Source organism: Herbaspirillum sp. C7C2, from assembly GCF_022627865.1.
Taxonomy (GTDB): domain Bacteria; phylum Pseudomonadota; class Gammaproteobacteria; order Burkholderiales; family Burkholderiaceae_D; genus Herbaspirillum; species Herbaspirillum frisingense.
In genome coordinates this window covers 1-57,671 of record NZ_JABXGI010000025.1, presented here as the reverse complement: position 1 = coordinate 57,671, position 57,671 = coordinate 1, and the positions used below count along the sequence as shown (strand labels likewise).

Annotated in this window: 42 protein-coding genes (1 of these 42 running past the window's edge); 10 read left to right on the top strand and 32 right to left on the bottom strand. The window is 61.8% G+C overall.

The window, feature by feature from the left end; translation table 11 throughout:
- The 3 genes from HWE04_RS21735 to HWE04_RS21725 form a co-directional block, all read right to left on the bottom strand.
- On the bottom strand, nt 1-343 hold the 5' portion of the coding sequence (locus tag HWE04_RS21735; protein WP_006461320.1) for a phage holin family protein. Its footprint begins 68 nt before the window's first position; only the first 343 of its 411 coding nucleotides appear in the window; its start codon is at nt 341-343; the stop codon falls past the left edge of the window.
- Between the two features lie 11 nt (nt 344-354).
- Nucleotides 355-663 (bottom strand): DUF883 family protein, encoded by a 309-nt coding sequence (locus HWE04_RS21730; RefSeq protein WP_077236255.1) that lies wholly within the window; start codon nt 661-663, stop codon nt 355-357.
- 292 nt (nt 664-955) lie between these two features.
- Nucleotides 956-2,146: a gamma-glutamyl-gamma-aminobutyrate hydrolase family protein gene (locus HWE04_RS21725; RefSeq protein ID WP_241813690.1), complete on the bottom strand. Its 1,191-nt coding sequence runs from the start codon at nt 2,144-2,146 to the stop codon at nt 956-958.
- 316 nt (nt 2,147-2,462) lie between these two features.
- Between HWE04_RS21725 and kefF the strand changes: the two genes are divergently transcribed.
- Complete coding sequence (gene kefF, locus HWE04_RS21720; RefSeq protein WP_241813689.1) at nt 2,463-2,984, top strand: glutathione-regulated potassium-efflux system oxidoreductase KefF; 522 nt, start codon at nt 2,463-2,465, stop codon at nt 2,982-2,984.
- A gap of 54 nt (nt 2,985-3,038) precedes the next feature.
- Nucleotides 3,039-4,868: a glutathione-regulated potassium-efflux system protein KefC gene (gene kefC / locus HWE04_RS21715; protein ID WP_241813688.1), complete on the top strand. Its 1,830-nt coding sequence runs from the start codon at nt 3,039-3,041 to the stop codon at nt 4,866-4,868.
- Between the two features lie 162 nt (nt 4,869-5,030).
- Here the strand turns inward: kefC and HWE04_RS21710 are convergent, their stop codons facing one another.
- The 5 genes from HWE04_RS21710 to HWE04_RS21690 all read right to left on the bottom strand — a co-directional run bounded on the left by HWE04_RS21710 (nt 5,031) and on the right by HWE04_RS21690 (nt 10,066).
- A complete protein-coding gene (locus HWE04_RS21710; protein ID WP_241813687.1) occupies nt 5,031-6,515 on the bottom strand; it encodes a DegQ family serine endoprotease in 1,485 nt (494 codons plus the stop codon).
- A 167-nt stretch (nt 6,516-6,682) separates the two neighbouring features.
- On the bottom strand, nt 6,683-8,026 hold the full coding sequence (locus HWE04_RS21705; RefSeq protein WP_077236260.1) for an ATP-binding protein: 1,344 nt from the start codon (nt 8,024-8,026) through the stop codon (nt 6,683-6,685).
- The gene (locus tag HWE04_RS21700) at nt 8,023-8,679 is read right to left on the bottom strand and encodes a response regulator (protein WP_241813686.1); all 657 of its coding nucleotides are present in this window, start codon (nt 8,677-8,679) and stop codon (nt 8,023-8,025) included. Before HWE04_RS21700 ends, HWE04_RS21705 begins: the two co-directional genes overlap by 4 nt.
- A 21-nt stretch (nt 8,680-8,700) precedes the next feature.
- Complete coding sequence (locus tag HWE04_RS21695) at nt 8,701-8,895, bottom strand: DUF2905 domain-containing protein (protein WP_006461312.1); 195 nt, start codon at nt 8,893-8,895, stop codon at nt 8,701-8,703.
- A gap of 10 nt (nt 8,896-8,905) precedes the next feature.
- On the bottom strand, nt 8,906-10,066 hold the full coding sequence (locus tag HWE04_RS21690; protein WP_241813685.1) for a class I SAM-dependent methyltransferase: 1,161 nt from the start codon (nt 10,064-10,066) through the stop codon (nt 8,906-8,908).
- Between the two features lie 44 nt (nt 10,067-10,110).
- On the opposite strand from HWE04_RS21690, the gene HWE04_RS21685 reads away from it, so the two are divergent.
- Both HWE04_RS21685 and HWE04_RS21680 read left to right on the top strand, forming a co-directional pair.
- Nucleotides 10,111-10,878 (top strand): SDR family oxidoreductase, encoded by a 768-nt coding sequence (locus tag HWE04_RS21685; protein WP_006461310.1) that lies wholly within the window; start codon nt 10,111-10,113, stop codon nt 10,876-10,878.
- A 17-nt stretch (nt 10,879-10,895) separates the two neighbouring features.
- Nucleotides 10,896-11,291 carry a dihydroneopterin aldolase gene (locus HWE04_RS21680; RefSeq protein ID WP_241813684.1) on the top strand — a complete coding sequence of 132 codons (396 nt, stop codon included), beginning with the start codon at nt 10,896-10,898 and terminating at the stop codon, nt 11,289-11,291.
- A gap of 69 nt (nt 11,292-11,360) precedes the next feature.
- On the opposite strand, the gene HWE04_RS21675 is transcribed toward HWE04_RS21680, so the two are convergent.
- Nucleotides 11,361-11,993 (bottom strand): YitT family protein, encoded by a 633-nt coding sequence (locus HWE04_RS21675; RefSeq protein ID WP_077236265.1) that lies wholly within the window; start codon nt 11,991-11,993, stop codon nt 11,361-11,363.
- Complete coding sequence (locus HWE04_RS21670) at nt 11,986-13,176, bottom strand: amino acid aminotransferase (protein WP_241813683.1); 1,191 nt, start codon at nt 13,174-13,176, stop codon at nt 11,986-11,988. Before HWE04_RS21670 ends, HWE04_RS21675 begins: the two co-directional genes overlap by 8 nt.
- Before the next feature lie 338 nt (nt 13,177-13,514).
- Here HWE04_RS21670 and ttcA point away from each other — a divergent pair, with 338 nt between their 5' ends.
- From ttcA to galE, 3 genes are all read left to right on the top strand, one after another.
- On the top strand, nt 13,515-14,480 hold the full coding sequence (gene ttcA, locus HWE04_RS21665) for a tRNA 2-thiocytidine(32) synthetase TtcA (RefSeq protein WP_411909966.1): 966 nt from the start codon (nt 13,515-13,517) through the stop codon (nt 14,478-14,480).
- A 452-nt stretch (nt 14,481-14,932) separates the two neighbouring features.
- Nucleotides 14,933-16,009 (top strand): CDP-glucose 4,6-dehydratase, encoded by a 1,077-nt coding sequence (rfbG, locus tag HWE04_RS21660; RefSeq protein ID WP_174616835.1) that lies wholly within the window; start codon nt 14,933-14,935, stop codon nt 16,007-16,009.
- A gap of 34 nt (nt 16,010-16,043) precedes the next feature.
- On the top strand, nt 16,044-17,063 hold the full coding sequence (gene galE, locus HWE04_RS21655) for a UDP-glucose 4-epimerase GalE (protein ID WP_241813682.1): 1,020 nt from the start codon (nt 16,044-16,046) through the stop codon (nt 17,061-17,063).
- A gap of 17 nt (nt 17,064-17,080) precedes the next feature.
- On the opposite strand, the gene HWE04_RS21650 is transcribed toward galE, so the two are convergent.
- The 15 genes from HWE04_RS21650 to rfbF all read right to left on the bottom strand — a co-directional run bounded on the left by HWE04_RS21650 (nt 17,081) and on the right by rfbF (nt 33,255).
- Nucleotides 17,081-18,055 (bottom strand): NAD-dependent epimerase/dehydratase family protein, encoded by a 975-nt coding sequence (locus HWE04_RS21650; RefSeq protein ID WP_241813681.1) that lies wholly within the window; start codon nt 18,053-18,055, stop codon nt 17,081-17,083.
- A 46-nt stretch (nt 18,056-18,101) separates the two neighbouring features.
- Nucleotides 18,102-19,301: a class I SAM-dependent methyltransferase gene (locus tag HWE04_RS21645; RefSeq protein WP_241813680.1), complete on the bottom strand. Its 1,200-nt coding sequence runs from the start codon at nt 19,299-19,301 to the stop codon at nt 18,102-18,104.
- A 65-nt stretch (nt 19,302-19,366) separates the two neighbouring features.
- On the bottom strand, nt 19,367-20,668 hold the full coding sequence (locus HWE04_RS21640; protein WP_241813679.1) for an FkbM family methyltransferase: 1,302 nt from the start codon (nt 20,666-20,668) through the stop codon (nt 19,367-19,369).
- Between the two features lie 83 nt (nt 20,669-20,751).
- Nucleotides 20,752-21,420: a hypothetical protein gene (locus HWE04_RS21635; RefSeq protein WP_006461298.1), complete on the bottom strand. Its 669-nt coding sequence runs from the start codon at nt 21,418-21,420 to the stop codon at nt 20,752-20,754.
- Complete coding sequence (locus HWE04_RS21630) at nt 21,417-22,145, bottom strand: nucleotidyltransferase family protein (protein WP_241813678.1); 729 nt, start codon at nt 22,143-22,145, stop codon at nt 21,417-21,419. Before HWE04_RS21630 ends, HWE04_RS21635 begins: the two co-directional genes overlap by 4 nt.
- On the bottom strand, nt 22,142-22,705 hold the full coding sequence (locus HWE04_RS21625; protein WP_006461296.1) for a D-sedoheptulose-7-phosphate isomerase: 564 nt from the start codon (nt 22,703-22,705) through the stop codon (nt 22,142-22,144). The genes HWE04_RS21630 and HWE04_RS21625 overlap by 4 nt, the downstream gene beginning before the upstream one ends.
- Nucleotides 22,706-22,730: 25 nt before the next feature.
- Nucleotides 22,731-23,570, bottom strand: coding sequence for an SDR family oxidoreductase (locus tag HWE04_RS21620; RefSeq protein WP_006461295.1), 840 nt, complete (start codon nt 23,568-23,570; stop codon nt 22,731-22,733).
- Nucleotides 23,571-23,649: 79 nt separating this feature from the next.
- The gene (locus HWE04_RS21615) at nt 23,650-24,396 is read right to left on the bottom strand and encodes an SDR family NAD(P)-dependent oxidoreductase (protein WP_241813677.1); all 747 of its coding nucleotides are present in this window, start codon (nt 24,394-24,396) and stop codon (nt 23,650-23,652) included.
- A complete protein-coding gene (locus HWE04_RS21610) occupies nt 24,386-25,225 on the bottom strand; it encodes a sugar phosphate isomerase/epimerase family protein (protein ID WP_006461293.1) in 840 nt (279 codons plus the stop codon). Before HWE04_RS21610 ends, HWE04_RS21615 begins: the two co-directional genes overlap by 11 nt.
- Nucleotides 25,225-25,971, bottom strand: a complete 747-nt coding sequence (locus HWE04_RS21605) for an SDR family oxidoreductase (protein WP_241813676.1) — start codon at nt 25,969-25,971, stop codon at nt 25,225-25,227. Before HWE04_RS21605 ends, HWE04_RS21610 begins: the two co-directional genes overlap by 1 nt.
- A gap of 7 nt (nt 25,972-25,978) precedes the next feature.
- On the bottom strand, nt 25,979-27,772 hold the full coding sequence (locus tag HWE04_RS21600; RefSeq protein ID WP_077236273.1) for a thiamine pyrophosphate-binding protein: 1,794 nt from the start codon (nt 27,770-27,772) through the stop codon (nt 25,979-25,981).
- Between the two features lie 100 nt (nt 27,773-27,872).
- Nucleotides 27,873-29,774, bottom strand: coding sequence for an N-acetylneuraminate synthase family protein (locus HWE04_RS21595; RefSeq protein WP_006461289.1), 1,902 nt, complete (start codon nt 29,772-29,774; stop codon nt 27,873-27,875).
- Entirely contained in the window at nt 29,771-31,114 is a 1,344-nt protein-coding gene (locus tag HWE04_RS21590) for a GHMP family kinase ATP-binding protein (RefSeq protein ID WP_006461288.1), read from the bottom strand. Before HWE04_RS21590 ends, HWE04_RS21595 begins: the two co-directional genes overlap by 4 nt.
- A 17-nt stretch (nt 31,115-31,131) precedes the next feature.
- Entirely contained in the window at nt 31,132-32,445 is a 1,314-nt protein-coding gene (gene rfbH / locus HWE04_RS21585) for a lipopolysaccharide biosynthesis protein RfbH (protein WP_006461286.1), read from the bottom strand.
- A gap of 39 nt (nt 32,446-32,484) precedes the next feature.
- Nucleotides 32,485-33,255, bottom strand: a complete 771-nt coding sequence (rfbF, locus tag HWE04_RS21580; protein ID WP_006461284.1) for a glucose-1-phosphate cytidylyltransferase — start codon at nt 33,253-33,255, stop codon at nt 32,485-32,487.
- Between the two features lie 303 nt (nt 33,256-33,558).
- Here rfbF and HWE04_RS21575 point away from each other — a divergent pair, with 303 nt between their 5' ends.
- Together HWE04_RS21575 and glmU are read left to right on the top strand one after the other, a co-directional pair.
- Nucleotides 33,559-34,962, top strand: coding sequence for a CDP-glycerol glycerophosphotransferase family protein (locus HWE04_RS21575; protein WP_006461283.1), 1,404 nt, complete (start codon nt 33,559-33,561; stop codon nt 34,960-34,962).
- 45 nt (nt 34,963-35,007) lie between these two features.
- Nucleotides 35,008-36,366, top strand: a complete 1,359-nt coding sequence (glmU, locus tag HWE04_RS21570; protein ID WP_241813675.1) for a bifunctional UDP-N-acetylglucosamine diphosphorylase/glucosamine-1-phosphate N-acetyltransferase GlmU — start codon at nt 35,008-35,010, stop codon at nt 36,364-36,366.
- 96 nt (nt 36,367-36,462) lie between these two features.
- On the opposite strand, the gene HWE04_RS21565 is transcribed toward glmU, so the two are convergent.
- The gene (locus HWE04_RS21565; RefSeq protein ID WP_241813674.1) at nt 36,463-36,933 is read right to left on the bottom strand and encodes an Lrp/AsnC family transcriptional regulator; all 471 of its coding nucleotides are present in this window, start codon (nt 36,931-36,933) and stop codon (nt 36,463-36,465) included.
- Between the two features lie 206 nt (nt 36,934-37,139).
- On the opposite strand from HWE04_RS21565, the gene glmS reads away from it, so the two are divergent.
- Nucleotides 37,140-38,957: a glutamine--fructose-6-phosphate transaminase (isomerizing) gene (glmS, locus tag HWE04_RS21560; protein ID WP_241813673.1), complete on the top strand. Its 1,818-nt coding sequence runs from the start codon at nt 37,140-37,142 to the stop codon at nt 38,955-38,957.
- A gap of 762 nt (nt 38,958-39,719) precedes the next feature.
- Here the strand turns inward: glmS and HWE04_RS21555 are convergent.
- The 6 genes from HWE04_RS21555 to HWE04_RS21530 all read right to left on the bottom strand — a co-directional run bounded on the left by HWE04_RS21555 (nt 39,720) and on the right by HWE04_RS21530 (nt 56,184).
- Nucleotides 39,720-40,529, bottom strand: coding sequence for an HNH endonuclease (locus HWE04_RS21555; protein WP_241813672.1), 810 nt, complete (start codon nt 40,527-40,529; stop codon nt 39,720-39,722).
- 6 nt (nt 40,530-40,535) lie between these two features.
- Complete coding sequence (locus HWE04_RS21550; protein WP_241813671.1) at nt 40,536-42,530, bottom strand: hypothetical protein; 1,995 nt, start codon at nt 42,528-42,530, stop codon at nt 40,536-40,538.
- Nucleotides 42,531-42,546: 16 nt separating this feature from the next.
- Complete coding sequence (locus HWE04_RS21545) at nt 42,547-47,016, bottom strand: Eco57I restriction-modification methylase domain-containing protein (protein WP_241813670.1); 4,470 nt, start codon at nt 47,014-47,016, stop codon at nt 42,547-42,549.
- A gap of 18 nt (nt 47,017-47,034) precedes the next feature.
- Complete coding sequence (locus HWE04_RS21540; RefSeq protein ID WP_241813669.1) at nt 47,035-49,827, bottom strand: helicase-related protein; 2,793 nt, start codon at nt 49,825-49,827, stop codon at nt 47,035-47,037.
- Between the two features lie 18 nt (nt 49,828-49,845).
- Complete coding sequence (locus HWE04_RS21535) at nt 49,846-55,149, bottom strand: DEAD/DEAH box helicase (RefSeq protein ID WP_241813668.1); 5,304 nt, start codon at nt 55,147-55,149, stop codon at nt 49,846-49,848.
- A 69-nt stretch (nt 55,150-55,218) separates the two neighbouring features.
- A complete protein-coding gene (locus tag HWE04_RS21530) occupies nt 55,219-56,184 on the bottom strand; it encodes a Fic family protein (protein WP_241813667.1) in 966 nt (321 codons plus the stop codon).
- Nucleotides 56,185-57,671 lie beyond the last annotated feature (1,487 nt).

The following is a 57,671-nucleotide window of genomic DNA, read 5'->3' as shown; positions in this document are numbered from 1 at the left end:
GCAGCACCGAGCGGGCGTACCACACCAGCCCGACCGTCGCCGCAGTGAAAAAGGCGCCCAGCAGGGCCAGGATCTTCCAGCCCCAGGCGTCCCAGGCCAGCATCACGATCAGCACCGACCAGAAGGCGATGGCAAACCACAAGCCCACCGCCGCCAGCACGAAGATGACAGCAAAGCGCAGCAGGTTGGCACCGATTTCGGACATCTCCAGCGATGCCAGCTCGATACGGCTGATGATCAGGCCGAGGAGGTTCTTGGCCAGGCCCAGGAGCCCCGCCGTCAATCCGGGGTGGGCGGCCTGGGCGGTGGAAGCCGCCGGACTTTCCTTGTGGGGCGTCGCCATCGGCGCGGCGCTTACTTGCTACGACCGATGACCAGGCCCACCAGCAGGCCCAGCCCGGCCGAAATGGCCACGGCGCGCCACGGATTTTCGTGGACATAGTCGTCGGTCTTGGCAGCCACTTCCTTGCCCTTCTCGATGGCGGCAGCCTGTGCGCCCTGGGCCGCTTCGGCAGCAGCTTCCAGCAAGGTCAGGCCCTTGGCGCGCAATTCGTCAGCCTTTTCACCGGTGGCAGCAGCGGCCTCGGCGAACAATGCCTGGGCGTCCTTGACCAGGGTCTTCATGTCGTTGCGGACGGTCTTCAGTGCGGGGGATTGAGGCATTTAAATTCTCCTTTTTTGCCGGTTATGGAAAAGACTAGCAAGTCTTCGCATTCCTTTCGCCACTTGCCCCATGTCCAGGCTGAGGCGAGCAGGTTTGCTGCGTTGCGACGAGCTTTTGATTCTACAGAGTCCGCTCCCTGGCGGATAGCGCCTTGCCAGCCTGCTGAACATGCATTGGAGCAGGCTTGCGCCAGCGCAAACTGGTTCGATGATGCGGTGGACGTTAGGTTCCGGCGGATTCTCCCGACACAGGGCGTGTCGAGAGGCCATCAGAACCAGAACCGGCCGACCATCAGAAGCGGGTTTCCCGCGCGGCACGCAGGAAACTGTCAAGGATGGGGGTGCAATCCAGCAGCTCGGCTCCACCGGCGCGGTGGAATTCCGGGTGCCACTGCAGGCCCATCACGAACGGCGCCTTGCGATAGCGGATGGCCTCCACGATCTGGTCCGGGCCCGATACCGCTTCCACCGACAGGTCGCGCCCGAGGTCACGTACCGCCTGGTGGTGAATCGAGTTGACGATGGCATTCTCGGTCTTGACCATCCCTGCCAACGACGAGCCCTGGGGGAAATGCAGCGCGTGATAATTGCTGTCGTACTGGTCATTGACGTGCAGGATGGCAGTCGGCACATCGGTAGCGATGTCCTGATACAGCGTGCCGCCGAAGGCCACGTTGATCAGCTGGCAACCGCGGCAGATCCCCAGCACCGGCTTGCCGGCCTCGATGAACTCGTGCAGCAGCTCCAGTTCGTACATGTCGCGCACCCGGTCACCGCTCCACTCAGGGCGCGTGGCAGCCTGGGCATAGCTCTGCGGCGAGACGTCGGCCCCACCCTGCAAGACCAGCCCATCGAGGTGCTTGGCATAGTCCCGCAGGCGGATATTGCTGGGGTGGACCAGGCCATTGGTATTGACGGTCGGGATCATGAAGACCAGCACATCGCGCGACATGACCCACTGCGCAATCGATTCCTCCAGATATTGCAGGGTCTTGCTGCGCAGGCCCTTGGCACCGCTTTCCGGATGGAAGATACGGGCCGACACGCCGATCTTCAACGTCCGCTGCATGACCCGGCGACCGGCCTTGTCCGACAGCTGGCGCAGGCGCGCCGTGAGGAAACGCCAGGTCTGCGCCCAGGGCGCGTCGCCGGCATGATGGGGCGGCGGGGGCAAGGAGGAATAGGGACTTTGCTGCGGACTTTGCTGCGCCTGTGCCTGGGTCGCTTCCGCTGCAGGCTGGGCACCAGGTCCAGGCTGCACGGAAGCGGCGGCAGCAGCAGGATCGACCGGCGTAGGCACTACGGGCTGGACCACGGGGCTGGCGGCAACGCTCACGGTGGAGCCCGCTACCGGCGGCGTCCCGGCAGGGTACTGGGAGGCGGCCGGCGCCCCGGAGGCGTCGGCGGAGACAGGCTTGGCCGCGGCCGTACCCGGGGTGCGGTCAGGCGGCAGGTTGGCTTCGGAATCTTGGATGTCGGACATGGCTGCAATAAGTGATCTGGATGGATGAACTGCCGCGCGCATCATGGGCCACGCGCCTGGCGACAATCTACGACAGAGGACCCGGGGAGTGGCTGAGTATAAGCGCATTGCCCGGCTTTGGACACCTGTCGCCCGGCAAGGTGGCTGTGCCCGCGGCAGCCGGTGCCGGCAAGCAGTTTCATACAAGCCGCCGCTCCCGCTTTCATGGCACACTCCTTTCCCTCGTACTGGCAGACAACACAAAGGCCGTGCATGTTCCGGCCAATTTCACCGGATCTGCCAGGCCCGGCCAGATCAACCGTCCAGCTCCGCCACCATGTCCAAGGTCCTGATCCTCTACGCCCATCCCGCTGCCGAGCTTTCGCGCACCAACCACCTCATGCTGGAAGCCGCTGCCCGGCTGCCCGAGGTGCGGGTCCACGATCTCTATGAGCATTACCCGGATTTCCACATCGACATCGCGCACGAACAGCAACTGTTGAGCGAGGCCGAACTGATCGTGATGCAGCATCCCATCCACTGGTACAGCATGCCGGCGCTGCAGAAGGAATGGCTGGACCGCGTGCTCACCCGAGGCTGGGCCTTCGGCCACGACGGCCACGCGCTGCAGGGCAAGCGATTCTGGCTGGTGGCCTCCACCGGCGGCGAGACCGCCTCCTACAGCAGTGACGGCCGCCACGGCCACCGCTTCGAGGACTTCCTCCCGCCTTACCAGCAGACCGCCCGCCTGTGCGGCATGCAATGGGTGGAACCGCTGATCCTGCACGGCGCCCACCATATCCCACCGGTGCAATTCCAGCACCACGTAGAACGCTATCTGGAGGGCCTGCAGGCATGATGCGCAGCCCCCTCCCTCCACACCCGACCCCATTTCTGAAAACTGGACGCTCCCATGGATGAACAACTGCTCATCGCCCTGGTTTATCTGCTCGCCGCGGTGGCCGCCGTGCCCATCGCCAAGCGCCTGGGCCTGGGCGCCGTGCTGGGCTACCTGCTGGCCGGCATCGTCATCGGCCCCTGGGGGCTGGGACTGATCACCGAGGTCAAGCACATCCTCGAATTTTCCGAGTTCGGCGTGGTGCTGCTGCTGTTCCTGATCGGCCTGGAACTCGATCCCAAGCGCCTGTGGGCCTTGCGCCGCTCCATCTTCGGCTGGGGCAGCGTGCAGGTCGCCAGTGTCTCGCTGGCCCTCTTCGCAGCGGCCCTGGCAGCCGGCGTGCCCTGGCGCATCGGCCTGATCGCCGCGCTGGGGATGTCGCTCTCTTCCACCGCCATCGCCCTGGCCACGCTGGGCGAGCGCAAGCTCACCGCCACCCCGGCCGGCGCCGCCGGCTTTTCCATCCTGCTGTTCCAGGACATCGCCGCCATCCCGATGATGGCCGCCGTTCCCCTCCTGGGCGTGGCGGCCAGCCAGGGCAGTGGCCAGGGCTGGTTGCATGCTGCCCAGGTGGCCCTGGTGATCGGCCTGCTGATCTTCGGTGGGCGCGTGCTGATCCGCCCCATCCTGCGCATCATCGCCAAGACCGACATGCGCGAAATCTTCACCGCCTTCGCCCTGCTGCTGGTGATCGCCACCTGCCTGCTGATGCAGTCGGTGGGCATGTCGATGGCGCTGGGGACCTTCCTGGCCGGCGTGCTGCTGGCCGATTCCGAATATCGTCATGCGCTCGAAAGCGACCTGGAACCCTTCAAGGGCCTGCTGCTGGGCCTGTTCTTCATCGCCGTGGGCATGTCGGTGGACTTCGGCGTGTTCCTCGCGCAGCCCTGGCGCATCATCGGCATGGTGCTCGGCTTTCTGGCCATCAAGACCAGTGTGATGTGGGTCCTCGGCCGCTGCTTCGGCATTCCCCGCGGACAGCAATTGTTCTTCGCCTTCCTGCTCTCCCAGGGTGGGGAATTCGCCTTCATCGTCTTCGGCGCGGCGGTCACCGCCAAGGTGCTCACGCCCGAGATCTCTTCCATGCTGGTGGTGGTAGTGGCCTTGTCGATGCTGATCACGCCGCTCATGCTCCTGGTGCACGACCGCCTGCTGGTGCGCTGGCTGGAAGGCGGCAAGCGCCGTCCGGAAGACAAGATCGATCCGCAGGACCATCAGGTCATCATCGCCGGCTTCGGTCGCTTCGGCCAGATCGTCGGCCGCCTGCTGGCCGCCAATGGCATCGGCGCCACCGTGCTGGACCATGACCCGGACCAGATCGATTTCCTGCGCAAGTTCGGCTTCAAGGTGTTCTATGGCGATGCCACCCGCATCGACCTGTTGCGTACCGCCGGTGCCGACAAGGCGCGCGTACTGGTGATCGCCATCGACGATGCGCAAGCCGCGCTGGAGATGGTGGACAAGGTCCGCGAAGAATTCCCGCACCTGCAGATCGCGGCCCGCGCCCGCAACGTCACCCATCTCTACGACCTGATGGATCGCGGCGTGACCGTCCTGGAACGCGAGACCTTCGAGAGTGCCCTGCACATGGGCCGGCAGGTGTTGCAGCAGCTGGACTTCGGCGCCTATCGCGCCCGCGAGGCGGCCATGAAATTCCGTGCCCATAATCTCAAGACCCTGGAAGCGCTCTATCCGCACTACAAGAACCAGGCGCAGATGGTATCGATGGCCGCACAGGCAAGAGAGGAACTGCAGGCCATGTTCGCCGGCGACCGCGAGGCGCTGGAGCGCGATCACTCGCACGACCAGTGGCGCCAGGAGCCCCCCGCACCGCCCGCGCCATAAAAAAAGGCCGGACACGCTTGCGCACATCCGGCCAAATCCCTCACTGCTTACTGCTTACCACTTACTACAAGACTACCTACTGCTCACTACTCACAACTACTCACTGCGTACTACTGACTGCTCACCGGTACTACCCACTGCTAAAACGTCAAATCATTTATATCAATTCAGCGCCAGCGGCACGAAGATCTTCTCGTCGCCGCGCTCCACCAGCAGCGCCACATTCTTGCCGGCTTCGGTAGCCAGCTTGCGCAACTGGGGCACGCTCGTGACCGGGGTGCCATTGAGTGCCAGGATCACGTCTCCGCTCTGGATGCCGGCTACGGCCGCAGGTCCGCTGGCGTCTTCCACCAGCAAGCCCTTCTGACCGCCCAGCTGGGCTTGCTCGTCCTTGTCCAGCGGACGCACCGCCAGCCCCAGGCGCCCCTGGTCATCGCTCTTGCCCGGCTTGGCATCGCTCTTGGCCTGCTTCATCTCGCCCACCGTCACATTGAGGGTGCGTACCTTGCCGGCCCGCATCACTTCCATCGGCTTGCTGCTGCCCGGGGCGGCGTCGGCCACCAGCGTGGGCAGATCCACCGAGTGATCGATGGCATGACCATCGAAACTCAGGATCACATCGCCCGGCTGCAGACCCGCCTTGTCGGCCGGACTACCCTTCTCCACCGAGCTGATCAGGGCACCCTCGGACTTCTTCAGACCGAAGGAATCCGACAGTGCCTGGTTCAGGTCCTGCACGGACACCCCGAGGCGGCCGCGTGTCACCTTGCCATGCGTGACCAGCTGCTGCTCCACCTTCATCGCCACATCGATCGGGATCGAGAACGACAGGCCCTGGAAGCCACCGGTCTGGCTGTAGATCTGCGAATTGATGCCGATCACCTGACCATTCAGATCGAACAGCGGGCCACCCGAGTTACCCGGGTTGACCGCGACGTCGGTCTGGATGAAGGGAACATAATTGTCGTCCGGCAGGCTGCGCGACTTGGCGCTGATGATGCCGGCGGTGGCGGTATTGTCGAAGCCGTAGGGCGAGCCGATGGCCAGCACCGGTTGTCCAACCTTGACCCGCGACGGGTCGCCGATCTGCACCGTCGGCAGGTTCTTCGCATCGATGCGGATGACGGCGATATCGCTCTGCTTGTCGATGCCCAGCACCTTGGCCTTGAACTCGCGGCGGTCGGTCAGCTTGACCACCACCTCCTGGGCACCATCGACCACGTGGGCATTAGTCAGGATCAGACCATCAGGCGAAATGATGAAACCCGAACCAAGACCATGCATCACTCGCGGTTGCTGCGGCATCTGCAGCTGCGGCCCGAAACGCTTGAAGAATTCGGAGAATGGGTCATTGGGGTCCACACCGTTGTCGTCATCGTCGGACACCTTGCGTGCCTTGCCGGTCACGCTGATGTTGACCACGGCCGGGCCGTAGCGCTGCACGATGCCCGAGAAATCGGTGGCCGCCGCGACCACCGGTCCGGCCGGGGCAGCGGACGCGGGGCTGGCCGCCACCAGCGGGGCACTGACCGCGGCCGCCTGCGCCGATGGCAGGTCGGCGCCACGAAAATAGACATAGCTGCCGCCGACCACTGCGGCAATCATGACGGCCAAAGTGTTACGAACAAAAACAATGCGACGGCTCATCTTCTTCTCCTTGATCGAACGCGATATCGATGGTCGGGCCGGTTCACCACACTTGTGGGACCCACTTGCCTCAACCGTTGGAGTGAAGATTAAGCAGTGAAAATTAAGGCAGACTTAAGGCAGAAAAAAGAAGCATCCTGCCTCGCAGGTGGCCTGCCTGGCGTCGCCTAGGCAGGCAGCAGGACGAAGTCGACCCTGGCCTGCAAGCCCTTCCCGGTATTGACCAGGGTCACCGGTACGCGGTGCAGGTCGGCGATCTGGCGCACGATGGCCAGTCCCAGGCCGCTACCGAAGGCGGCACGATTGCTGCTGGCATCCTGCGCACCGTGTGGCCGCTGGGCGCGATAGAAACGATCGAAGACACGCGGCAATTCGCTCTCGGCGATACCCGGTCCGCTGTCCTGGATGACGACCGTGCAACGACCGGCAACGGACAGATCGACGCCGACATCGACCACGCCGCCCGCGGGCGTGTAGCGCAAGGCGTTATCCACCAGATTGTTGAAGAGAATGCGCAGGGCATCGGCATTGCCTTGCACCTGCAGCGGCCGGCCATCATCACCTGTATCCGATAGCCCCAGATCGATGCCGCCATGCTCGGCCACCGACGACAGGTCACCTACCACGGTGGCCAGCAGCGCGCGCAGATCGACCATCGCAAAGCCCATGGCATCGGGTTCCTGGCGCGCCAGGGTAAGCAACTGGTGCACCAGGTGGGAGGTCCGCTCCAGGCCGCTCTTGAGGTCCGCGAAAGCAGCCCGGCGCTCCTCCTCATCGCTGGCACGCTCGGCCAGTTGCGCCTGCAGACGCAGGGCGGTCAGCGGCGTGCGCAATTCATGGGCGGCGTCGGCGACGAAGGCGCGCTGGGTTTCGGTGGAATGCTTCAGGCGCGCCAGCAAGTCATTCAAGGCATGCGTGAGCGGCTGGATTTCCTGCGGCATGCCCACGTCCGACAAGGGCTGCAGCGAATTCATGTCGCGCGCGGCCACTTCGGCGGCGGCCTTGCGCACCGGCGCCAGCCCACGACTGACCGCCACCCACGACAACACCCCGATGAGGGGGAACAGCAAGAGCAAAGGCACCACCGTCTTGACCGCCATCTGCGCGGCGATCTCGTCGCGTGCGCTCTGCGGCTGCGCCACCTGCACCACGGTACTGCCGATCTGCGCGCTGTAGACGCGCCACATGCCATTGGGCCCGCGCACATTGGCAAAGCCCAGTTCGGCCTGGCGCGGCATGGCGCCACGGGCATGCGAGTGGTAGATGACGGAGCCACGACTGTCCCAGATCTGCATCATGATCTCGTCCTCCAGCTCAGGGAACTGCTGCCCCGGCGAGATCGGCGAGAAGGCCTGGCGCGGCAGCGAGGCCGCGATCTGGCGCATCTGGTAATCAAAGATCTGGTTGGCCTCGCCACGCGCCTGGAAGTACAGCGCCACACCGGCCAGCACGATGATGGAGAACAGGCCCAGTCCCAGCCACAGCAACAGCTTGTTGCGGATCGATTTCATGCCGGCACCAGGTAACCCACGCCGCGCACGTTCTTGATGAAGTCGCTGCCGACCTTCTTGCGCAGCGCGTGGATATGCACCTCGACGGCATTGCTCTCGATGCTGTCGTCCCAGCCGTAGAGTTTTTCTTCCAGCTGCGCCCGCGACAGCACCACGCCGGGACGATCCATGAAGGCCTGCAGCAGCGTGAATTCACGCGCCGACAGGTTGACCGGCTTGCCGCCCACGGTGACCTCGTGGGTGGCCGGATTCAGTACCACCTCGCGCACCTGCACCAGACTCTCTGCCCGCCCCGCCTGACGACGCGAAAGGGCGCGCATGCGGGCCGACAGTTCTTCCAGGTCGAACGGCTTGATCAGGTAATCGTCGGCCCCGGCATCAAGCCCGGCCACGCGGTCGGCCACCGCGTCACGCGCCGTGGTGATGAGTACCGGGATGCCGTTGCCGCGCTCGCGCAGCGTGCGCAGCACCGCCAGGCCATCCTTTTGCGGCAGGCCCAGATCCAGCAGCATCATGGCGTAATCCTCGGTCCGCAGGGCGACATCGGCCGACTTGCCGTCCTGCACCCAGTCGATGGCAAAACCGTCCTGGCGCAAACCCTTGCGCACGGCTTCGCCCACCATGGGATCGTCTTCCACCAGCAATACGCGCATGTCGCAGGCTCCTTGTCGGATTCAGAGTAGCTTCGCCAGCAGGAACACCACCACCGAGATCAGGATGGTCGAGGCAAAGGGCAGCGAAAAGATGCGGCCGAACAGACGGAAGCGCAAGTCCCCCGGCAAGCGGCCGATGCCCAGCTTCTCCAGCCAGGGCAGCAAGGTCGAGAACACGATGACCGAGAGAAAGATGACGACGATCCAGCGTATCAAGCGCTTCTCCTCAGAGTCGGTGGGTGCGGTCGTGACGCAGCATGCGGGCCGGCCATTCGACGTTCTTGCCGATGGCCAGCACCTTGAACAGCTCGCCCATCTCGGCCGGGGAAATCAGTTTCTGCATGCCGTTGGCCAGCGGCAGGTAACGCAGGCTATCCTCGGGCGACGTGCGCAGCAGCAGCTCGCCGATGCCGGCATTGAGCAGGAAGGCGCCCTGGCTGGTATAGGCCAGCACTTCGACGCCCTCTTCCACCGCGGCCACCGCCATCGCGGTGAAATCGACGTGGGCCGTGATGTCCTGCAGGCCCGGCCAGTAGAACGGATCAGGGTGGGCATGATGGCGGTAGTGACACATCAGCGTCCCCTGGTCACGATCCTGCAGATAGTATTCCGCAGCCGGGAATCCGTAATCCGGCAGGATCGCCAGGCCACCTGCGCCCCGGGCCAGCATGCGGCCCAGCGTATGCATGAAACCGATGGCCACTGGCGCCAGTTCGGTGAGATAACCCTGCGGCAATTCATCCGCATCGGGAATCTGCGCCACCGGCAGATCGGCCACGGCACGGTCCTCGAAGCGCAGGCGCCCCTGGGCATCACATGCCACGCCGCGCTCCAGCCAGCCCTCGGCCGCCTTCACGGCCAGCCGCACCGGCATGGCGTCCAGCACCTCATTGCCCACCACCACACCGGAAAAGCTTTCCGGCAAGGCATCGAGCCATTCCACCACTGACGTGAAAGCGGCCAGCGTTGCCTGTTGCTGTGCGCGCAACTGCGCCGAGATTTCCACGATGAAATATTTTCGCGGCAAGGCCTCCCGCAACTGCAATTCGCTGAGGATGTCCCGCGCCAGCTTGCCGGTACCGGCGCCGAATTCCAGCAGCACGTTGTCCACCTCGGGACTGGCGGCGATCACCTCGGCGGCCAGGTGGGCCAGCGTGGCGCCATACAGGGGCGAGATTTCCGGCGCGGTTGTAAAATCCCCCTCTTTGCCCAGCTTGGCCGAACCACCGCTGTAATAGCCCACCTGGGGCGCATACAGGGCCAGATCCATGTAACGTTCGAAGGAAATCCAGCCACCGGCGGCGGCGATCTCGCCGGCGATCAGTTGCTGGAGGGTGTGCGAGGCCGACTGTGCGTCGGCGCCTGGTTCGGGTAGTTGCAGTTGCATGGGCCGTATTGTATTGGAGTATCGGACTATTGGAGACCTGGAGCATGAGCTCATCCACTTCAGCCGGCGTCGCGCTGGTCACTGGCGCGGCGCGGCGCATCGGCAGGCATATCGCCCTGGCACTGGCGCGGGCCGGCTGGGACGTGGCCGTCCACTACAACCGTTCGCGCGAAGAGGCCGATACCCTGGTGCGCGAGATCGAAGCCCTGGGGCGCCGGTCACTGGCCGTGCATGCCGAGCTGGGCGACCAGGCCCAGGTGAGCAGCCTGCTGGCCCAGGCTGCACCGCTGGGACGCATCCGTTGTGTGGTCAACAACGCCTCGCTGTTCGATTTCGATGACGCCGCCAGCTTCGGCAACGAACGCCTGCTGCGCCACATGAGTGCCAATGTCGGCGCCCCGGTGTTGCTGGCGCAGGCCTTGTACGAGGCCACGGCGGAGGGCGAACAAGCCGTCGTGGTCAACCTGCTGGACCAGAAACTGTACAATCCCAATCCCGACTTCCTGTCCTACACCCTGTCCAAGGCTGCCCTGCACAGCGCCACCACCCTGCTGGCGCAGGCACTGGCGCCCAAGGTCCGGGTGGTGGGCGTGGCGCCCGGCCTGACCATGGTCTCGGGCGACCAGACCGAGCAACAGTTCGACCGGGCGCACACCGTCACGCCCCTGGGCCGTGGCAGCACCCCCGAGGACATCGCCGCTGCCGTCTGCTACGTGGCCTCGGCGCGGGCCGTGACGGGTACCACCCTGCTGGTCGATGGCGGCCAGCATTTGCTTCCCCTTTCGCGCGACGTCATGTTCGTGGCGAAATAACCTTTACATTTCTGATCATGCTCTTCCTGTCCCATCCTTCCCTGCAAGACTGCCGCCGCGTGTTCCTGCGCAACTACGAGGTGTTCATCAACATCGGCGTGCACGAGTTCGAAAAGAAGGGTGAGCAGCGCATCCTGATCAACGTCGATCTCTACGTCCCACTGGCCGATACCACGCCCACCGCCGACCATCTCGACGAAGTGGTCGACTATGACTTCATCCGCTCCACCATCGCCCAGCGCATGGCACGCGGCCACATCCACCTGCAGGAAACCCTGTGCGACGACGTGATGACGGCCATGCTGGCCCACCCCAAGGTGCGGGCGGTCCGCGTCTCCACCGAAAAGCCTGACGTCTATCCGGATTGCGATTCTGTGGGCGTGGAGACATTCCGCATCAAGACCCCGGGCTGATTCTGGCTTTCAGAAACAAAAACAGGCGTCCCCGCCAAGGGACGCCTGTCTGTTTCATGCGGCGCAACACTACATTCCCATATACCTGCCCGCCCGGTGGTTCAAGGCAATCACCAGATTGGCAGTGACCGCACCCAGGATGGATGCCAGCAAGACCCGGGGCGTCACCACCAACAGCGAACACAGCACGATCACCACGTCCACGCCCATCTGCAGCTTGCCGGCACGCAGGCCGTAACGGTCCTGCAGGAACAGCGTAACCACGTTGATTCCACCGAGGCTGGCGCCATGGCGGAACAGCATCACGAATCCCACCCCCATCAACAGGCCACCCAGCACCGCGCTGTAGAACAGGTCCAGCTTGCCGTAGCTGATGAAGTGCGGATGCATCAACGAAAAGCCGGAGACCAGCGCCACCGCGCAGAAGGTCTTGCCGGTGAAGCGCCGGCCCATCCTGCGGAAAGCGAAGTAATAGAACGGGATGTTGATGACGAAGAACACCACTCCAAACGGCAGGCCGGTCAGGTAATGCGTGAGGAAGGCCAGGCCGGCGGTGCTGCCGGTCAACAGGCCCACCTGGCTGTACATGTTTACCGCCAGCGAGACGAAGAGCGTGCCGGCCACCAGCGCCAGCACGTCTTCATAGCTCTTGTGGCGGATGTCGGCCGCAACCAATGCGGCCTTGCCTGCCACTTCAGCCACGCAGCACCTCGGCCATGGTCTCGGCCACGCGTGCAACGTTGCTGTCATTGAGGCCGGCCACGCAGATGCGGCCCGTGCCGACAGCGTAGACGCCGAACTCTTCGCGCAGACGGTCCACCTGGGCGGACGTCAGGCCGGTGTAACCGAACATGCCGTTCTGGCGCAGCAGGAAGGAAAAGTCCTGATCCGGAACCGCGCTCTTGAGTTGCGAGGCCAGCTTGACGCGCATGTCGCGCACCCGTACCCGCATCTCCTCGACTTCGGCGCGCCATTGCGTGGCCAGCTTGTCGTCGCCCAGTACATGCGCCACCAGCAGCGCACCATTGCGCGCCGGGCTGGAGTAGTTGCGACGCACGGTCAGCTTCAGTTGGCCCAGCACATTGGCCGCCTGGCCTGCCTGCGGGCAGAACACCGACAACGCACCGATGCGCTCGCTGTAGAGCGAGAAGATCTTGGAGAAGGAATTGGAGAGGAAGAACGGAATCTGGCGACGCACCGCCTCGCGCACCGGCCAGATGTCTTGGTCCAGACTCTCGGCGAAGCCCTGGTAGGCCAGGTCGAAGAAGGGCAGCAGACCGCGCCTTTCGAGCACATCGACGATCTGTTCCCACTGCGCGCGGGTCGGATCGACGCCGGTCGGATTGTGGCAGCAGGGGTGCAGCAGCACCACCGCGCCCTTGGGCAGGGAATCCAGCTTGGCCAGCATGCCCTCGAAGTTCAGGCCCTTGGTCTGCGCATCGTAGTAGGGGTAACGCTCGGTCTTGAAGCCGGCGCCTTCGAAGATGCCGACGTGGTTGTCCCAGGTCGGGTCCGGCAGCCAGATGGTGGGCTGCGGGAAGAAACGCGCGATCAGGTCGGCGCCCACCTTGAGTGCACCCGATCCGCCCAGGGTCTGCACGATGGCCAGATGTTCCGCCGAGGGCAGATCCGCACCGAAGAGCAGCTTGGCCACCGCCTGGCGATAGGCGGCATGGCCTTCCATGGGCAGATAGACGTAGGGCGCGCCGGCTTCGGCCACCGCCGCGGCAGCGGTGCGCACCGAGGGCAGCACCGGCACCACGCCACGGCCATCGGTATAGATGCCGATGGAAAGGTTGACCTTGTTGCTGCGCTCGTCGCGCTGGAACTGTTCCATCAGGCTCAGGATGGGATCGCCGGCATACGGCGGGAGATGCGAAAACATGAGGACCTCGTCAGATTGAGAAACGCCGATGCCGGTGCAGCCGAGCTTTACCGGCAAAACCGCCATGGTAGCGCGGCGCGGGGAAAATTTCCCGCTTTGCGTTGGCGTGATCGCTGCTTCACAGGACTTTCTTCAGGCACGGGTAGCAGAAGATGCGGCCTGAATGCCACGTTTTGCGCAAGGCGCACTGCCCGAACGCGCCCCGCCCATGGCATGAACCGGCGCTGCATGAGAAAATGCCGGTCCTCCGCCCGTGCCCAGCCATCTTGCCTGTTTGTCAACCGGCAGACTTGGCGTTGGCGCGGCAGCAACAGCCTACCGATTGAAGGAATTCCCCCATGAACGACATTGCGGCCGCAGTGCAACTGTCCGACCTGACCCAGCTGCCCGGGCTGGATGAACCGTCCACGCCGGCTGCCGGCGCGCATGCGGAAGTGACGGCACGCGGCTCGCGCCGCTTCGAGATCCTGGAAAAGGGCATCCGCCGCATGACCGGCCGTGCCATTGCCGACTTCGACATGATCCGCGACGGCGACGTCATCATGGCCTGCATGTCCGGCGGCGCCGACAGCTACACCATGCTGGAGACCCTGCGTTACCTGCAGACGGTGGCACCGGTGAAGTTCGAGATCATCGCCGTGAACCTGGACCAGAAGCAGCCGGGTTTCCCCGAGCACATCCTGCCCGCGTATTTCGAGCGCATCGGCGTGCGCTACCGCATTGTCGAGGAAGACACCTACAGCATCGTCAAGGACAAGATCGCCCCCGGCAAGACCACCTGCTCCCTGTGCTCGCGCCTGCGCCGCGGCATCCTGTACCGCGTGGCCAAGGAACTGGGCGCCACCAAGATCGCCCTGGGCCATCACCGCGACGATATCCTGCATACCTTCATGCTCAACATGTTCTATGGTGGCAAGATCAAGACCATGCCGCCCAAGCTGATCGCCGACGATGGCGAGAACGTGGTGATCCGTCCGCTGGCCTATGTGCGCGAGCCGGATATCAAGAAGTACGCGGCCGCCATGGAATTCCCCATCATCCCCTGCAACCTGTGCGGATCGCAGCCCAACCTGCAGCGCCAGGCCATGCGCGAAATGCTCAATGAGTGGGAAAAGACCAATCCCTTGTGGATCAAGAGCATGTTCACGGCCATGGCCAACATCACGCCATCGCATATGCTGGACCGTAGCCTGTTCGACTTCGGCAGCTTCCAGCCGGTTGCAGGCAAGCAGGCCGCAGGCGACACCCTGTTCGATCGCGACGACCAGCTCGACCAGGGGCAATCGGTGGTCAGTCTGCTCTGATTCCCAGCCCGACTGGCGTCGTTCTCACGCTTGCCACACCCGCTGCAAGACTTAGGATGACGAGACACCGCGTATCACCTGATTGCCCGGAAGCCCGCCTGCAAAGCGGCTTCTGCGGCCAGCGCGGGCGCCAGCCAAACCCAAAAAAGTAAATTTTTGTTGTCATCCGGCTATAGTCGGGGATTGGACGACAAATACCCTCCTCTTCCACGCTTGAAGGCGAAAAACCGCATGTTCTAATCTGACCCATCGTAGTGAGCTGCCGCGAGGGCTCGCTGCCAGGTCAGAATAAAGACAACCATGCAGTCGTGGTTTCGCAGGGAAAACGTGATCCCGACACGGAAAATACCGGGAGGCCGAGCCGCCACCGACGTGCCGGCCGCCGCGTGAAACATCGCACCCACGCCTCTGCACCCGAACGACTCTCCGCCCTACGTGTAAGAGGCTGCCTGATGGCTCATTTTTGGCGCGACAAGCGCGTTTTCATCACCGGTCACACCGGCTTCAAGGGAAGCTGGCTGACTCTTTGGCTGCACCTGATGGGCGCCAAGGTCAGCGGCTATTCGCTGCCGGCGCCGACCAATCCCAGCCTGTTCCACCTGGCGCGGCTGCACAATTGCGTGCAGACCACCACCGGTGACGTGCGCGATCCCAAGCACCTGGCCGAAACGCTGGCGGCGGTGCAGCCGGACATCGTCTTCCACCTGGCCGCCCAGCCGCTGGTACGCGACTCCTACAGCACGCCCCTCGATACCTACGCCACCAACGTGATGGGGACCGCACACCTGCTGGAAGCAGTGCGCCACACTCCGTGCGTGCGCTCGGTGGTGGTGGTCACCAGCGACAAATGCTATGAAAACCGTGAATGGCTGTGGGGCTATCGCGAGGACGACCCGATGGGCGGCCACGACCCCTACAGCAGCAGCAAGGGCGCGGCCGAACTGGTGACCTCGGCCTATCGCCGTTCCTTCTTCGCCAAGGACCCGGAGAACCCGGTCGGCATCGCCAGCGTGCGCGCCGGCAATGTCATCGGCGGCGGCGACTTCGCAGCCGACCGGCTGGTGCCCGATTTCGTCCGTGCATTGGAAAGAAACGAGGCCGTGAGCATCCGCAACCCGCATGCGGTACGCCCCTGGCAGTTCGTGCTGGAGCCACTGTCGGGCTATCTGCAGATCGCCCAGTTGCTCTATGAGCACGGCGGCAAGTATGGCGAGGCCTGGAACTTCGGCCCGGCCGACACCGATATGCAGACCGTCAGCCAGCTCTGCGCCACCTTCAATCATTCCTTGCAGAAGAATGACGTGATGCCGGTGGAGGTAAGACTGGAGCCGCAACCGCAGGGCCCGCATGAGGCCGGCACGCTGCGGCTGGACATTTCCAAGGCCCGTCAGCGCCTGGACTGGATTCCCAAGATGGAGCTCTACACCGCGCTGGAGCTGACTGCGCAATGGTATGCCGGCTACCTCAACAACGAGGATCTGCGCAGCCTGAGCGAGAATCAGATCGCCTTCTACCAGAGTCTGACATAATCTCCGGGTTACGCACCCGGAGAACTGTCAGCTCATGAACATCCTCGTCACCGGCGGCGCCGGTTATATCGGCTCGCACACCTGCGTGGAACTGCTCAATGCAGGCCACGAAGTCATCGTCTTCGACAACTTCTGCAACAGCAGCCCGGAATCGGTCAAGCGGGTACAGCAGATCAGCGGCAGGCAGGTCTCCCTGGTCAAGGGCGACATCCGCAATCGCGACCAGCTCGAGAGCGTGCTGCGCGAATTCAAGTGCGATGCGGTCATCCACTTCGCTGGCCTGAAGGCGGTGGGCGAATCGGTGGAAAAGCCGCTGATGTACTACGACAACAACGTGGTCGGGACAGTGCGCCTGCTGGAAGCGATGGAAGCGACCGGCGTGAAGACCATCGTCTTCTCCTCCTCGGCCACGGTCTACGGTGACCCGCAATACCTGCCGCTGGATGAAGCCCATCCGCTGTCGGCCAGCAACCCCTACGGCCGCAGCAAGATCGTCATCGAGGATATGCTGCGCGACTGTTACCGCGCCCATCCCGACTGGAAGATCGCGCTGCTGCGCTATTTCAATCCGGTTGGCGCACACGAGAGTGGCCTGATCGGTGAAGACCCCAACGGCATTCCCAACAACCTGATGCCCTTCGTGGCGCAGGTCGCCATCGGCCGCCGCGAGAAACTCAATATCTGGGGTGGCGACTATGCCACACCCGATGGCACGGGCGTGCGCGACTTCATCCACGTCGTGGACCTGGCCCATGGCCACGTCGCTGCCCTGCAGGCACTGACCACGCCGCAATGCTTCTCGGTCAACCTCGGCACCGGCATCGGCTACAGCGTGCTGGACGTGGTCAAGGCCTACGAAAAAGCCTGCGGCAAGACCTTGCCCTATACCATCGCCGACCGCCGTCCTGGCGACATCGCCTCCTGCTACGCCGATCCGGCCCAGGCCAGGGAAAAGCTCGGCTGGGAGGCCCGCCTCGGTCTGGACGCCATGTGCGCGGATTCGTGGCGCTGGCAGCAGAAGAATCCCAACGGCTTCAAGGACAGCGCCACCTGACTCCGGTCAAAGGCGATTCAGCTGCCTTGCCGCAGGGACTGGACCGTGTCCACGATGGCCTGGCGCAAGCCGCGCACTGGCGGCGCGCCCAGTGCCTGGGCCTTGGAGATATCGGGAATGTAGCGGTTGCGGCCCGGATTGTCGGCAACGGCCTTGGCCATGATGCGTACCGGCTTGTCCGGTGCAACCAGCTCTCGCACCAATCCGGCCAACTCGGCCACCGTCACCGCCTCGGACGAACCCACGTTGTAGGCCTCGCCGGCCTTGCCTTCGCGCAGCAAGAACGTCAGCCACTGCGCAAGGTCGGCCTGGTGCATGTAGGAACGCACCGGGCTGCCATCCCCACCGACCACAATTTCCTGCCCGTACAAGGCATCTCGGATGAAGTTGCCGATGGCGAAATGCGCGTTCAACGGCAGATCTTCGCCGACAAAGGCGAAGCAGCGTGCCACTACCGCCTCGAACCCGTATTGCGCCGCATACAGCGCGCACAGGTGCTCCGCCTGCCGCTTGGCGAGGCTATAGACATTACCGGGATTGAGCGGGTCGGGCATGCTGTGCAGATGTTCCGGCATCGCCACCATGTCGGCAGGCTGCGGCCCATAGGCACCACCTGAACTGGTCAGCAGGAAGCGCGAGGCGCCGGTGGTTGCCGCCAGCTCCAGCATATGGCGCGTGCCCGCTGCAATCTGGTCGTACCGTTCCAGCGGCGTCAGCCTCGCTGCATCGGTGGAATCAGCCGCAGCATGCAGGATGTGACTAAAACGGTCGGTGTACGGCAAGGTCTGCGGCGACAGGATGTCGCCCTCGTGAAAGCGCAGCCAGGACAAGCCATCGAATTCCGGATGCCGGTCGAGAAAGCGCCGCGGCGCGCGACTGAGCACGACGATCTGGGTGAAGTCCGGCGTGCCGCTCTCCAGTGCCCTGCCAAGGAAATGTCGCAGCAGTGCCTTGCCGAAAAAACCCGTCCCGCCAGATATCAGCAATTTCATTGATTCTCCTTTCATGTTGCGCCCGCCCGCATGATCGTCGCGGATATCAGAACACCAGCACCTTCTGTGCCCCAGCTTCGGCCAGCATTCGTCCTATCGTCTCGCCCCCCCACGATACGGTCACCACAATGGGCAGTCCGGCATGCTCGCGCAGCGCGGCATCACGGTCCATGAAACGGTATTGCCCGCCATAGGCCGATTGCGACAGCGCTTCCCAACGCGCGTCGATCACGGCACGCACCCGGCAGGCAGACAGCGGCCCGCCGGCCGCACGCGAGCGGAAGAAATTATCGCCAAAACCATAGACCACGATCTCCTGCCCGGGAACAAACTGCGCCGCCATCCTGCCTGCGCGGTCGCGCTCTTGCGCAAGATAGGAGGCCAGCGCCTGCGGCAGGCCATGCCGCGCCTCCAGACCAGCCGCGCTGTCGCCCCCTGCTGCGCCGATGACATAGCAGGCGGGGAAGGGATTGCCATCCTTGTAGGTGAAATCCTGGCGACCAGCCTGGCGGATTCCCAGACCCCAGCTTCGTACCACATCCGACAAGGATGCAAGGGAGAAATGATTCACGTGCAGGCGATCGAAGTAATAGCAGAACTCCCGGCGCGGCGCGGACGCGTAGTGCGCCGCATCCGGTACCTCGATGTAGATCTTGCCGCCCGGCGCAAGCTTGCCGACGATGGCGGAAAAATCCTTGAGATCGACGATGTGTTCCAGCACGTGCGACAGGATGATCACGTCAAACTGTTGATCGATTTCCTGCCACGAACGATTGAAGCGGATGCGCGGATGCGCGCCACGCCCACCCGGCGCGTCCTCCTTGACGTTGGGATCGCTGCCGGCATAGCGATGCTGCGGAAAACGCGCCACCAGGGTGCGCAACAGGCCCGCTTCGCCACATCCCACGTCGAGGACATCCAGCGCCTCCGGACCGCCGAGGATGGCGGCCAGGGTATCGGCCTGCGTGACATAGCGCCTGGCGTCCAGCTCGGAAATCTCCGCGTGGACCGACATCTGGTCATTGGTATTGGCGGCGTAATAGCGGTCATAGGCTTGCGCATCGACCGGTGCCACGTAGGCGAAATCGCAGGCTGCACAGACGGATACCGTAATGTCGGAGGGCAGCCCTGCACGCTGCGACAATGAGAGCGACAGCAAGGGTTGCGCGGGCAGGGTGCCGCAAAGAGGACAGGCACACAGGGGTGGGCGTGTCCAATGGCGGGTATCGGAATCGGGATGGTCCATGAGGCGTCAAGTCCAGGTCGGAAAACAAGGCGGAAGCGCAGTGCCCGGCACCGCGCTGCGCATCATCAATAGAAATAGAACGACGAGTCGTCCATCAGATCGGAGTAGTGACGCAGTCCCACCTTGTAGTCCGGACGAATCCGCTTGACCTCGTCAAGCAGTTTCCAGAGGTCGGACGCCCGGTGATAGGCACACACGCATAGCTTGGGCCGCTGCGCCCGGATGGTGTCGGCCGCGCCCTTGAGCGCTTCTTCCTCGGCACCTTCGATATCAAGCTTGAACAGCGTCACCGGCCCGGTGATGATGTCGTCCAGGCGTATGGTCTGGATGTAGGAGACGATGTCATTGGGGATGGGACTATCGATCTCCTGCAGCAGGTCGAACGACATCGCGGGACGATAGGTAAATTTCTGGTACGACGACGACAGGCCGAGATTGTAGAAAAACACCTCGGGCCGGTCGGCATGTCGTTTCAGGCCATCGTAATACGCCGGCAACTCCGGTTCGAACAGGTAGGCATGGGTCACTTTGCCCAGGCGCTGTTCCATGCGCTCCAGGCTGTCGCCGTTGAAGGCGCCGGCATCGACGTAGTAGGCCATGTCGGCTGGCTGGACAAAATCCGCATCGAGGTATTCATCGGCGAAAGGCGACTTGATGGCATCAGCCACCTGGGTGGCCAACGTACGGCGCATCCGGATCAGACCGTCGAAGACCTGGCGCGAACGCTCGTCGTCCAGTGCCAGGAAGGCCGAGATGAAACGCATGGCGTCGGTGTCGAGTACGTCGACGAAGGAGCGGAAATCGCTCTCCGCATTATGCGAGGTACGCAGTGCGAACATCAGTTCGTGCATGTTCTTCACATGCTTCCAGCCCAGCCCGTGCAACTGCGCCATGATGACGTTGCTGTAGCGACCGCTGGCCACGACCACGGACTCGTTCTCGCCATCAATCTGCCCGGGACCACCGATGAGGATGCCGTCGATGCGCTTGCCATGCTTATCGCTACTGTTATCTATGAAGCCCTTCACCTCGATCCCGCGTTCCACGCAGAAACGCGCAACCTTCGCCCCCAGCTTGTGGGCACCGAAGATGTACAAACCACGGTCCACACTGAATGCCCCTGCCAGTGCCGCCTCCAGCGTGGCGCTGGCGGCCGGGCGGTTGGCATCGGCCAGGGCCAGGATCTCGGGATAGCGATGCAACTGTCTGAGCAGCTCGAACTTCTCCCGCGCCGCCAGCACCACATGCTCGCCACACTCCGAGAGGCGTTGGTCGCCAAGGCGGAACGGCAGCACGATCGCGCCGCCATCGGGCCGGGCGATGCTCAGGAAGTAATCCGTGTCGGCCTGCAGATCGGTGGCGTTCATGCCGGCTGCGTCAATTCCCTTGAACATTCTTTCCTCGCGATGAAATGGAGGGCGCCGGGTGACGACGCCGCAATGCCTGATGCCTAGGCCGACGGTACGTTGAAATAGCGCTCGGCCAGACTCTCGCGTCCCCGTGGACGGATGACGAGTCCCGTCGGCCCGTTGTAGACCACGCTGTCCGCCGGAATCTCACGATCGAACACCAGCGTATTGGCACCGATGGAAGAGCGCGCACCGATGGGCTTGTTACCGATGATCTGCGCGCCAGCGGTCAATGCCACACATTCACCGATCTTCAACTCCGGATCGGTATTGACGGTCACGTTCTGCAGTATCACCAGGAAATTGGAATACTGCGCATGGCCGAGCACGCTGCCCACCGGATGGTTGAGGAAGAAGATCTCGGGCAGCGCCAGCTTGTAGGAGCAGAACACGCCGTTGAGCGCCTGGTTCAGCAGCATCAGCTTGTCGCACAAGGCTTGATTCTGCGACCGCTTCCAGAGGCTGTTGCCCATGAAATACAGCAAATGGCAGTACTGGCCCGAATGCAGGTGCGACAACTGCACCTTGCCATCGACCACGAAGCCGCGGATCGAGACGAACTTCAGGCAATACTCCAGCCGCTGCAAGGCCTCATCGAAGGCGGCATCGACATCCGCGCCGGCAAACGCGTAACGGTCAGGGAAAAAACGGTCGAGCTGCTGGCCCATGTAGGCCTTGAACTCCTCTACCGGCATGGACAGATCCATCATCGCGCAGGGCCCTCCCCGGCAACGGCCGGCCGTGGCCGTGGCAGTGGCAGTTCGTATTGGGCGCGCGCGAGATCTTCCGGCACTCCCATGTCGATGAAATAGGCATCGGTCTGCATGCCGTAGATGGCTGCCGTATCGAGCTTGCCGGCCAGCACATCGAGCTCGAAGCTGAAGGCGGCATCGGTGCTGTCAGCGAACACGCGGGCATGGACGTGATAGACGCCGGAGTTGATCAGACCCGCCTGACCCACACCCTTTTCCCGAAAACCCAGCACGCGTGCAGCCTGGTCAATCTCGACGCGCCCGAAGCGAGAGGTATCGGCCATGTACTTGAGCGCCATGGCAACATCGGCCGCCTTGTCACGGGCGAAAGCAGCCAATGCACCGGCATCCAGGTCGAGCAGGGTGTCGCCGTTGACGACGATGGCTTCTTCAATCTCGTGCGAGCGCATGGCATGACGGATCGCGCCGCCGGTTCCCAACGGCTGCGGCTCCACCGAATAGGCCACGGGGACACCACGCCACTGGCTGCCATAGAGCGCCCTGATCTTTTCCCACTGGAAGCTGACGGCCAGCACCAGCTCACTGGCACCACCCTCCACCAGCCGGTCCAGCACGTAGGACAGGAAGGGACGGCCGGCCACGGGAATCAAGGGCTTGGGCGTCTCCCTGGTGAGCTCGCCCAGGCGGGTTCCCAGTCCACCGCACAGGACGATGGCCTTCATACAGGCTCCGGCCGGAAGATCCGTTGTTCGATGTGCGCGCACAGGGCATGTTCGATGACCAGGTGACATTCCTGGATACGCGGCGTGGAAGCCGACGGCACGCACAGGCAATGATCGGACAGGGCCTTGAGCTTGCCACCCGATTGTCCGGTGAGGCCGACGACCTTGATGTCCTTCTGGCGGCAGGCCTCGATGGCGTGCAGGATGTTTTCCGAATTGCCACTGGTGGAAATGGCGATGAACAGGTCGCCTGCACACCCATTGGCCAGCACCTGGCGGGCGAACACCTCCTTGTAGCCATAGTCATTGCCGATGGCCGTGAGGATGGAGGAATCGGTGGTCAGCGCGATGGCCGATAGAGGCGGCCGGTCGAAATAGAATCGGCTGACAAGTTCGCCGGCAAAATGCTGGGCATCGGCGGCACTGCCGCCATTGCCGGCGATCAGTATCTTGTTGCCGCGTTGATAGGTCTGCACGCACAGCTCGCCGATGGCCTGCAACTCGGCATTGAGGGCGGCATCCCCCAGGAAGGCCTGGAAGACCTGCAGCGATTCCTGCATGTGCAGGGACAGTCCATTGGATGAGTTACCAGACACTTCTGCCTCCATCGACGACCAGGTTGGTTCCATTCAGATAGCTGGATGCATCCGAGCAGAGGAAGGCAATCGCGCCACGATATTCGTCAGGACGGGCCATGCGCCCCATGGGAATGAGCTTGACCAGCTTGCTGACGAACACATCGTTCTGCCCGGCGTACACACCGCCCGGTGAAAGCGAATTGCAGCGCACGCCCTGCTCGCACCAATAGGTGGCCAGGTACTTGGTCAACCCGATCAGGCCGTGCTTGACCACCGAGTAGGTCACCGGCTTGACCGGCTGCAGATGCGGCGCGCGGCCCTCGACCTGGTACAGCCGCTGATCCGGCGCGATGACCCCGAGGTCGGAGGCGATATTGACGATCACCCCGCCACCGGCCTGCGCCATGTGCGCACCGAATACCTTGGAACAGTTGAAAGCGCCGCCCAGACCGACATCGATATCGAGCTGCCATTGATCGGAAGGGAAATTTTCCAGACGCGAGAAATTCATCCCGTCCGCATCTTCCACCTTGGGATTGCGGGCAGCGTTGTTGATCAGGATAGCGATTGCGCCGTGCTGCTGGAGGATGGCCTCACGCGCGGCCTGTACCTGGTCCAGCCGGGTGATGTCGGTCTGCAGGACCAGCACATCGATGGCGAACTCGTCGCGCAGCGCGCGGGCGTTTCTTTCCAGGCCGGCGGGGTCGATATCGAGCAATACCGGCTGCCCTCCCAGGCTGGCAATAGTCGCTGCGTGCTGGTAACCCAGCATGCCACCACCGCCGGTGATGACAGCGACTTTGCCTTGCAGGTCGAACAGGTCTTTGCTGGAAACGGAATTGGACATAGCCTTGATCTTTGCCACAGAGAAAATGAAAGGACGCTCGCCATCAGGCATGCCTGCTGGCCGGCGCCGGGACGGCTGCTCAACTGCGCAGCTGCCCTCCATCGAGGACGAACACGGCACCGGTCGCGAAGCTGGTGCGCGCCGAGCACAGGAAGAGCACCATGTCGGCCACTTCCTCGGGGGTACCGAAACGGGCCAGTGCGACATCGCGCTCCAGCATCTCGGTCACCTTCTCGGGCGCGGCCTTGACCTTGCGTTCCCAACTGCCGCCCTCGAAAAGGATATTACCCGGTGCCACTGCATTGATGCGCACGCCCTCCTTGGCCAGGTAACGCGCCGCGCTGCGCACGAAACTGTCGACCGCAGCCTTGGAAGCCGAATAGGCCGTCGGCGCACCCAGCTCGGCGCTGCCGCAGATGGACGAAACGCACACGATGGCCGCGCCTTTCTTCAGGAAGCGACGCGCGGCGTGAACCGTGTTGGTCGTGGCCAGCAGATTGAGCTGCAAGACCCGCAACCACTCTTCTTCCGATTCGGTACCGGGTGGCACCGAGGTGCCGCTGCCGACGTTGCATACCAGCAGATCCAGCTGACCATGAATGGCAACGGCGCGCTCCACCACCGAGGCGGCGCCGGCCGCAGTGGTGACGTCACCGGCCACGCCGATGCCACCGATCTCATGCGCGGCGGCCTCCAGCCTGGACGGGTCGCGGCCGTTGAGCAGCACCTGGCAAGCTTCACCTGCCAGGGCGGCGGCGATCTGCCGGCCTATGCCCTGCGAAGAGCCGGTGACCAGGGCCACCTTGCCGCGCAGATCAAGTTCCATAGTGGCGGCTCAACAGCCCGGTCACCATCTGCACATACCGCGCCAGGGCACCGGCATGGTCGCCGTCGTCGGCGCGGGCGGTCTGCAGGATGAAGCTTCCGGCGTAGTGTCGGCGCGCCAGGCCGGCCATCACCTTCTCGAAGTCGGCGTCGCCGGTCCCCAAGGGGACGGTGGTACCGCCCAGCTTGCGATCCTTGACGTGGACATTGACGATGCGCTCGCCATAGGCGGCAAATTCTTCATCGGGATCGAAGCCCAGGCTGGCGCTGTTGCCGATATCGTAGTTGACGTTGAAGACGTCAGCCGGCAACAGGGCCATGAAGGCCCGATAGTCATCCGGACCATAGTCAGTCTCGAAGATCACCTGCACCCCGGTGGCACGCAGCACCTCTGCCCGTTCCAACAGATGGCGTACCAGCACATCGCGTTGTTCCGATGTCTCCAGGCGGCCGTTGTCCACCAGCGGCACCACGACGAAGCGCACCTCCAGGCGCGCAGCCGCGGCCAGCACCAGATCAAACTTGCGCAGCAGTTCGCTGCGTTGCTGGCCCTCGTATTTCCAGAACGGCATCTGCATGAAACAGTCGCCTGTCAACGAGTGGACGGCCACGCCATGGCGTGCCATCAATGCCCGTATTTCGGCCTGACCTTGTTCAGTGATGAAGGGGTTCTGCTCCAGACGCTCGTCGTCCAGGGTCCATTCCATTGCCGTCAGGCCCAGCGCCTGGGCACGCGGAAACTCGAGTTGCCAGGTATCCCAGGGAAAGGCCTGGATCTTGCCGTCGATACGATCGACCAGACGTCCCTGCATGAATCCTATGTTGTTCATCACAATCCTTTTGCAGTCCATCCGCCATCGACGATGAGGTCGGTGCCGGTGACATATTTGCTGGCTGGCGAAGCCAGGAAGATGGCGGCGCCCACCAGGTCCTCGGGCTGTCCCCACCGTCCCAGCATGGTATGACCGGCGCGCTGTTCATGCAGCACCGGGTCGGCATGGCTGGCGGCAGTCATGGCGGTCTGGACATAGCCTGGCACCAGGCAATTGACGCGCACCTGGCTCGGACCCAGATCCAGCGCCAGTGCCTTGCTCATCATGCGCAGACCACCCTTGGCGGCGACGTAGGCGGGATTATTGGGAAAGGCCATGAGCGAGCCGATGCTGGTGACCGTGATGATCGAACCCTGCCCGCGTGCGGCCATGCGGCGTCCGGCGTTGGCGCAGCAGTCATAGGCGCTGCTGAGGTTGCTGGCAAGGGTGGCGTTGAAGGTCTCGCTCGATTGCATGCCGCCCTGGGAAGGCAGGGTAATCCCGGCCACGTGGAGGTAGACGTCGATGGCGCCAAACTCGGCCTCGACATCATCGAACAGCCCAGCCACGGCGGCCGGAGCGCATACGTCGCAGCGACGGTAGTCGAAGCGCGCATCGCCAGCGGCATCCGAACGCCCGAAGCCCACCACCCTGGCGCCGGCATCGACCAGGCCATTGGCGATTGCATGACCGATACCGCGCGAGGCACCGGCCACCACGGCGACCTTGCCCTGCAGGGAAAAGAGAGAAAGGATGTCGCTCATTGCGAACTCATTCACCGATCAGCGGGATGAGCATGTTGCTGCGTAGCTCTTCGCGGTCGAGGAAGGGGAACAGGTCTTCCAGCGGCGACGATTCCATCTTGCCGTTGGCGCCCTGGCGGGTGGCAATACGCGGGATACGCGGCTCTTCCGGCAACACCATGACCTCGCACAGCAGCGGACCGTCGCCGGCCAGTGCCTGCTTGAGCTGCTCGGACAAGCGCGCGCCCGACTCGATGCGGATGAACGGCACGCCATAGGCGCGGGCCAGGGTTTCCAGGTCGGGCAGCGCCATTCCGCTGCTGGCATCGGCACCGACCAGGCGCTTGAAGTAGTTGGTCTGCGAGGTGCGGATCGAGGCGTAACCGGCGTTGTTGATGACGAAGCATTTCACCGGCAATTGCAGGCTGGCCATGGTTGCCAGTTCCTGCACGTTCAGTTGCAGACCGCCGTCACCCTCCACGCAGATGGTGCGCTGGCGGCCCGCCGCCAGGCAGGCGCCGACGGCCGCCGGCACGCCGAAGCCCATGGCGCCGGTGCCACGGTTGTGGAAGCAGCGCTGGCCTGGTTTCAGGCGCAATGCCAACAGGAACAGTTCCACCGAGAAGCCGGCACTGCCGGTGGCGATGACGTCGCCCTCGGCCATCTCGGAGGAGAGTGCATCGGTGAAGTGATACAGGCTGAGCGGTCCTTCGGTGGTGATCTGCTCGGGCTGCAGCAGGGGATACTTCTGCTTCCAGCCGGCAATGCGCTCCAGCCATGCTGCGTAGGACGGCAGGGGCGGCTGGCGATCGAGCGCCGCGTGCAAGGCCACCAGATAATCCTTGGCATCGGCCACCACAGGCAGGGCGATTTCCATCTTCATCTTGCGAATCTCGGCGACGTCGATATCGACCATGATCTTCACGGCACCGCGGGCAAAGCGGTCATGCGCGTAGGCCGTCATCGCCATGTCCAGACGGGCGCCCACCACCAGGATCAGGTCGGCGTTCTGCAACGCGAAGTTGGCCCAGCGCGGCGCGATCGAACCAGGACGACCGGCGTACAGGGGATGGTCTTCCTCGATGATGTCCATGCCCAGCCAGGTGGTCAGCACCGGCACGCCGGCGCGGTCGAGGAAATCGCGCAGTTCCGGAACGGCGCCTGCAATGCGCACGCCGCTGCCGGAGATGACCACCGGACGTTGTGCCTTGCGCAACAATGCGAGGGTTGCCTCGGCCTCGCTGCGCAGGTCTGCGCGCGGGGCTTGCACCGCTGCCGGCGCCCGACGCAGGGTGGCCGGATCGACTTCCATGGCCTGCACGTCCAGCGGCACATCCAGCCAGACCGGGCCACGACGGCCACTCATGGCGGCCTGTACCAGTTCATCGAAGACCACGCCCACATCTTCCGGGCGCAACAGGGTCACGGCCTTCTTGGTGATGGAGGACACCATGGTGACGATATCGGCTTCCTGCACGCCCAGCATGCGCAGTTCGGTACCGGCCTTGAGGTCGGCAGTTTTGACCTGACCGGAGACGAAGAATACCGGTGTCGAATCCAGCCAGGCGCCGAGGGTGGCGGTAATGACGTTGGTCGCGCCCGGGCCGCTGGTCACCAGGCAGGCACTGGGGCCGGCCAGCAGCTTGCCGGCGGCTTCTGCGGCGATGCCGGCAGCCTGCTCGTGCAGGCAGAGCACGGGTTCCAGCTGCGGGTGAAGGCCCAGGGCGTCGTTGAGGTGCATGGCCCCGCCACCCGGCAGGAAGAACACCTGGCGGATGCCCAGTTCGGCCAGGCGGGACATGATGTAATCGGCGACGCGCATTTCAATTCCTTCAATGGCTGGGAGCCGTTGGCAGGCTCATCCTTGCCACCGGTTCAAGAGTTGACTTCAGCGTCTTTTAACGGCACGAAGTCCATTTTGTTTAGTTCAGCGAGGCCAGATATTCAAGCGCCGACCAGAATCCGGCGCCGTGGTCCTTGTGCCCTTGCCATACCTCGGGGATGAATCCCATACCCGGGCAGGCAGCGATCTTCTTCCAGCTGGCGGGCCAATCGACGTCGCCGGTGCCCATCACCACGCCTTCGCCGTTGGTCCCCTTGGCGTCGGCGACGTGCAGATGCGCCGAATAGGGCAACAGCAGGGCCAGGGATTGCTGGAAGTCCAGGCCGAAATGGTTGCAGGTCATCTGCAGGTGCGACAGGTCCAGGCACAGCCGCATGTTCATGGCACGCGCCTGGGCTGCCAGCTCATCGGGCATCATGAAGATGTTCTGATGACGCTGGCCACCGAAGTGCCAGGGGAAAGGCGCCATGTTCTGCGGGATCAGTTCGGTGCGGCCGAAATCGATCTGTGCGCACGATGCCAGGAAACGCTCATACAAGACCTTGCGATGCGCCAGCGGGAACGGTGCATCGGCGGAGAAGCCGCCGACATTGGCCACGATCAGCAAGGAATCAGCCTGGGGGAAGAACTCGGCGATGCGGTGCGTGGCATCGACCACGCGCTGCAGGTTGTCGATGGAACGCTGGCGATAGGCTTCGTCGTCCGCAGCCAGGTCCAGCAGTTCGCTGTTCTCGAACAGTTCCGGCGCATGCACCACCAATCGGGTGCAGGCGACCTGCGTCAGATAGGGAGCAGGATCGACCCCCAGGTCGCGATACGACAGGTGGAACTCGAACAGGTCCGGCTTGACCCAGGTCTCGTACTGACGGAAATCGTGATAACGCACCGGCACGCCCCATTTCACGGGGAAGTGGTAGCGGCGGTCGATGCTGAGTTTTTCACGCAGATCGCTTTCGAACAGGAATTCACCCTGGGCAATGGCGCGATTGGCGGGCTTGCCCAGCAATTCGACCAGTTTGTAGGGCGCCAGGCCCTGGCCCGGACTGGCCACGCGCAAGGCACTTTCGCTGAATACCTCGCCTTCGGCGATGTCGCGCGCGGCAATCACGCTCTTGGCCAGGTTTTCACGGTTGAGCAATTCACCCTGGCTGGCATGACGGCCGGGGCCGCTCCACGGCAGCGCTTTCTCGATCTGGCGGATACCGTCCACCAGCTGCCGGAACTCGGCCGGCTCCAGGCTGGCCAGGTGGTCCGGCCCTTCCATGTTGCGGTCCAGGGTGATGTGGCGCTCCACCAGCGACGCACCCAGCGCCACCGCGGCCAGGGTCACGGCGGTGCCACGCTCATGGCCCGAATAGCCGATGACGCCATGCAATTGCTTCAGGCGGGCGATATAGCCCAGCTGGATATCGGACTCCGGCGCCGGATAGGTGCTGTTGCAATGCAGGAGCGCGAACGGCACCTGCAAGCTCTTGAGCTGATCGATGGCGCGCACGATTTCATGCTCGAAGGACATGCCGGTGGACAGCACCAGCGGCTTGCCCAGGCTGGCCGCCTTGCGAATCAGGTAGGGATTGCACAGGTCGGCCGAGGCGATCTTCAGGGCCGGGACATCGAAGCCTGCCAGCACGTCGACGCTGGGCTCATCCCAGGGCGTGCACATGTAGGTGATGCCGCGCTGGGCGCAATAGTCGCGCACGGCGCGATGATCTTCGATGCTCAGTTCGACCTTGTTGAGCAGGTCCTGGATGTATTCGACACCGAGGTCTTCCGCCACCGAGCCGTCGGCCTTGGTGCGATACAGCGCGCTACGATCGCGCAGCTGGAATTTGGCGCAGTCGGCACCGGCCTCGATGGCCGCGTCCACCAACTGCTTGGCCAGTTCCAGCGAACCGTTGTGGTTGTTGCCGATTTCGGCGATGACGAAGACGCGTGCCCCGCCGATTTCATGTCCATCGATGGAAAAAACGGTATTGCTCATAGGATTTTGGTGCGCCAGGAAACGACACCCTCATTTTCAAATTTGAAGATCGACAGCTTGCAGTTCAGGTCCTTGAGGCGCTTGGCCAGTTGCTGGCGATACTGCGGCTGCACGAAAAACAGGAAGAACCCACCCGCGCCGGCACCCAGCAGTTTGCCACCCAGCGCGCCGGCCTGCATCGCCGATTCGTAGATATGGGCCAGTTCGGGATTGCTGATGTCGGCGGAAAGACCGCGCTTGAGCTGCCAGGCCTTGTCCAGGCAACGACCGAAGTCCATCAGTTCGCCGCGGAGGAGATGGCGATGCATCTCCCGGCACAAGGCCACCATCTCGGTCAGCTGCTCGGCCTTGTTCTCGTTGGAGTAGGTCTCGCGCTGCTTCTTGTGCAGCGTGCCGGAATCATGCTTGATGCGCGAATCGCAGAGGATCAGGCATTCTTCCAGTTCGTTGACGGTCGCGGCTTCCAGCCGGATCGCATGAACCAGGTTCTTCTTGTCACCCAGTTCGATCAGGTTGAAACCGCCGAAGGCTGACGCATACTGGTCCTGCCAGCCACCTGCCACACCGAAGCAGACACGCTCGGCCTGGAAGGCCAGTTCAGCCACTTCATAAGTGGTCCAGCGGTCCAGTCGCATTTCATTGAAGGCCGCGACCACGGCGGTAGCGACCGCGGACGAACCGCCCAGTCCGGAGCCCACCGGAAAGTCGGAGCGCACATACAGGTCAAACCCATAGATCGGCTTGATCACCGACACTACCGCCGACAGCAGGTCCTGGCGGGGCGAAGCCAGCAGGTCCAGCAGCGAGGGGTAGTGGGTATGGGTATCGAGGTCTTCGGAATAGATGTGGATGTTGCGGTCGGCGCGCGGGATCAGGGTAGCGTGGGCATACAGCGCCACGGTGGTGCTCAGGACCGCACCGGGATGATCCACGAAGTAATAGGTCAGGTCCGATCCACCGCCGCCGAAGCTGATCCGCACCGGGGCGCGGGCACGCGTGAGGACCGGAGCCTCGGGCGAAGCCAGCTCGTACTCCGGGGTGATCAGGTCCATCAAGCGACCGTCCGGGGCGACCTTGGGAATGACAGTGAATCCCAGGTCCAGCAATTTCAGCATTTCCTCGCGACTGGCATTCATCCCGACGCTGCGGAAACTCTTGTTCATGCAGGCAGTGACGGTTTCATCGGTCTGGCCACCGTTGAGCAGGAAGCGCCGCACGTCACCATTGGTGATCAGGCCCTTCAACTGGAGCTCACGATCGGTTACGAAGACGGTCTGGAAACGGCTCGCTTCAATCTTGTCGATGGCAGACAGCAAATCCTCGTCGTCGTAGACGATCATTTTTTCCAGTAGCTGGTTCAAAATGCGACCCCCAGGAAGCGTTCAAGATGATCAACCACGTGATCCAGATGACTTTCGGTCAGCCCAGGGAAGACACCCACCCAGAAGGTATCGTTCATGATGACATCGCTATTGCCCAACTCACCGCTGACGCGATAGTTGCGCCCGATCATGTAGGGCTGGCGGGTCAGGTTGCCGGCGAACAACAGACGGGTGCCGATGCGCTGCTGGTCTAGGTAGGTCAGCAGGTCTACCCGTGACACCGGCGCGTTGGGGCGCAAGGTGATCGGAAAACCAAACCAGGACGGATCGGATTCCGGGGTGGCCTCCGGCAGGATCAGGAACTCCTCACAGCTCTTCAGACGTTGCTTGAGATAGGCGAAATTGCGCTTGCGGGCAGCCACGAAGTCATCCACCCGCTCCATCTGGGCCAGACCGCAGGCGGCCTGCATGTCGGTGATCTTGAGGTTGTAGCCCAGATGCGAATAGGTGTACTTGTGGTCGTAGCCTTCGGGCAGGTTGCCCAGTTTCCAGCAGAAGCGTTTCTGGCAGGTATTGTCCTTGCCCGGAGGGCAATAGCAGTCGCGCCCCCAGTCACGGAAGGATTCGGCAATACGCTTGAGCTCGGGGTTGTTGGTGAACACCGCGCCGCCCTCACCCATGGTGATGTGGTGAGCCGGATAGAAGCTCAGGGTACCGATGTCACCGAAGGTCCCCACCAACTGGCCACGATAGGTCGAACCCAGGGCATCGCAGCAATCCTCGATGAGCCACAGCCCGTACTTCTTGCACAGGCCGACCACCACATCCAGGTTGTAGGGATTGCCCAGCGTGTGGGCCAGCATGATGGCCTTGGTCTTGTCCGAAATGGCGGCCTCGATCCTGGCGGGGTCGATGTTGTAGGTCGGGATATCCACGTCCACGAACACCGGCACGGCCCCAAATTGCAGGATGGGGTTGACGGTGGTCGGGAAGCCTGCCGCCACGCCGATCACCTCGTCACCCGGACGGATGGCGCGCGCGCCCAGGCTGGGCGAAGTCAGCGTCGAAAAGGCGATGAGATTGGCCGATGACCCCGAATTGACCGTGATCAGGTGCTGCACCCCCAGATACCGGGCCAGCTTGGCCTCGAAGGCATCGTTGAAGCGACCGGTGGTGAGCCAGCCATCCAGCACCGATTCGGTCATCAGTTCCAGTTCCCTGCTGCCGATCACCTTGCCTGCCGGGGCCACGGTGGTCACGCCGGGGACGAATGCCACCGGCTGGTGCGCCAGTTCGCCATACTGTTTCACCAGTGCGGCGATCTGCTTTCTCAACTGATCTTTATCCATGATGTTCTGTTTTGCTGTCTTGCGACCTGGTTACCCTGCTTACGTCCAGCGCTTCCACGGAGCGCGTCCGGACCACCACAGGTCTTCGAGATAGTTCTTGTCGCGCAGGGTGTCCATGGGCTGCCAGAAACCGTTGTGATAATGCACCCTGAGCTGGTCTTCCTTGGCCAGGCGCTCGATGGGCGCGCCTTCCCAGACGGTGGCATCCTGCTCGATGTAGTCCAGCACGCGCGGCGAGAGGACGAAGAAGCCGGCATTGATCCAGCCGCCCTCCTCGGGCGGCTTTTCCTTGAAGCTCATGACCCGGTCGCCGTCCACGCTGAGCGTGCCGAAGCGCCCCAGCGGGCGCGCCCCGGTCACGGTCGCCATGCGGCCATGCTGGCGGTGATAGGCAATCGAGGCGGTAATGTCGATGTCGCCCACGCCGTCGCCATAGGTGAAACAGAAGTCGTCGTCACCGATATACTGGCCCACGCGCTTGAGACGCCCACCAGTCTGGGTGTCGGCGCCGGTATCGATGAGGGTCACCTTCCATGGCTCGGCATGCTTGTGATGCACTTCCACCGAGTTCTTGGCCAGATCGAATGTGACATCGGAGGTGTGCAGGAAATAGTTGGCAAAGTATTCCTTGATCACATAGCCCCGGTACCCGCAGCACACCACGAAGTCGGTCAGGCCATGGCTGGCATAGATCTTCATGATGTGCCAGAGAATGGGATTGCCGCCGACTTCCACCATCGGTTTGGGTCTGAGAGCCGTTTCTTCGCTGAGTCGAGTACCCAGTCCGCCGGCCAGGATGACAACCTTCATAAGCGCCTTTATTGAACTTTGATGCGATAATTCCAATAATTCGGCCCATTAAATCACACTTGAAAAACGGCCTATTTGGCGATTAGAAAGGTTTTTTTCAGCCTCACCCGCGCCTTCGTAGCTCATCCGGCGACCCGCCACCGCCGCGTTGGATGAATACGGATCAGCTGCGGCGGACGCCCGTCGAACCGTACCAAGAACGGGCCAATCTGATCCAACATGCTTCAATTCCAGACTTCTTCCTTAAAAATCCTGTATTTTCCCGAACAGGTCCCTGTTTAATCCTCTCACTCCGGAATCGCAATGAGCCAGAATGCAAACGACAACGCCCCGTCCTCCAAGGCACTGGAAGAAAAACTGGCGCAGATCGACGGCCGCCTTGACGGGCTGGAACACAGTTTGAGGCAGTTGATGACGACCACCCGCGTCATGGCCGAGACCCAGGCAAAGGGGATCGCCCAGATCGAACGGTCGATGCAGCAATTGCTGATTCCGCTGCATATTTCCTTGTCAAAATTGAAATCGACCACGCAACTGGTGTCGCGCAACGTCTATCGCGGCCCGCGCGAGGTGATCCGCGTGATCTTCCTTGTTCACAATGTGGAAACCTGGAACGCCCTGGATGAAATCTACCGCCTCATGCTGGAACACGAGCGTTTCGAGCCGGTAGTCGTGACCCTGAAGCGGGATTTTCTCAACGCACAGCGCTTTGGACAGGAAGAGATCAACTACAACGGCCTGATGCAGCTGGGCATCAAGCCGATCCGCTTCAACAGCAACGATCCGGTGGAAGAACTGGAACTGCTCAAGCTGATGAACCCGGACATCATCTTCCGGCAAGCGCCCTGGGATATCAGCATCCAGCCTGAATTCCGCTACAACGAAATCAACTTCGCCAAGGTCTGCATGGTGCCCTACGGTTTCGGTTCGGTTGCCATGCAGGATGAACACTACAACCACCATTTCATGCGCAACTGCTGGCGCATCTATGCCGAGTCGCCGCTGGCGCTGGATCGTGCGCGGGACTTCATCTTCGATTCCAACATGGTGGTGGCTGGAACGCCCAAATTCGACCAGATCATCCGTGCCAAGAGCGAGGCTGCCTGGCCACTGCCGATCGGCCCCGACAAGATCCGCATCATCTGGGCACCGCATCACAGCATGACCGCGGACTGGCTCAATTTCTCCACCTTCCGGAGCAACTACAAGCATTTCCTGCAACTGGCGCGCGAATGTCCGCACCTGGACATCGTCTTCAAGCCCCACCCGGCCCTGCTGGAAAAGGTCGTCGCCTATGGCTTCATGACGCAACCGGATCTGCGCAGCTATCTCGAAGAGTTTCTCGCCTTGCCCAACACCGCCATGGTCACCAACGGTGACTACGCGCCGCTGTTCTGGGGTTCGGACATCCTCATCACCGATGGCATTGGCTTCTTCGGGGAATACATGGTCACCGGCAAGCCCATCATCTGGACCGAGAACCCGGGGCACTTCCCCTTCAACCCGATCGGCGAGATGTTGCAGGAAGGCATGTATCGGGCCGGCGATTTCGAGGCTGTCGTGGGCTATCTGGAACAACTCTGCGTGGAAAAACAGGACCCGCTCAAGGAGAAGCGCGAGGAAATCATCAAGCGCCTGTTGCCGCGCCCCGAGGGCAGCGCGCAATTCATCGTCAACGACCTCCTCAATGAAATGGACAAGCTGTAAGCCCACGTCCTGCTTTGCCTAGTATTTCACCTACAAGAATATCGAATGAACATCGTCATCCTCGCCGCCGGCATGGGCAAACGCATGCAATCCGCCCTGCCCAAGGTCTTGCATCCCCTGGCCGGCAAGCCCCTGCTGGGCCATGTGGTCGACCTCGGCCGCTCGCTGGCCCCCTCACAACTGTGTGTCATCTACGGCCACGGCGGCGACGCCGTACCCAAGGCATTTGCCGACCAGGGCCTGTCGTTCGCCCTGCAGGAACCCCAGCTCGGCACCGGCCACGCCGTCATGCAGGCCTTGCCCCATCTGGACGACAACGCCCCCACCCTGGTGCTGTACGGCGACGTCCCCCTGACCAGCACCGCGACGCTGCAGCGCCTGCTGCAAGCTGCCGGCCAGGACAAGCTGGGGGTGCTGACCGTCGAGCTGGACAACCCCACCGGTTACGGGCGCATCGTGCGCGAAGGCGGCAAGATCACCCGCATCGTCGAACAGAAGGATGCCAGCCCGGCCGAACTCGGCATCAAGGAAGTCAATACCGGCATCATCGTCGCGCCCACCGCGCGTCTGCGTGACTGGCTGTCCAGGCTGTCCAACAAGAACGCACAGGGCGAGTACTACCTCACCGACGTGATCGCCGCAGCCGTAGCCGATGGCGTCGAGGTGGTCTCGGCCCAGCCCGACGATGTGGCCGAAACCCTGGGGGTCAACAGCAAGGTGCAACTGGCGGAACTGGAACGGGTACACCAACTGCGCATCGCCCGTGCCCTGCTGGAGTCCGGCGTGACACTGGCCGATCCGGCACGCATCGACGTACGCGGTGTGCTCAACTGCGCGCGCGACGTCAGCATCGACGTCAACTGCGTCTTCGAAGGCAAGGTCAGTATCGGCGAAGGCGCCACCATCGGCGCCCACTGCGTCATCCGCAACGCCCATATCGCTGCCGGTGCGAACATCAAGCCCTTCACCCACATCGAAGACGCGGTGGTCGGCGCCAAGGCCCAGATCGGTCCCTATGCCCGCCTGCGCCCCGGTACCGAACTGGCGGCCGACGTACATATCGGCAACTTCGTCGAGGTCAAGAACAGCATCGTCGGCCTCGGCAGCAAGGCCAATCACCTGGCCTACGTGGGTGACGCCGACATCGGCAGCGGGGTCAACGTCGGCGCCGGTGTCATCACCTGCAATTACGACGGTGCCAACAAATTCCGCACCGTCATCGAAGACGATGCCTTCATCGGCAGCGACAGCCAGCTGGTCGCACCGGTGCGTGTGGGCAAGGGTGCCACCATCGGTGCCGGCACGACGCTGACCAAGGACGCAGCGGCCGGCCAACTGACCCTCTCGCGCGCCAAGCAGCTGTCGCTGGCGGGATGGCAGCGCCCCGTAAAGATAAAGAAGTGAGTGCCCAGGCGCGAATCTGAATTATCCACAGCAAAAAAAAATCGGCCGGCCACATTGTGCGCCGGCCGATTTCTTTTTAGCGCCGCTCACATCGCATCAGCTCTCGATGGGCACTGCCGTTTCGAACTTGCTGCGATAGATGGAGAAATAGCTGCGTACATTACGTACATTGCGCTGCGAGGCGAACAGGCGATGCGCCAGCGCGTGATAGGCCGGCATGTCCCGCACCAGCACCACCAGCACGAAATCCGGCCCTGGCGAGACGCGATAGCACTGCTGCACCGCCGGCTCGGTCGCCACCAGCGCCTCGAAGGCCTGCTGCTCTTCCTCGCCCTGGCGGTCCAGCGTGATCTCGACCACTGCAGTCAATGTCGACGACAGGCGCACCGGATCCAGCAAGGCCACCTGACGCGCAATCACCCCGGCCTCGACCAGCCGCTTGACCCGCCGCAGACAGGTGGGCGGAGAGGCATGCACCCGGGCAGCCAGCTCCTGGTTGGTCTGGCTGGCATCGGTCTGCAAAGCCTGCAGAATCCGGCGGTCAAGGTCGTCCAGGTCGAGTTTCATCAGCGTTGAATCAGGGGCCAGTCATGGATCGGAAAAGATTGGAACCGCGCATATTGGAATATAAATTCATTAAATTGAATTTAATTCCCAAATATTTCTATACGTCGTAATCAGGCAATATTAATTCATTTAATACCAATTTTAGAAATCATATTTCAAATTGCCTGCCCTACCATGCATGCACATCTTTTCCCAAGAGGCATTCCATGTGCGGCATCGTCGGCGCAGTAGCGCAACAAAACGTCACTCCCATCCTGCTTGAAGGCCTGAAGCGCCTCGAATATCGCGGCTACGACTCCTGCGGGGTGGCGCTGCATGTGGATGGCAAGCTGCAGCGTTCGCGCAGCACCTCGCGCGTGGCCGACCTGCAGCAGCAGATTGCCCAGACCGGCCTGGCCGGCTTCACCGGCATCGCCCACACCCGCTGGGCCACCCATGGCGCCCCTGCCACCCACAATGCCCACCCGCACTTCTCGCGCGACCGCATCGCACTGGTCCACAACGGCATCATCGAGAACCACGACGAACTGCGTGCCGAACTGCAGGCAGCCGGCTATACCTTCGAGAGCCAGACCGACACCGAAGTGATCGCCCACCTGGTCGACCACATGTACGACGGCGACCTCTTCCACACCGTACAGCAAGCCGTGCACCGCCTGACCGGCGCCTATGCCATCGCCGTCTTCTGCGCCGACGAACCGCACCGCGTGGTTGCCGCACGCCAGGGATCACCCCTGATCGTGGGCGTGGGCGAGGGGCAGAACTTCGTCGCCTCCGACGCCATGGCCCTGGCCGGCACGACCGACCAGATCATCTACCTGGAAGAAGGCGACGTCGTCGACCTGCAACTGCAAAAGGTCTGGATCGTCGACAGCAACGGCCGACCAGCCGAGCGCGAAGTACGCACGGTGCAGGCCTACACCAGCGCAGTGGAGCTGGGCCCTTACCAGCACTACATGCAGAAGGAGATCTTCGAGCAACCGCGTGCCATCGCCGACACCCTGGAAGGCATGGTGCGCATCATGCCGGAACTCTTCGGCGACAAGGCCTACAAGGTCTTCAAGGAGGTCGACTCGATCCTGATCCTGGCATGCGGCACCAGCTACTACGCCGGCCTGACCGCCAAATACTGGCTGGAATCGATAGCCCGCATCCCCGTCAACGTGGAAATCGCCAGTGAATACCGTTACCGCGACAGCGTCCCCAATCCGAAGTCACTGGTGGTCACCATCTCGCAAAGCGGCGAGACCGCCGACACCCTGGCCGCACTGAAGCATGCCCGCAGCCTCGGCATGCCGCATACCCTGACCATCTGCAATGTGGCCACCAGCGCCATGGTGCGCGAATGCGAACTGGCCTACATCACCCGCGCGGGTGTGGAAGTCGGCGTTGCCTCGACCAAGGCCTTCACCACGCAGCTGGCGGCATTGTTCCTGCTCACCCTGGCACTGGCACAAACCCGTGGCCTGCTGACTGACGAGGAAGAAGAAGCCCACCTCAAGGCCATGCGCCACCTGCCCGCAGCCTTGCAAAGCGTGCTGGCACTGGAGCCCAGCATCGTGGCCTGGTCCGAGGCCTTCGCGCGACGCGAAAACGCCCTCTTCCTGGGTCGCGGCCTGCACTACCCGATCGCACTGGAAGGCGCACTCAAGCTCAAGGAAATCACCTATATCCACGCCGAGGCCTACGCCGCTGGCGAACTCAAGCACGGCCCGCTGGCCCTGGTCACCGAGCAGATGCCGGTGGTGACGATCGCACCCAACGACGCACTGGTGGAAAAGCTCAAGTCCAACATGCAGGAAGTGCGCGCACGCGGCGGACAGTTATATGTCTTCGCCGACGGCGACTCACGCATCACCTCGGCCGAAGGCGTGCACGTGATCCGCATGCCAGAACATTACGGCGTGCTCTCGCCTATCCTGCATGTGGTGCCGCTGCAGTTGCTGTCGTATCACACGGCATTGGCAAGGGGGACGGACGTGGACAAGCCGCGGAATTTGGCGAAGTCGGTGACGGTGGAGTGAGGGGGCGTTCTGACCACAATGTTTGTTCCATACAATTATAGTCAGAGACATGCAATTAAAGTCTGAGACATGTAATTAAAGTCTGAGACAAGTTTTTCGTGCAGCTCTAGGATTGAAAATCTTTATGTCGGTGGTTCGATTCCGCCCCGGGCCACCAAGAATGTTCCAAGTAAAAGCGCCAGCCCTCACCGGTTGGCGTTTTTCATTTCTGGGACTGGAAATTTTCGGCTTCGGCCTATTTTCGGTTTCCTCCTGCCGATTTGCCCTCCTCGCATACCTGCTCTCCCAAGTCCAGCAACATACGCTTCAGGCTCCTTCTTGGCCTCGAGATTTGACCGCCTCTGCACTTAGTCCAGTGAAAAGTTTGACAGTGAAGTCGTCGAACATCCTGGGGAGCGCCTTGCTGACTAAGAATATACGCTGACATCGAATCATTCGGCACCCTGTGCCCGCGTGGCCTCGACAGCCAATACCGGCCGTTGACCGCGTCCGGTCTGAACGACCGCTTCTCGGGTGAAAGCCGCCAGTCGATTGCTGGATTCTCCGCGCGCTGGCTCGAGCCGCCCCTGCGCCGCCATCCAGCTAGAAATTTGAAAGCCGTCACTCAGCCGCAAGTGCAGGGCCAAGGCACAGCACAACTGTTTTTGCAGCATGACGTCACTGATAAGCGGCCGGATAACGGTGGGCTCAACCGTAGAGTCAATGAAAAAATACTCGGTGACGGCTTGAGGAAAGCGTGGAGGCACCTTGTACTGTGATCCTTCAGCCCCCCGCTCCCTGCAACCGCGTGCGATGCAAAGCCAAGTACACGCGATGCGCGTCGCTGAGCCAGCGCAGCGCCATACCGGAATGTAGCCCCAGGTGACTCCGGATCTCATCCGTCAATGTTGGCGAGATCAAAAGTCCGCCATCATCGTCAAAGCTGATCAGAAACCGATCAAACAGCGCATCCAAATTGGCCACCAGCAAAAAGCCGTTAAACACGTCCAGTCGCTCCGCATCGCTGGCGCACTCTACCCATGGTTTTGCATGGCTGGCGCGAAGCACCTCGGGCAGCGCCACGGCTGTCACAGCGCAGGCGCCGCCCCAGTAGTCAAGCATGGCCTCCCGGAATTTCTGCTGTCCTACTCTCTGACGGACCAGTCGTTCCACCTCTGTTCCGCCAAGATTTGGTGGCAGTTGAGCCAACTGGCGGGCCACTGTCGCCTCATAGTCGTTGGCAGCTTGGCTGGGCAGGGCACGCGCCAAACCAGCGGCGCGACGAAGCAAAGTCGCCAAGCTCGCTACCGTGTCGGCAGAAAAGCCATCGGTTTGACGATGCTGGGGAAATGAGCGGCGCATCTCGGGTAGCAGGGCTGGCGTTTCGGCGCGCAAGCGCAGCAGGTAACCGCCTGCGGGCTGGACAACTACCTGCGCGGTTGCGACGTGCCGTGCTGAAGCCAGCAGTACACCATCTGGCTCGCTGGCGACTACATGCTCGAAGCCATGATCGTGGCCCGCCTTTTCGACCAAGGCTCTCTGGAGCGGGTTCATCAACGTTGTCACGGCAGTATTGAAAATGGAATCCGACATGGGCGCCTACCGCAATGCTTCCTGCCGCTTTGCAATGAACCTACGGCGGAATAACAATCCTTCATCTGAGCTGGGGTCAAGAGTCAAGCGGACAACGTCGCCCTGCAGGTCTAAGGGAGGGGGCGTAGTCGTCGTGACGATGTATTGAAACGGCAGTTGACCGTCTGGATACTGCTCCTTTTGGAGGGTATCGATCAGTGACAGGAAGTTCTCATAGAGCCCTGTGCTCATGTCCGCCTCTCGAGGGCAATCATGAATGAAGAGCCCTGGCAAAGCGCCCTCCGTGCGTGGACTGTCCAGCATGCAAGCTATATCGCCGAGCAGGACCTCCAAGACTCGGAAGGCTTCTCCCCCGCGCATGGAGAGCCGAAATGGCCGCTGCTCGTCACGCGGATCAAAGGTGCCAAACGCACCGTCGGGGAACAATTGTTGGGTCAGTCCGTCGGTGATTGATGCAAGTGACTTTTCTCGGTCGGACTTGTTCTGCTGCAGCACAACCAGTTGGGTCTGAACACGTCCAAGGTCCTGCTCAACCTGAATGCTCTGAGCACGAGAAGCTTCGATATCAGCCTGTGCCTGCGCCGACCCAGAGGAGCTTTCCCAGCGAGCAAGTTCTTCCAGCAGGGCAGGCCATTTATTGGCTTCAAGCTCGGCAGTCCGCTTGGCCAGTCGAGTCCGGCTCTGCGTGGTGATGAGCGTCTTTTCGTTCAGCTGCATCGCCTCAATTCGCTGCGCCAGTCCGTTCTTGCGCAATAACACCCTGCCTGCACGGGAAACTGACTCATCCATTGCAAGTTGGAGGTTCTTCTTGTCTCGGGCATCGCGGATGCTGGCCTGCTCCAGTAGGTGTATCTCCGCCCTCACATGCTGGCATTCGGAGAACCGCACATTACCTTCTTCGCAATGCCCAGTCAGCTGCCTAAGTTTGAGCAACTGCGTTCCCAGGGAACGAAATGCTGCCTCATCACCTCGCCTGGCGGCATCTGCAAGGTCAAACTCAGTTTTGGCTTTTTCGTGTTCAACCTGCACCAGCTTCAACTCGGCTCGCAGGTCGGCTACGGCTTGGTCGTCCGCTTCCTGCTTGGCGTTCCACTGTGCCAACCGCTTTTCGGCCTCCTCGCTTGCTGCCCTGATGCGACGTTCCACCGAGTCCCCGAAAAGGTCGTCGACGCGGATAGGCAAATCATCAGGCAGCTGGCCGCGAGCTCTCAGGCTCGACTCGATTCGGCGGCGGATTAGCGCAGGCTCCTTCATCAGAGCTTCGGTTTTCTCCTTCGCCTTCTTGACGCTATCCTCCAACTCAGCCGCCTTGGTCAAAAGCGCGGACTCTCCCTTGTCCAAGAGACCAAGCACTGCTCGCATGACGATGGGTGGATCCTGACGGCGACGTTGCAGCAAATTTCCTTCACCGTCGCGCCAGGCAAAGAACGACTTGAACCGTGACCCTTGATCCCGGCTGATCCAGGCCAGCAAATGCCGCCATTCGATGGCCTGGCCAGTCTCGGGAATGCTCTTGGGCGCGACCCGGCTCATCATGTCGTCCGCGAGCTTCTTGAGAAAAGCACGGTCACTGCCCTCGGTCTGGCGAGTCCAGATGCCAGTGATCTCCGTACCCGGGCAGGCCACGCCCTCCTTGTGCGCATTGAAGTACCGACACAAAGTGAAGGGCTGTCCGTCCACATGCATCACGGCAATGACGCCGCCTTGCGGAAATTCTCCGACCAGCTCGTCACGCATTTCCGCCACGGCTTCAGAAGCATCGCCCATGCACAACCTCAGCAAGAGGCACAGCGAGGACTTGCCCACACCATGCCCGGCCGCGCGTGTGCCTTTGGCACGGCCGGCGGTTGGCTCTTTGGCCCACACGATGTTCAGCCCGCGTTGAAAGGAGATCGTGCGCAGCACGTGATCTTCGCCCGGTTCGTCGAACAGGGCCAAGCACTCAAACCACAGGCGCGGCGCGCTTCTGTCTGTCGATAAATGCTTGGTCAGTTGCTTCACAGCGCCGTCCTCCCATTCAGGCTTGTTTAATTGACGGGGCCGTAGCTGCCGTACCTTCATCGGCCGCAGTCATCCCCGCGAAGGCTCGAGTAGCTGCTTGAACCAGCACCGTCGCCACCGGTGCGGTTTCTGCAGTCACCAGCGCATAGGCAGGAAGTGCCACTGTTTGAATGCGCTCGATTAGGTCAGTGGCTGCGTGCAGCCGGATCACGCCCGTCGCCTCAAAGTGACGAGTCCACTGGTGCATGCGGTCGCCCGGCAACCTCGCGCTGTCGAACACACCGGGATGCGTTTGCTCGAACGCACGAAGCCGGGCGACACCCTGAGTGTCCACAAAGCGCCCCTGCAAGTCAGCGCGGCCTGCAAGCGTTAGCGCCTGGGTCAACTCGCGGCGAGGCATTCGACCTGCCTGCTGAATGATCGTGAGCAGCAGGCCGGCAAGGTGGGCATCGGCTTCATCTCGAATTACGCCATGGGCGGAGTAACTGCGAGTCGCCTGTGCCCCTGGGAGGGGGCTGAGCAGAGCACCGTAGGGCTCCCCACTGGCTTCAGCAAGATCCATACGGTCAAACTCACGAAGGACCAAGCGCTTGGTCCGGTACTCTCCATGTTCTCGTTCCTCGGCCCTTCGCAATGCAGCAAAGGTCTCCGCAGTGCAATCTGGTCCAAGTACATCGCGCGGTTCCAAAAGGTATTGCACTTCCTCTCGCGTCAGTCCGAATAAGTTGCGAGCAACGATAATGTCCAGCTCGGCGGATAACTGCGCTCGCTCCGCCGGATCGTGCGCCGGAGTGATGTCTTGGCCTGCCAACTCCGGAGTTTTTGCAAGTTCTTCGACGAGTCCTTCCATCTCTGCGCCAGCGCATGAAAGCCTGGCCGCCAACGCACACGCCCTGGCGGCGGCGCTCCCAGTTGCTACAGTTCTTGGAAACGGCAACGATGCAAGGATCGACAACGACATTGTTAACGCGACCTTCATGCGCACGATGAAATCCATCGCCAACGTGTTCCCCACTGCCAGCCAGAGGAGCATGATCGCTGGACTACTAGGTTCAAATTCGATAGTCGGAACTTTGTGGCCACATACGGTGTTTGGAGGAATCATCGCAGCCATGAGTGCGCGCTGATTCGTGGAGTTGCCGACATCACAAAATCCAATCCGATACCGACGTACCCGATCATGAATCTTGTTCGGAATTTTCTCGGGCACGATGCGCCACTGTGGCCGGATGCATTTTTCCTCCGTCCCAAAAGTCAACGGTTCCCAAGTCACATTACGACCATGACCCGACACGTACCCTTTCGCCCGATAGTCGTGGTGCGTGACCATGCTGCCTTGATACAGCGGCCAGCCGCGCGTATCCATAGTGAAGAGCTCATTGTCATTGCCCATGTGTATTTCAGTCGCAGGCACCCAAGTCGGTAGACCTTCGATTTCGTCCCCGAGCCGTGGAAATCGTGCGTACATCTTGCGCGCGATGTCAATCTCGAGCTGATTGGAGAACTCCATCACGGCAATTGCTTCTGGCGAGAACTCGCGCAGCAGGGCGACCGGCAAGTGAAGTGGCCGTTCACGGGCGACTTGCAAACGGTCTTCTGAATTGATGGAAAAGGCCGCTGGAAATTCGGAAGTTACGCCACCTCGTTGCGCACAGTAAAGCGCAAATTTCATCCGCGTATCGATATCTTGAAACCACACGCCGCGAGTGTTCTCAAAGCCAAAGAGCGTTGTGAGACGGAACTCTCCAAACAACGCAGCACGAATAGCTGATGCATTTGCGCCGTTGTAAAAGTTCTCAGGTACGATCTGCGCAGCGAACCCGTCAGATGCGGCAAACGTCAGCGCTAGCTCAACGAACTGGCGATAAACATTGAAATCGCCTTTGCCCAGGTTGCCTGCGGCAAACATCCGGTACCGGCCACTGTCTTTGATGAAACGCACGGCCGCATATAGTTCGCGCGCATGCCTCTCCCACTCGTGACGAATGACGGGCGTGGTCAGCAACTCAGCGATACGTGCTTGCTGCTGCGAGGGCGCCATGCTGGCAATCACGGGTTCGTGCTTGGCGAAAAACTCTTTGGCGTCGGGACTCATGGTCTCCCATGGAGGGTTACCCAGTACCAGAGAAAAGCCGCCACGTTTGAATACCTCCGGGAACTCCAGTGGCCAATGGAAGAATCGATACTGCTGGCGTAAGGCCTCAGTTTCCTCGGCGACGTGTGACGCGAGGCTGGTTGGATCACCCAAAAACCGCCAAACCGTATCCGACGTGGGCGTGTGCTCTCGCCCCTGCCGCTCTACCGGTTGCTTAACGTTAAAGAAGGCGGCCGTCCAGAGATCGCAGGCTCGCAGCAGGCGCCAAGTCAAGGTCCCATCGGCGCGGGCATGTTCGTAGAGTTGACGTTTCGCTTCAACATCAGATAGGCCATCGTCGTCGCGGCTCAGCCGGGCAAGCACTGCATCCAACTCGTCTGGAATGCCAAGGTTCAGGCCTGCCAGGGGCAATGTAGGTTGCGCTCGCTCGCCGATATTTCGGCGCCGCAGTGCTGAGCCTGCCTCACGGTTGTCCACCGATTGCCCCGAAATGCCCGTGTCGGCCAACACATCCTTCAGGGGGGCAAACGCTTCGTTGGGAATGCCGGCTCGCAATACGGACAGATCATGTACTCCCAGCAGTGCGTCGCCACAGCGAACGTGAGCATCAAGAAAGCCCAGCGGACGTCCTGGTTCAACGCTCTCCAGCCATAGTGCAACTTTGCACAGTTCAATGGCCATAGGATTTCGGTCCACGCCGTAGACGCAGTTGGCGACAACCTCACGCAAGGCGTGTCGGTAGCCTTGCGGTGTGATCGCACCGTCGGGAGACTCAAGAACGGCCAGCTTTTCAGCAATTCGTCGTGCAGCTGCCAATAAGAAGTGACCGCTGCCGCAGGAAGGGTCAACAACGCTAAGAGATAGCAGGGCCTCAATCGGACCGTCTGGGTGTTTTGCCAGTTGTTGATCAATCAGCGGATCGAGCGCCGTGCGAATCAATTCTTGAACCAAATTGTCCGGGGTGTAATAGCTACCGCTGGTCTTCCGTTGGTTGCCGGCAGCGCTGCCCTCGCCGGTTACGCCGAGGAAGCCAAAACTACGGGCTGGCAGGTTAATCGTAGGCGTCAGCTCTAGCAGGCTTTCATACACGCTGCCCAGTTCTTCTGGCCCCATGTTGCGGTAGTCCACCGGGGTGAGGCTGCTGGTCTTGCCTTGGGCGATGACGGCCCAGCGTAGGTGCTGCAGAGCCGCCAGCATGTAGGTGTTGTGCAGGCTGGCGGTGTCCAGGTGCGGACATTGGTCTTCCGCGAACAGGCCACCGAGAGCGGGCAATGCCAGCCGGGACTGGCCGTGGGCCAAGCCACGCCATACGATGCGGATGACCTGCCAGTGGTCGTCATGCCGATTGCGGGCACGGCGCTTTAGGCACAACTCACGCAGACGGCTCAGTGCATAGCCTGCGGAATAGGCCTTGCGGGCAGCCAATGCCTCGGCGCTGTCATCAACCGGATGCAACACACCGCGCTCTTCCACGGTGAAGACAAAGATCAGCCGGTAGATGAGGCGCAGCAGTTGCTGGAAGTAGGCGTCCTTGCTCAGGCTTCCGTCGTGCAGCGCGGCGCGCAGTGCATCGTTGGTGGGGTGCTGCAGGAATCCTTCGCCAAAGGTGAGCAGGGCTTTCTCGACTCCGTTGCGCAGACCGTCGCGTACACGCGTGCCCTCAGCTTTGCCTGCTTCGCGCCACTGCTCCCAGACGCACGCGGCGCCACCAGATTGCGGTGCACGGCTGCCGTGCAGCAGACGCCACACGCTGGCGAACTCGGCATAACGCTGGCCGCCCAGCAGATCGGCCAGGTCGAATTCCAAATAGGTTGGCCGGGTGAGCGAGGCCGCATCGCGCAACAGGCGGAGTTGCTTGCCGTTGCTGACGATGCCCCAGGTGTGCTCAGGGCTGGCGTTGAGCAGCTCTTGCATGGCCTGGAAGGCAGACTTCTTGCGGTTGCCACTGCCCGCCACTGCGAAACGTGGGTCGGCATCGTCCAGAGCCAGGTTGTGCGGGGCTACCAACACTGCCATGCGGCCTGCCATCACGTTGACGGGGTAGGCCATGGCGGCCACTTGCACCGAAGTGGTGGGCTGTACTGGGGTGTAGCCCAAGGCGTCGCGGAGCAGTTCGCTCACAAAACCAATGGTGAGCCGGTGGGCATCTACGTCGGCACGGTCCAACTGGGCGGCGAAGTGTTGCCACTGCGCGCAGGCAATCTGGAAGGCGCGGCTGTATTCGTCTTTGAGCTTGACGCCCTTGGGCACACCGTAGTCGACCTCGGTCTGGCCTTGAGCGCGGCTTTGTGCGGCTTTTTCCAACTGATCGGGCAGGAACAGGCTGCCTTCCAGTTGAATGGTGGGCAGGTTAAGCGTGGCTTGGTGCTTGCTGTTGCGTATGCGTTTCATGTTTTTCTTGGCTCAGGCTTACAGCGAATCGGGCAGGAGCACGTAAACGCCCATCACATCCACCGGCAGGCAGGGCTTGACGTTGTACTGGCCCACGTCGCGAGCGGCTTCACGCACACGCTTGTGGTCGTCCAGAAGGGCATCAGCGCGTTGCTGCGCCAGGGCTTGCAACTGCTGAGGATGGGCAGCCAGGAATTTGAGGGCGTGGCGCACCTCGCGCTGCACAGCCTCAGGCGGCAGGTTGCCACTGGGGATGCATTCGATGAGGCGGGACGCCTGGTCATCGGCCAGCCACTCTGGGTTTGCTCGGCCGCGTACGGCCAGGGCCACGGTCTCTTCGGCCATCATCTGGAAGGGTTCGCGGCGGCGCACGTAGCTGAGCTGATGCCGCACGCGCAGCAGGTACAGCGTGGTTGCCACTTCCACGTCGTTGGTCAGCGTGGCTGCGCAGCGGGCTGCTACGGGCTGGGTGTTGCCCAGCGCGTCTTCCAGCAGGTGTTGGGCCAGCAGGCCCACGAGGGGGTGGCTGCGGTGCAGTTCGTCGAAGTCGATCAGCTGAGCTGCGTCCAGCCCTTCATCGGCCAAGCGCATGCGCAAGGCCTCGGGCAGGTGTTGAGGGGTGAAGCGCACCTGGTTGGCGCGGCGCGTACTATCCAGCGGCGAGCCCAGGCGTACGCAGGCGCTTTGCAGAAAGCGCTTCACATCGGCTTGACCACCCAGGGCTTGCTGCTGTTTGTGCCACTCGGGCAGTACCTCGTCAGGGCGAATGCGACGCTGCGCAAACACGGTGCGGTTGGCCTTGGCCTTCTCCAGTGCGTCTTGCCACTGGGCCTGCAAGGGCGCGAGCAGGCGTTCCGGCTCGCCAAAGTCGAAGGACTCTTGCAGCATGATGGCCGGTGCCCTGTGCTCGCGGCGCATCAGCGCGGCCTTGACCAAGGCCTGATTGATGCGGGCATCGTCTTCGGGCAGAGGGACCATCACGCCCAGCTCCTTCTGGATCGCCTCGCCCTTGCGCAAGATGACCTTCAGCACAAAGCCGTCGATCGGGTTGTCTTGACCGTAGAGCATGGTGCAGCGCACTTCAGGGGCTTGCTGGCCAAAGCGGTCTACTCGGCCTTCGCGTTGTTCGTGGCGCGTGGGGTTCCAGGCCAGGTCGTAGTGGACGACTGCGGTGAACAGGTGCTGCAGGTTGATGCCTTCCGACAGGCAATCGGTTGCCACCAGGATGCGGCTATCGGCTTCGCCCATGTCCTCCACGCGCTCACGCCGCTCTTCGGGTGTGAATTCGCCTGTGATGGCCTCGATGGTTGCCTGCGGAAACTTAGCTTTGAGGTGGTCCGCTACGTAGTGCGCGGTGGCGATGTAGCGGCAGAACACCACTGGGTGGTAGCCGTCTTTGAGCAGTTGGTCGACATGCTGAATCAATGCGGCCAGCTTGGGGTCGCCGGACTGGCCGGAGAGACGCTTGGCCGTGGTGATGAGTTCTTGCAGGCGGGACGCGTCTTGCACCTGAGCTGGGGGTTCCAGATCGCTGGCCGATAGGTCATCGGCCGCGCCATCGTGCAGGCGCTCGTCGGTCAGCAGGCCTTCTTCGGACTGAGTGCCTTCAAGACGCGTGGTCAAGGCTTTGACCGCAGCGGCGGGGGAGGATGCCACGCAACGCAGCAAGGCGAGCGTGGCGTACCACATGAGGCCCGAGCCTCCGGCCACCCCCTCGCGTTCGGCGGTCTCTGCCAGTTCGCGGCAGTAGTCCTGCACGGCGTCGAAGAAGTTGCCCCAGTCGCCACTGAGCTGGTAAGTCAGCTCGGTTTTCATGCGCCGGGCAAAGCCGCGGCCGTCTTCTGTTTCGGCCTGCCATTCGGCGATGTCCTTGCGACGGCGTTGCACGAAATGGCGAGCCAGTTCCTGGCGCAGTGGATCACTGGCCGACATGCGACCTTGCAGCGCCAGGAAGCGCTGATCCAGCAACGACAGCAGGTTGTAGAAGGCGACTTCGTCGCCGGAGTGTGGTGTGGCCGTGAGCAGGATCAGATGCCTGTGCTCGTTCGTGCCCAGTCGCTGCAACAGTTCAAAGCGAAGTTGCTTGCCGGCGCCGCTGCTGGCGCAGGTGTGGGCCTCGTCCACGATGATGCATTCGGGAGCGGTGGCGATGAATTGCTCGCGGTTGCGTTCGCTCTTGATGTAGTCCAGGCTCACCACCACCACGGGGTGGTGATCGAACAGAGCCACACCGTGAGGCAGTTCGCGCTCGACACGGGCGGCGGACGATGCCGTGAGCGCGACGGCATGAAGGTTGAACCGGGTTTCGAGCTCAGATTGCCATTGCTCGACCAAGTGGGGTGGGCACAGCACGGCGATACGGGCAATTTCTCCTCGGTCCATCAACTCGCGGGCAATCAGCCCGGCTTCAATGGTTTTGCCGATGCCCACGTCGTCGGCAATCAACAGGCGAACTGTGGACAGGCGCAGGGCCATCAGCAGGGGCACCAGTTGGTAGCCACGTGGCTCCACCGCGATGTTGCCGAACGACCGGAACGGGCCAGCCCCGGCGCGCAGAGTGAGGCGCAAAGCGTCGCGTAGTAGGACGGCTGCCGCATGGTTGCCAGCGAGGGCTGGATCCGGCAAGTCAAAAGTGGCGTGTTCAACTGGCGCCAGTTCCAGCTCGGGGATCAGGGCGATCGTTTCGTCTTCTGCGCCGCCCAGAGGGCGCAAGCGCAGCCAGTCGCGGTGTGAGTCGGTCTGCACCACCCATTCGCGGCCACGGGCGCGAACCAGGTTGCCAGGCTGAAAGTCGTGTTCAAGGGTTGTCATGGAATGCATTCGGGGATATCAGCTGGCCGGACCGAACACGGCGGAGTGTTCAGCGAAGCGCTGGGACCAATGTTCGGGTTCAGAGAAGTCCAGCACTTGCCAGCCCTTGTCTTGCAGCGAGGCGGCTGTGGCGGCATCGACCGGGCTGAGGAACACCAAGGCGCGCGCGGCCTTGTACTGCGCCGCGGCGGTGGCTGCGCCCTGATTGACGGGGATGTTCAGGGCGTCTGGCGTAGCGAGGCCTGCCTGATGCAGGGCGGCCAGCCAGCGCGCCTGGGGCGTGTCATCTGTTGGTTCAGCACCGGCGGTGCCGGCTTGGCCGACCGGTGAACTGTCATCTGAGGGGCGCAACCTGACCTGAGCGTTGGCCATGGCAACCAGCAGCTTGAGCGCCTCGGGGTTGCGGCGGTTGATGTACTCGTGGTCAGGCTGGTTGAAGTACGAGAGCAGGCACTGGTAGCAGCCAGCCTCGCAGATGTGGTTGCCGAGGTTATTGGTTTCTTCCAGCGCAGACAGGTCTTCAATCCGCCAGATGCCATCGGCGGGATCTATGTGATGCAGGAGCCGCAGCGCATTTTGTGCAACCAGGGCCAAGCTGGCGGAGTCATTGGCCAGCCGGGTGAGCACGCCTGCCCCGCCTTCCGCGGCCTCATAGAACAGGAGCGCGCGGCGTTCGTCGAGCTTTGGCAATGGCTCGGCCACGAGCTCGGACTCCTCGATCTGAAAAGTCATCTCGATACCACGCTTGAGCGCAGCCTGTAACGTGGCCATGGCCTCCAGCGAAAGCGCATGCACCGGCGCAAGAATCAGCAGGTTGCGATGATCTTCAACGAAAGGGACGATGCGCTGGTTGGGCACCTTGTCCATAAGCGCGTCATCATTGCCGTTATCGTCGCCCGCATCCGGGGCATCCTGCTTGCTCCAGGTGCCCGTGATGGGGTTGATGTAGAAGCCCAACTGCTCTTTGTCTTTGCGACGGCGCCATCCCCGATTTATGCGCCAGATACGTGCGGCCGGCGCGTAGCTGAGCTCGGCCAGGGCCTCCTCGCTCTGCAGAACATCGGCTTTCTGTTTCTGAATCTTGCCATCGGGCCCGGGCAGAAAACGGTATGTGGTCTGCAGCTCGAAGCCTTGTCGCTGACGGTCTTCGTCGTTGATGGAGATGCGTTCGACGGGCAGGGTTTCAACCGTCTCGATGCGGTAGAGCTCGCGCACCCAATCGGTTTCCGTCAGCAGCGCATCGCAGTTTTCGCAGCGGTTGACCAGCGGCTGCCCGCCGCCCGGCTCACCCAGGTGGCCATAGCCGCATTGGCTGCACACCAAGGAGGTGATCGTCGAAAGCTGACTGTTGCCTGAGATGTGGTCGGCATTGCCCACGTTGAGCTTGGCACGCACCACGCGGTACATGCGCCCCTGGTGGTAGATGAGGCTGCGCGGTCCGAACTCAGACAGGGCCAGGAACCGGGGGCGGCTGACCATGCTGCCCTCGTCGTCTTTGCCGTTGGTGGTCTGCCCGCCGCGCGCTGGAATCCAGGCCATGAGGGGCAGGCGAGGGAAGTTGTAGCCCGGCAGGAAACCCTGGCTGGCCAGGTAGCGGTAGGTGTAGAAATCGGTGTTCTGGCTGTTACCCGACTTTAGGAGCACGGCGTACTGTCGTGCGGCGTCACCGTAGCGGCGTTGGGCGTTTTGACGCTCGGCGTGCGACGCTGTATGGCTCTTGACGATTTGGTCGGCCATGTTCATCTGCTGTCGAGTGGCGTCGAACAGGACACGCCAGCGTTCCAAGGCGCCCGAAAACTGTTGGGGAGCGCGCTCGATGACCTGCTGCACGTACTCAGTTGTGAACCAGTGGCTGCCGTTCAAATCGGTCAGAAGCTGGTCCACGACGCGCTGCGCGCTGCCCATGGCGCGTTCACGCACTCCGGGTGCGTTGAAGGCGTCTTGGTAGCTCTGTTTGAGCGGCTTGCCTGGCTGGTCCAGATCCAGCATTGGGGCGATGCTGGCATCCAGCGGGGCTTGCGTGCTGGCCAGCCACACGGCCTGCAAGTGGCTGTCCACGAGGTCTCGGTTGGCCAGATCCAGTGTGGGCGCGCGAACCACGCCGTGCACCATGTCGTTGGCATGGTGGAAGAACCATTGATCGTGCGGACTGAGCGCAGCGCAATAGGTGACGACCAAAGCCTGTTGGCCGGAGCGGCCCGCCCGGCCACTGCGCTGCGCGTAATTGGCTGGGGTTGGCGGCATGTTCCGCAGATACACAGTATTGAGCGCGGAGATGTCCACGCCCAGCTCCATGGTGGGTGAGCAGAACATGACGGGCAAGCGCTCCAACGGAGCCTCGTGCGCGGGGTTCTGCGACCAGTCGTTGCGGTCTTTGTCGGTGTAGCGGAAGCGCTGCTCCAGCAGCTGGCGGCGCGGGGCGTCAACCTGTGCGGTGTGTTCTTGGGCCTCGAACTCGAACAGGGGGTGAGACGGCAGGCGCAGCAGATCGGCCACGCTGAGGTAGAGCTCTCGGAAGAAGGTGTTGACCCTGCTGTCATCACCAAGCGCCTGATCACTCGTCAGGCACCAGTCCAAGGCGGCCGCGTTCAGGCGCCAGCCTGCCAATTGCGCGTCGATGGCGTGCTTCTGAACATAGCCGTAGTCGCCTGCCGCACGCAGCAGCGCTTCGATGAGTTCAACCCATTCAGCGTCCTTCCAGCGTTTGACCTCACCAGCAAAGACGGTGTCTTGCCAGAAGCTGGATGTCTTGACCAGCCGCAGCAATCGCGAGCGCGCGCCGCCGGTGACAAGGTCGGTTCGTGGCTTGCCTTTGTATTCAGGGCGTTTGCCCAAAATCAGATAGCGGCCCGTCTCGAGCTTTTCATCGGGAGCAAAAGCCCAGCGCTCCGTGAGGTAGGTATGTCCGCTCGTGCGCGCTTTGTCGTGCTCGACAGGGTCAAGATACCGGGTTTCAAGACACAGATGGCGACGCAGATTGTCAAACAGCAGCTCGCTCAATTGAGTGCGGTGTGCCGGGCTGAGACCGGACAACACCTTGTTTTTCGCAAATGCACCAGCATCAGCGGAAAACTCGACCAGGCCGCGATAGCGGATGGTAACCAGATCGAGCTGATCAAGATTAGGGTTGTTGTATCGCCAGCCTCTGCGCAGGTCACGCAGCAGTCGATAGGCGATGATGAAGCGCAGGGTACGCTGTGCCTCTTGACGTGCCAGGCCCATCAGCTTGGGAGAGCGCAAGTATTCCACCAAGATGCTTTGCTCCACCTGTTGGAAGCCAAGCGCTTTGAAAACGGCATCAGCGAGCTGCTCTTCGTTGAGCACGCCAGCGTTGTCCTGCAGGGCCCCAATCAGGCCCGAACGCAGGGTTAGCAAGAAGATGAAGTCGTTGAAATGCCCTGCCTGCAAGGCGGCATCCTGCCGGTTGTCGGTGAACCCCAAAAGCTTACGTGGGTCGGGTTGCCCAAGCGAGGGGTCTGGCAAAGCGAAGAGCTGTTGCAGGGCGCTCAGCGCAATCATCGTCGTGGCCGAGGATCGGCCCTCACCGGACAGGCTGGACAGGCGATTAGCATCCTTGCCATGTGCCTCATGCACTACGCCACAACTCAGGCAGAAGCGGAATTTGCCTGGAATGAACCAGAAATCCTCACCCGATCCATCGTGCCCTTTAGGATCGGCGGCGACACGATAGGGGATGGCCTTTCTGTAGGCTGGCTTGACTTTCAACTCTTCGCGGCTCAGGTCCAGCCACGCCTCAGGCAGATCGTCGATCTGACCGCCATACTGCTGTCCGCCTTTCGTTGGACAAAGAAACCCGTAGCTGGTGTCTTCATTGTCGTCTGCGGTGACGTCGTCGATCTCTCTGGGCAGATAAGTGAGTGGGCGTTGCCCAGACTGCCACACGGGCAGGTACTCTTGGCCGCAATCCCGGCAAAAGTGAGCGGCATACAGATGTACGCCTTCGTCCTGTCGACCTGGCGCGAAGCGTTGCGCATCCAGGGTGATGTGCCGCTGACCTGAGGTCTCCAGTGTGGTGAGTACCTTGCCGGGGCCGCTGATGAATTGGTGGAGCTTGAAGGCAAAGGGCGGGCGCCCTTGGGGTGTTCGCACCTCATGGGCAGCCACCAGAAACTTTTGCAACGCCGCTCGAGCCAGCGCCACATCGCACTTGGCGTCCAGCGCTAAATTCTCGCTGGCGACCTGAAGTGTCTTGGGCTTGGCTCGTCTTGGGGGTTCGTGATCGGGTAGCTCAATGCCAAGGTTGAGCTCGACCCAGATGGACAATGGATCGCGCTGAAATGCTTCAAAGTCTGGCCATCCGAACTGCTCGCGCACGACGGCGGCTGGCAATTCGGCGGCAATCGCTGCGACGTCTTTGAGCGGGTTCGTGACGCGTTCTAGCGTTTCGCCGATCACATCGTGCTCACTGATGTGAGCGCCAAAAAGTTTGGTGGCCACCTCGGCCACAGTGCGGTTTCGATCTGCTTGGGTACCCGCGCTCGACATGGTGGCGGACGTGCCGATACACACAAGCTTGTCGGCCTTGAGCCGTTCGCGTAGGCGACGAACGAGCAGGGCCACATCGGCTCCCTGCCGGCCCCTGTAGGTGTGGAGTTCATCCAGCACTAAGAACTCAAGGTCCTCGCAATGGTCAACCACCCGGCGATCCACATCATCGAAGCGGGTGAGGATGTACTCCAGCATCATGAAGTTGGTGAGCAGGATGTCTGGTGGGTTGTCCGCTATGGCATCGCGCTCAGACTTTTTTTCCTGGCCGGTGTAGCGTGCGACGGTGAATGGGCGTTCATCTGCCCCGTAGCCATGGAGGAACTTATCGAGTTCTTCCAGTTGACTGTTTGCCAAAGCGTTCATCGGGTAAATGACGATGGCCCGTGTGCGCGCCTTATCCCCCTCTGTCTTGGCTTTGATGATGCGGTCAATGATGGGGATGAAGAAGGACAGTGACTTGCCGGATCCTGTTCCTGTTGTCACGACATAACTTTGGCCCGACTGCCCCTTGGCGAGAGCTTGCAACTGATGGGCGTAGAGGTGGAGCGGTTGCGGATGGCCCTCGGGTTTCCCAACCTGAAAGACGTCCGCGCACGCAGGGTGCAACACACCTTCCGCTGCCAACGACTGAACGGTGCCTTTGCGCTGGTAGTTGGGATTGATCTGAACCAGTGGCTCGGGCCAGTAGCGACCATCCTGGTACTGGCGCTCGACTTCCTTTCGGATGTCATCCGCAGCAATGCGAACAAAGCTGCGAGAGAAGTTACTGTAACGGTCAACCAACTGGTTGCGAAACTGAAAAACGTCATCCACGATTCTGCTCTTCCTTGTTTTCTTTGTGGACGCGTGACGCGTCAAAGGGCATGGCAGCCCTGCCGAGGGTCATGGCTGTTTATGCTGCCATTTGGCGCCTCTGCCTTTGCCATTTGGTTCAATCAGTCCTTCAGCCTTCACCGCCCGCAGAACCACCCGCACCATGTCGCGGCTGACGCCAGGACAGGCCTCCTCAATTTCCGAGATGGAGAAGGGAAGCTGGCGCTTGAGAATCTCAACGCGCACACGGTCCCCCTTGGCTCCGCGCCCGCGCTCGATAGCGCCCACTCGTTCTTCAAACTCTTTATAGGCGCGCAATAGGGCACCCCAGAAGTAATTCAGCCACGGGGCGATGTTGTGCGCAGCGTCATGCCAGTGCTGCGAGCTGGCCTCCAGTGTCTCATAATAGCTTTCTTTCGATTCCTCGAAAATCCGCTCCAGGCTGATGAAGCGGCCTACGGCGTAGTCGAAGTGGTAGAGCAACTGCAGTGTCAACAGTCTCGCCATGCGTCCATTGCCACCCGGGAACGGATGGCCGCAGAGGAAGTCAAGGACGACCAGCGGCACCAGCACCAGCGGGTCGGCCAGATGTTGATCCAGCGCCGTGCGGTAGCGCGCGACGATGTCGTTATTGGTTGCCTTCCAGTGCCCGCCTGCTTGAGGCAGGTAGCGATACAAAATGCCGTGAAGCTGCAACACGGTGCCTTCCGAGAACGGCATCTGGCTCCCGCTCTCGTGGATCAGGCTCAGCGCGTCACGGTAGCCTGCCACCTCTTGCTCGGATCGGCTCTGCGGCGCGGCGTTCTTGAGCACCAGTGATTTGAGCCGGTGCGCCGCCACCACCACGCCCTCCAAGCGGTTTGAGGACTCGGTAGACTCCACTGCAGCCACCTGGCGCAGATCGTTCAAGACGTCGGGCGACTGGGCGACATAGAGCTGCTGCTTGCCGCGGTACTCACCCAGGGCGCGCAGCGTCGCCAACTGCTGCGTATCGAAACGTAGCCGGGCGAGATAGTCTGGCGAAAGTGAGCGCATGCAGAAGCATCTAATCAGAAAAAACGGTGTAATGTTACTGTGAATTGAGGTAAATGTCGTGCTGGTTACCCCAATAAATCTGTCAGCACCTCATTCTGTGGACCTGCGCCAGCAAAATGTCGGACCATTAGGTGGAGTTCTCTGTCCCCAAGGCGTGGCCGCAGCGCGTCTCAACCGAAGGCGGAAGATTTGAGAGGTTGGGCGATAAATCAGGGCCATGCCCGCTGATGCCGCTCATTTCAGGCTCGAGCCCAACAGACGCGCCAAAATTCTGTGACTGATATCCTTACTTCACTTGCTAAGTCCCTCGGTACGAGGCTGGTCGAACCATCTTGAGACTGAAGCCTGAGGCCTAGACCATGGTGCCCTTCTAAGTTAGCTGGGCAGCAAATAGACGTCAATCCAAAGCAACGGCGCCATCACAGTGGGCCGCTGCTGGATTCTATGGCACCTCTAAGCGAACGCTTTGACCCGAAATCACCTGTTCGGCCGCCTGAGCAGTGGGCGCTCACCGCAGCTAGCGACAGAAACAAAAAACCCAGCAGAAGCTGGGTTTTTTTCGGTACCTCGTGGAACTGAGGTACAGCTAAGGCCTCGGGGGGCATGCAAATTAATTTACTGGAAAATTCGTGCCTAGTCAATTTCAACTCAATGTCGTAGTTTCCCGCCGGATATAGCAACGAACAGCGTCATGGGAAGGTTACACCTGCCGCAGCTCTCTCTTATCGCGCCTTTGATTACATCGCACCGTTCATCCCCCGTGATCGTTTGGGACATCACTGCTTACTAACACGCAAAATTCCGACTATTGTCGGTAGCACATCGCCCTTCCCCGAGCAATCATTCTAGTCCTGGCAAATGTATTTCAGCGGCTAGGCGCGCGACGCACAGCTCAAGAAGGAATAAGTGCTCGAGAAAGCTGAATTCCTGGAAATTCCAGGTCTGCAAATCACATTCAATTTCATTAGAAATGAGTTCTCTGGTTACTCATCTCCGGGCTCACGTCCTAAGCCGCTCTTCACCAATAACATTCATGCGTAAATCGACAAAGCCATTTATATGCGAAAAGGAAATCGATTCAGTCCGACGAAGATCGCAAATTGGCATAAAGGCGGCCGAGGAACTGGCACATTGTCGGATTACAAACCTTGGCATCAGGTCACTAGAGGTGACCCGGCCAGCAGCGGACGATCTCAGCTTTTGCAGTGGGTGCATACACAAAGAAGTCATCACACTCTATCCGACATAGAGTCGGACGTATTCACCTTCATCACAATGCTCGCCGACATCGTCGACGTCCGAGAACAGATGAGCCTGAATCTATACGAAAGCGTTCCTCATCTCACAGCATACAGCTCATACGAGCTGAACAAATTAGCCCCTGGAACGTTATCTTGCGCTGAGCGACTGTGACCTGCCCGGTTTTTCCGGACCAGTTTAATTTGGAATAGCTCCGGTTGATAAAGTGTTTCCTGTTTTCTTGCTGA

What these genes read in the sequence shown, in the direction of transcription:
- HWE04_RS21730 (WP_077236255.1), bottom strand. Translation starts at nt 663, where the DNA reads ATGCCTCAATCCCCCGCACTGAAGACCGTCCGCAACGACATGAAGACC.
- HWE04_RS21725 (WP_241813690.1), bottom strand. Translation starts at nt 2,146, where the DNA reads ATGTCCGACATCCAAGATTCCGAAGCCAACCTGCCGCCTGACCGCACC.
- kefF (WP_241813689.1), top strand. Translation starts at nt 2,463, where the DNA reads ATGTCCAAGGTCCTGATCCTCTACGCCCATCCCGCTGCCGAGCTTTCG.
- kefC (WP_241813688.1), top strand. Translation starts at nt 3,039, where the DNA reads ATGGATGAACAACTGCTCATCGCCCTGGTTTATCTGCTCGCCGCGGTG.
- HWE04_RS21710 (WP_241813687.1), bottom strand. Translation starts at nt 6,515, where the DNA reads ATGAGCCGTCGCATTGTTTTTGTTCGTAACACTTTGGCCGTCATGATT.
- HWE04_RS21705 (WP_077236260.1), bottom strand. Translation starts at nt 8,026, where the DNA reads ATGAAATCGATCCGCAACAAGCTGTTGCTGTGGCTGGGACTGGGCCTG.
- HWE04_RS21700 (WP_241813686.1), bottom strand. Translation starts at nt 8,679, where the DNA reads ATGCGCGTATTGCTGGTGGAAGACGATCCCATGGTGGGCGAAGCCGTG.
- HWE04_RS21690 (WP_241813685.1), bottom strand. Translation starts at nt 10,066, where the DNA reads ATGCAACTGCAACTACCCGAACCAGGCGCCGACGCACAGTCGGCCTCG.
- HWE04_RS21685 (WP_006461310.1), top strand. Translation starts at nt 10,111, where the DNA reads ATGAGCTCATCCACTTCAGCCGGCGTCGCGCTGGTCACTGGCGCGGCG.
- HWE04_RS21680 (WP_241813684.1), top strand. Translation starts at nt 10,896, where the DNA reads ATGCTCTTCCTGTCCCATCCTTCCCTGCAAGACTGCCGCCGCGTGTTC.
- HWE04_RS21670 (WP_241813683.1), bottom strand. Translation starts at nt 13,176, where the DNA reads ATGTTTTCGCATCTCCCGCCGTATGCCGGCGATCCCATCCTGAGCCTG.
- ttcA (WP_411909966.1), top strand. Translation starts at nt 13,515, where the DNA reads ATGAACGACATTGCGGCCGCAGTGCAACTGTCCGACCTGACCCAGCTG.
- rfbG (WP_174616835.1), top strand. Translation starts at nt 14,933, where the DNA reads ATGGCTCATTTTTGGCGCGACAAGCGCGTTTTCATCACCGGTCACACC.
- galE (WP_241813682.1), top strand. Translation starts at nt 16,044, where the DNA reads ATGAACATCCTCGTCACCGGCGGCGCCGGTTATATCGGCTCGCACACC.
- HWE04_RS21650 (WP_241813681.1), bottom strand. Translation starts at nt 18,055, where the DNA reads ATGAAATTGCTGATATCTGGCGGGACGGGTTTTTTCGGCAAGGCACTG.
- HWE04_RS21645 (WP_241813680.1), bottom strand. Translation starts at nt 19,301, where the DNA reads ATGGACCATCCCGATTCCGATACCCGCCATTGGACACGCCCACCCCTG.
- HWE04_RS21640 (WP_241813679.1), bottom strand. Translation starts at nt 20,668, where the DNA reads ATGAACGCCACCGATCTGCAGGCCGACACGGATTACTTCCTGAGCATC.
- HWE04_RS21635 (WP_006461298.1), bottom strand. Translation starts at nt 21,420, where the DNA reads ATGATGGATCTGTCCATGCCGGTAGAGGAGTTCAAGGCCTACATGGGC.
- HWE04_RS21630 (WP_241813678.1), bottom strand. Translation starts at nt 22,145, where the DNA reads ATGAAGGCCATCGTCCTGTGCGGTGGACTGGGAACCCGCCTGGGCGAG.
- HWE04_RS21625 (WP_006461296.1), bottom strand. Translation starts at nt 22,705, where the DNA reads ATGCAGGAATCGCTGCAGGTCTTCCAGGCCTTCCTGGGGGATGCCGCC.
- HWE04_RS21620 (WP_006461295.1), bottom strand. Translation starts at nt 23,570, where the DNA reads ATGTCCAATTCCGTTTCCAGCAAAGACCTGTTCGACCTGCAAGGCAAA.
- HWE04_RS21615 (WP_241813677.1), bottom strand. Translation starts at nt 24,396, where the DNA reads ATGGAACTTGATCTGCGCGGCAAGGTGGCCCTGGTCACCGGCTCTTCG.
- HWE04_RS21610 (WP_006461293.1), bottom strand. Translation starts at nt 25,225, where the DNA reads ATGAACAACATAGGATTCATGCAGGGACGTCTGGTCGATCGTATCGAC.
- HWE04_RS21605 (WP_241813676.1), bottom strand. Translation starts at nt 25,971, where the DNA reads ATGAGCGACATCCTTTCTCTCTTTTCCCTGCAGGGCAAGGTCGCCGTG.
- HWE04_RS21600 (WP_077236273.1), bottom strand. Translation starts at nt 27,772, where the DNA reads ATGCGCGTCGCCGATTACATCATGTCCCGCCTGGCCGAACTGGGCATC.
- HWE04_RS21595 (WP_006461289.1), bottom strand. Translation starts at nt 29,774, where the DNA reads ATGAGCAATACCGTTTTTTCCATCGATGGACATGAAATCGGCGGGGCA.
- HWE04_RS21590 (WP_006461288.1), bottom strand. Translation starts at nt 31,114, where the DNA reads ATGATCGTCTACGACGACGAGGATTTGCTGTCTGCCATCGACAAGATT.
- rfbH (WP_006461286.1), bottom strand. Translation starts at nt 32,445, where the DNA reads ATGGATAAAGATCAGTTGAGAAAGCAGATCGCCGCACTGGTGAAACAG.
- rfbF (WP_006461284.1), bottom strand. Translation starts at nt 33,255, where the DNA reads ATGAAGGTTGTCATCCTGGCCGGCGGACTGGGTACTCGACTCAGCGAA.
- HWE04_RS21575 (WP_006461283.1), top strand. Translation starts at nt 33,559, where the DNA reads ATGAGCCAGAATGCAAACGACAACGCCCCGTCCTCCAAGGCACTGGAA.
- glmU (WP_241813675.1), top strand. Translation starts at nt 35,008, where the DNA reads ATGAACATCGTCATCCTCGCCGCCGGCATGGGCAAACGCATGCAATCC.
- HWE04_RS21565 (WP_241813674.1), bottom strand. Translation starts at nt 36,933, where the DNA reads ATGAAACTCGACCTGGACGACCTTGACCGCCGGATTCTGCAGGCTTTG.
- glmS (WP_241813673.1), top strand. Translation starts at nt 37,140, where the DNA reads ATGTGCGGCATCGTCGGCGCAGTAGCGCAACAAAACGTCACTCCCATC.
- HWE04_RS21555 (WP_241813672.1), bottom strand. Translation starts at nt 40,529, where the DNA reads ATGTCGGATTCCATTTTCAATACTGCCGTGACAACGTTGATGAACCCG.
- HWE04_RS21545 (WP_241813670.1), bottom strand. Translation starts at nt 47,016, where the DNA reads ATGAAACGCATACGCAACAGCAAGCACCAAGCCACGCTTAACCTGCCC.
- HWE04_RS21540 (WP_241813669.1), bottom strand. Translation starts at nt 49,827, where the DNA reads ATGACAACCCTTGAACACGACTTTCAGCCTGGCAACCTGGTTCGCGCC.
- HWE04_RS21530 (WP_241813667.1), bottom strand. Translation starts at nt 56,184, where the DNA reads ATGCGCTCACTTTCGCCAGACTATCTCGCCCGGCTACGTTTCGATACG.